Origin of the sequence: Rhizobium sp. Leaf321, from assembly GCF_001423215.1 — a bacterium.
GTDB lineage: Bacteria > Pseudomonadota > Alphaproteobacteria > Rhizobiales > Rhizobiaceae > Neorhizobium > Neorhizobium soli.
The window spans coordinates 112780-169065 of the sequence record NZ_LMOF01000006.1 but is presented as its reverse complement, the minus strand read 5'-3'; the positions used below and the strand labels follow the sequence as shown (position 1 = coordinate 169065).

Annotated in this window: 60 protein-coding genes and 1 tRNA gene (1 of these 61 only partly in view); 31 read left to right on the top strand and 30 right to left on the bottom strand. The window is 60.6% G+C overall.

Translation table 11 applies throughout. From position 1 onward, the window contains the following. The first annotated feature begins 78 nt into the window (after positions 1–78). The gene (locus ASF70_RS07215) at positions 79–618 is read left to right on the top strand and encodes a hypothetical protein (RefSeq protein WP_156461795.1); all 540 of its coding nucleotides are present in this window, start codon (positions 79–81) and stop codon (positions 616–618) included. 5 nt (positions 619–623) lie between these two features. On the opposite strand, the gene ASF70_RS07210 is transcribed toward ASF70_RS07215, so the two are convergent. The 9 genes from ASF70_RS07210 to ASF70_RS07170 all read right to left on the bottom strand — a co-directional run bounded on the left by ASF70_RS07210 (position 624) and on the right by ASF70_RS07170 (position 9522). After that, the gene (locus ASF70_RS07210) at positions 624–1562 is read right to left on the bottom strand and encodes a type II secretion system F family protein (RefSeq protein WP_062580105.1); all 939 of its coding nucleotides are present in this window, start codon (positions 1560–1562) and stop codon (positions 624–626) included. 48 nt (positions 1563–1610) lie between these two features. Further along, positions 1611–2624 carry a type II secretion system F family protein gene (locus ASF70_RS07205; RefSeq protein ID WP_062578693.1) on the bottom strand — a complete coding sequence of 338 codons (1014 nt, stop codon included), beginning with the start codon at positions 2622–2624 and terminating at the stop codon, positions 1611–1613. A gap of 35 nt (positions 2625–2659) precedes the next feature. Beyond that, positions 2660–4156 (bottom strand): CpaF family protein, encoded by a 1497-nt coding sequence (locus ASF70_RS07200; protein ID WP_062578692.1) that lies wholly within the window; start codon positions 4154–4156, stop codon positions 2660–2662. A 27-nt stretch (positions 4157–4183) separates the two neighbouring features. Further along, on the bottom strand, positions 4184–5473 hold the full coding sequence (locus tag ASF70_RS07195; RefSeq protein ID WP_062578690.1) for a CtpF protein: 1290 nt from the start codon (positions 5471–5473) through the stop codon (positions 4184–4186). 25 nt (positions 5474–5498) lie between these two features. Then, positions 5499–6215, bottom strand: a complete 717-nt coding sequence (locus tag ASF70_RS07190; protein ID WP_062578688.1) for a CpaD family pilus assembly protein — start codon at positions 6213–6215, stop codon at positions 5499–5501. 13 nt (positions 6216–6228) lie between these two features. After that, complete coding sequence (locus ASF70_RS07185) at positions 6229–7791, bottom strand: type II and III secretion system protein family protein (RefSeq protein ID WP_062454121.1); 1563 nt, start codon at positions 7789–7791, stop codon at positions 6229–6231. 13 nt (positions 7792–7804) lie between these two features. Next, entirely contained in the window at positions 7805–8611 is an 807-nt protein-coding gene (cpaB, locus tag ASF70_RS07180; RefSeq protein WP_062454122.1) for a Flp pilus assembly protein CpaB, read from the bottom strand. 119 nt (positions 8612–8730) lie between these two features. After that, complete coding sequence (locus tag ASF70_RS07175; RefSeq protein WP_062454123.1) at positions 8731–9249, bottom strand: prepilin peptidase; 519 nt, start codon at positions 9247–9249, stop codon at positions 8731–8733. A gap of 102 nt (positions 9250–9351) precedes the next feature. Beyond that, a complete protein-coding gene (locus ASF70_RS07170) occupies positions 9352–9522 on the bottom strand; it encodes a Flp family type IVb pilin (RefSeq protein WP_062454124.1) in 171 nt (56 codons plus the stop codon). A gap of 415 nt (positions 9523–9937) precedes the next feature. On the opposite strand from ASF70_RS07170, the gene ASF70_RS07165 reads away from it, so the two are divergent. From ASF70_RS07165 to ASF70_RS07135, 7 genes are all read left to right on the top strand, one after another. After that, positions 9938–10336, top strand: coding sequence for a pilus assembly protein N-terminal domain-containing protein (locus ASF70_RS07165; RefSeq protein ID WP_092664131.1), 399 nt, complete (start codon positions 9938–9940; stop codon positions 10334–10336). 157 nt (positions 10337–10493) lie between these two features. Further along, positions 10494–11147: a TadE/TadG family type IV pilus assembly protein gene (locus ASF70_RS07160; protein WP_062578685.1), complete on the top strand. Its 654-nt coding sequence runs from the start codon at positions 10494–10496 to the stop codon at positions 11145–11147. Then, positions 11147–11737: a TadE/TadG family type IV pilus assembly protein gene (locus ASF70_RS07155; RefSeq protein WP_062578683.1), complete on the top strand. Its 591-nt coding sequence runs from the start codon at positions 11147–11149 to the stop codon at positions 11735–11737. The genes ASF70_RS07160 and ASF70_RS07155 overlap by 1 nt, the downstream gene beginning before the upstream one ends. Before the next feature lie 114 nt (positions 11738–11851). Beyond that, the gene (locus ASF70_RS07150) at positions 11852–13072 is read left to right on the top strand and encodes a phosphopentomutase (protein ID WP_062578682.1); all 1221 of its coding nucleotides are present in this window, start codon (positions 11852–11854) and stop codon (positions 13070–13072) included. Next, positions 13069–14055, top strand: coding sequence for an adenosine deaminase (locus ASF70_RS07145; protein WP_062580104.1), 987 nt, complete (start codon positions 13069–13071; stop codon positions 14053–14055). The genes ASF70_RS07150 and ASF70_RS07145 overlap by 4 nt, the downstream gene beginning before the upstream one ends. A 59-nt stretch (positions 14056–14114) precedes the next feature. Beyond that, on the top strand, positions 14115–14744 hold the full coding sequence (gene upp / locus ASF70_RS07140) for a uracil phosphoribosyltransferase (protein WP_062454129.1): 630 nt from the start codon (positions 14115–14117) through the stop codon (positions 14742–14744). A gap of 113 nt (positions 14745–14857) precedes the next feature. Next, on the top strand, positions 14858–15382 hold the full coding sequence (locus ASF70_RS07135; protein WP_062578680.1) for a TIGR02281 family clan AA aspartic protease: 525 nt from the start codon (positions 14858–14860) through the stop codon (positions 15380–15382). A 3-nt stretch (positions 15383–15385) separates the two neighbouring features. On the opposite strand, the gene deoA is transcribed toward ASF70_RS07135, so the two are convergent. The 10 genes from deoA to ASF70_RS07085 all read right to left on the bottom strand — a co-directional run bounded on the left by deoA (position 15386) and on the right by ASF70_RS07085 (position 24817). Next, entirely contained in the window at positions 15386–16696 is a 1311-nt protein-coding gene (deoA, locus tag ASF70_RS07130; RefSeq protein ID WP_062578678.1) for a thymidine phosphorylase, read from the bottom strand. 5 nt (positions 16697–16701) lie between these two features. Further along, complete coding sequence (deoC, locus tag ASF70_RS07125) at positions 16702–17472, bottom strand: deoxyribose-phosphate aldolase (protein ID WP_062454132.1); 771 nt, start codon at positions 17470–17472, stop codon at positions 16702–16704. A 112-nt stretch (positions 17473–17584) separates the two neighbouring features. Beyond that, a complete protein-coding gene (locus tag ASF70_RS07120; RefSeq protein WP_062578677.1) occupies positions 17585–18373 on the bottom strand; it encodes a purine-nucleoside phosphorylase in 789 nt (262 codons plus the stop codon). After that, positions 18370–18774 (bottom strand): cytidine deaminase, encoded by a 405-nt coding sequence (locus tag ASF70_RS07115; RefSeq protein ID WP_062454134.1) that lies wholly within the window; start codon positions 18772–18774, stop codon positions 18370–18372. The genes ASF70_RS07120 and ASF70_RS07115 overlap by 4 nt, the downstream gene beginning before the upstream one ends. Positions 18775–18779: 5 nt before the next feature. Next, complete coding sequence (locus ASF70_RS07110; protein ID WP_062578674.1) at positions 18780–19751, bottom strand: ABC transporter permease; 972 nt, start codon at positions 19749–19751, stop codon at positions 18780–18782. A 4-nt stretch (positions 19752–19755) separates the two neighbouring features. Further along, complete coding sequence (locus ASF70_RS07105) at positions 19756–20874, bottom strand: ABC transporter permease (RefSeq protein ID WP_062578673.1); 1119 nt, start codon at positions 20872–20874, stop codon at positions 19756–19758. Between the two features lie 76 nt (positions 20875–20950). After that, positions 20951–22471, bottom strand: a complete 1521-nt coding sequence (locus tag ASF70_RS07100) for an ABC transporter ATP-binding protein (protein WP_062578671.1) — start codon at positions 22469–22471, stop codon at positions 20951–20953. A gap of 78 nt (positions 22472–22549) precedes the next feature. Further along, on the bottom strand, positions 22550–23542 hold the full coding sequence (locus ASF70_RS07095; RefSeq protein WP_062580101.1) for a BMP family ABC transporter substrate-binding protein: 993 nt from the start codon (positions 23540–23542) through the stop codon (positions 22550–22552). A 253-nt stretch (positions 23543–23795) separates the two neighbouring features. Continuing rightward, positions 23796–24446: a peptide-methionine (S)-S-oxide reductase MsrA gene (msrA, locus tag ASF70_RS07090; protein WP_062454138.1), complete on the bottom strand. Its 651-nt coding sequence runs from the start codon at positions 24444–24446 to the stop codon at positions 23796–23798. Positions 24447–24487: 41 nt separating this feature from the next. Beyond that, positions 24488–24817, bottom strand: coding sequence for a hypothetical protein (locus ASF70_RS07085; protein ID WP_062578669.1), 330 nt, complete (start codon positions 24815–24817; stop codon positions 24488–24490). Between the two features lie 187 nt (positions 24818–25004). On the opposite strand from ASF70_RS07085, the gene ASF70_RS07080 reads away from it, so the two are divergent. Then, positions 25005–25094, top strand: a tRNA-Ser gene (locus ASF70_RS07080). Positions 25095–25143: 49 nt separating this feature from the next. On the opposite strand, the gene ASF70_RS07075 is transcribed toward ASF70_RS07080, so the two are convergent. Next, entirely contained in the window at positions 25144–26151 is a 1008-nt protein-coding gene (locus ASF70_RS07075; RefSeq protein WP_062578667.1) for an NAD-dependent epimerase/dehydratase family protein, read from the bottom strand. 63 nt (positions 26152–26214) lie between these two features. Further along, positions 26215–26610, bottom strand: coding sequence for a response regulator (locus tag ASF70_RS07070; RefSeq protein ID WP_062454141.1), 396 nt, complete (start codon positions 26608–26610; stop codon positions 26215–26217). A gap of 191 nt (positions 26611–26801) precedes the next feature. On the opposite strand from ASF70_RS07070, the gene ASF70_RS07065 reads away from it, so the two are divergent. Beyond that, positions 26802–27203, top strand: coding sequence for a DUF1236 domain-containing protein (locus tag ASF70_RS07065; protein ID WP_062578665.1), 402 nt, complete (start codon positions 26802–26804; stop codon positions 27201–27203). Positions 27204–27276: 73 nt separating this feature from the next. Here ASF70_RS07065 and pncB read toward each other — a convergent pair whose 3' ends face one another. The 7 genes from pncB to ASF70_RS07030 form a co-directional block, all read right to left on the bottom strand. Continuing rightward, positions 27277–28581, bottom strand: coding sequence for a nicotinate phosphoribosyltransferase (gene pncB, locus ASF70_RS07060; protein ID WP_062578663.1), 1305 nt, complete (start codon positions 28579–28581; stop codon positions 27277–27279). A 159-nt stretch (positions 28582–28740) separates the two neighbouring features. Continuing rightward, positions 28741–29085, bottom strand: a complete 345-nt coding sequence (locus ASF70_RS07055; protein WP_156461794.1) for a hypothetical protein — start codon at positions 29083–29085, stop codon at positions 28741–28743. Between the two features lie 109 nt (positions 29086–29194). Further along, a complete protein-coding gene (locus ASF70_RS07050; RefSeq protein WP_062578659.1) occupies positions 29195–30145 on the bottom strand; it encodes a glyoxylate/hydroxypyruvate reductase A in 951 nt (316 codons plus the stop codon). A 22-nt stretch (positions 30146–30167) separates the two neighbouring features. Further along, positions 30168–31796 (bottom strand): ABC transporter ATP-binding protein, encoded by a 1629-nt coding sequence (locus tag ASF70_RS07045; protein ID WP_062580099.1) that lies wholly within the window; start codon positions 31794–31796, stop codon positions 30168–30170. 4 nt (positions 31797–31800) lie between these two features. Beyond that, positions 31801–32943 carry an ABC transporter permease gene (locus ASF70_RS07040; RefSeq protein WP_062578658.1) on the bottom strand — a complete coding sequence of 381 codons (1143 nt, stop codon included), beginning with the start codon at positions 32941–32943 and terminating at the stop codon, positions 31801–31803. Next, positions 32943–34028 (bottom strand): microcin C ABC transporter permease YejB, encoded by a 1086-nt coding sequence (locus ASF70_RS07035; RefSeq protein WP_062454147.1) that lies wholly within the window; start codon positions 34026–34028, stop codon positions 32943–32945. The genes ASF70_RS07040 and ASF70_RS07035 overlap by 1 nt, the downstream gene beginning before the upstream one ends. A 201-nt stretch (positions 34029–34229) precedes the next feature. Next, positions 34230–36071, bottom strand: coding sequence for an extracellular solute-binding protein (locus tag ASF70_RS07030; RefSeq protein ID WP_062578654.1), 1842 nt, complete (start codon positions 36069–36071; stop codon positions 34230–34232). 177 nt (positions 36072–36248) lie between these two features. Here ASF70_RS07030 and mepA point away from each other — a divergent pair, with 177 nt between their 5' ends. The 6 genes from mepA to ASF70_RS07000 all read left to right on the top strand — a co-directional run bounded on the left by mepA (position 36249) and on the right by ASF70_RS07000 (position 42259). Next, positions 36249–37325, top strand: a complete 1077-nt coding sequence (gene mepA, locus ASF70_RS07025) for a penicillin-insensitive murein endopeptidase (protein WP_062578652.1) — start codon at positions 36249–36251, stop codon at positions 37323–37325. Positions 37326–37426: 101 nt separating this feature from the next. Continuing rightward, positions 37427–37801, top strand: coding sequence for a methylglyoxal synthase (locus tag ASF70_RS07020; protein ID WP_062454150.1), 375 nt, complete (start codon positions 37427–37429; stop codon positions 37799–37801). 16 nt (positions 37802–37817) lie between these two features. Further along, complete coding sequence (locus ASF70_RS07015) at positions 37818–38837, top strand: glucokinase (protein ID WP_062578650.1); 1020 nt, start codon at positions 37818–37820, stop codon at positions 38835–38837. 134 nt (positions 38838–38971) lie between these two features. Then, on the top strand, positions 38972–40759 hold the full coding sequence (locus tag ASF70_RS07010) for an ABC transporter ATP-binding protein (protein WP_062578648.1): 1788 nt from the start codon (positions 38972–38974) through the stop codon (positions 40757–40759). Between the two features lie 23 nt (positions 40760–40782). After that, on the top strand, positions 40783–41601 hold the full coding sequence (dapB, locus tag ASF70_RS07005) for a 4-hydroxy-tetrahydrodipicolinate reductase (protein ID WP_062578646.1): 819 nt from the start codon (positions 40783–40785) through the stop codon (positions 41599–41601). 22 nt (positions 41602–41623) lie between these two features. Beyond that, positions 41624–42259 (top strand): 2,3-bisphosphoglycerate-dependent phosphoglycerate mutase, encoded by a 636-nt coding sequence (locus ASF70_RS07000; protein ID WP_062454154.1) that lies wholly within the window; start codon positions 41624–41626, stop codon positions 42257–42259. A 64-nt stretch (positions 42260–42323) separates the two neighbouring features. On the opposite strand, the gene phnF is transcribed toward ASF70_RS07000, so the two are convergent. Next, complete coding sequence (gene phnF / locus ASF70_RS06995) at positions 42324–43049, bottom strand: phosphonate metabolism transcriptional regulator PhnF (protein WP_062578644.1); 726 nt, start codon at positions 43047–43049, stop codon at positions 42324–42326. 99 nt (positions 43050–43148) lie between these two features. On the opposite strand from phnF, the gene phnG reads away from it, so the two are divergent. The 15 genes from phnG to ASF70_RS06920 all read left to right on the top strand — a co-directional run bounded on the left by phnG (position 43149) and on the right by ASF70_RS06920 (position 55655). Next, entirely contained in the window at positions 43149–43622 is a 474-nt protein-coding gene (gene phnG, locus ASF70_RS06990) for a phosphonate C-P lyase system protein PhnG (RefSeq protein ID WP_062578641.1), read from the top strand. Beyond that, positions 43622–44221, top strand: coding sequence for a phosphonate C-P lyase system protein PhnH (gene phnH, locus ASF70_RS06985; protein WP_062578639.1), 600 nt, complete (start codon positions 43622–43624; stop codon positions 44219–44221). Before phnG ends, phnH begins: the two co-directional genes overlap by 1 nt. A 19-nt stretch (positions 44222–44240) precedes the next feature. Then, on the top strand, positions 44241–45347 hold the full coding sequence (locus ASF70_RS06980) for a carbon-phosphorus lyase complex subunit PhnI (RefSeq protein ID WP_062578637.1): 1107 nt from the start codon (positions 44241–44243) through the stop codon (positions 45345–45347). Continuing rightward, on the top strand, positions 45344–46228 hold the full coding sequence (locus ASF70_RS06975; RefSeq protein WP_062578636.1) for an alpha-D-ribose 1-methylphosphonate 5-phosphate C-P-lyase PhnJ: 885 nt from the start codon (positions 45344–45346) through the stop codon (positions 46226–46228). Before ASF70_RS06980 ends, ASF70_RS06975 begins: the two co-directional genes overlap by 4 nt. Further along, positions 46225–47001 carry a phosphonate C-P lyase system protein PhnK gene (gene phnK, locus ASF70_RS06970; RefSeq protein ID WP_062578633.1) on the top strand — a complete coding sequence of 259 codons (777 nt, stop codon included), beginning with the start codon at positions 46225–46227 and terminating at the stop codon, positions 46999–47001. The genes ASF70_RS06975 and phnK overlap by 4 nt, the downstream gene beginning before the upstream one ends. A 9-nt stretch (positions 47002–47010) precedes the next feature. Continuing rightward, the gene (gene phnL, locus ASF70_RS06965; RefSeq protein ID WP_062578631.1) at positions 47011–47721 is read left to right on the top strand and encodes a phosphonate C-P lyase system protein PhnL; all 711 of its coding nucleotides are present in this window, start codon (positions 47011–47013) and stop codon (positions 47719–47721) included. Then, positions 47718–48335 carry a DapH/DapD/GlmU-related protein gene (locus ASF70_RS06960; RefSeq protein WP_062578629.1) on the top strand — a complete coding sequence of 206 codons (618 nt, stop codon included), beginning with the start codon at positions 47718–47720 and terminating at the stop codon, positions 48333–48335. Before phnL ends, ASF70_RS06960 begins: the two co-directional genes overlap by 4 nt. Positions 48336–48448: 113 nt before the next feature. After that, complete coding sequence (gene phnC, locus ASF70_RS06955; protein ID WP_062578627.1) at positions 48449–49303, top strand: phosphonate ABC transporter ATP-binding protein; 855 nt, start codon at positions 48449–48451, stop codon at positions 49301–49303. Between the two features lie 82 nt (positions 49304–49385). Next, positions 49386–50291 (top strand): phosphonate ABC transporter substrate-binding protein, encoded by a 906-nt coding sequence (gene phnD, locus ASF70_RS06950; protein ID WP_062578625.1) that lies wholly within the window; start codon positions 49386–49388, stop codon positions 50289–50291. Positions 50292–50442: 151 nt separating this feature from the next. Beyond that, the gene (phnE, locus tag ASF70_RS06945) at positions 50443–51363 is read left to right on the top strand and encodes a phosphonate ABC transporter, permease protein PhnE (RefSeq protein ID WP_062580097.1); all 921 of its coding nucleotides are present in this window, start codon (positions 50443–50445) and stop codon (positions 51361–51363) included. Further along, entirely contained in the window at positions 51363–52715 is a 1353-nt protein-coding gene (phnE, locus tag ASF70_RS06940; protein ID WP_062578622.1) for a phosphonate ABC transporter, permease protein PhnE, read from the top strand. The genes phnE (ASF70_RS06945) and phnE (ASF70_RS06940) overlap by 1 nt, the downstream gene beginning before the upstream one ends. 114 nt (positions 52716–52829) lie before the next feature. After that, complete coding sequence (locus ASF70_RS06935; protein WP_062578620.1) at positions 52830–53543, top strand: DUF1045 domain-containing protein; 714 nt, start codon at positions 52830–52832, stop codon at positions 53541–53543. Then, on the top strand, positions 53540–54679 hold the full coding sequence (locus ASF70_RS06930; protein WP_062578618.1) for an alpha-D-ribose 1-methylphosphonate 5-triphosphate diphosphatase: 1140 nt from the start codon (positions 53540–53542) through the stop codon (positions 54677–54679). Before ASF70_RS06935 ends, ASF70_RS06930 begins: the two co-directional genes overlap by 4 nt. Further along, on the top strand, positions 54679–55272 hold the full coding sequence (gene phnN / locus ASF70_RS06925; protein ID WP_062578616.1) for a phosphonate metabolism protein/1,5-bisphosphokinase (PRPP-forming) PhnN: 594 nt from the start codon (positions 54679–54681) through the stop codon (positions 55270–55272). Before ASF70_RS06930 ends, phnN begins: the two co-directional genes overlap by 1 nt. A gap of 158 nt (positions 55273–55430) precedes the next feature. After that, positions 55431–55655: a hypothetical protein gene (locus tag ASF70_RS06920; protein ID WP_062454169.1), complete on the top strand. Its 225-nt coding sequence runs from the start codon at positions 55431–55433 to the stop codon at positions 55653–55655. 10 nt (positions 55656–55665) lie between these two features. Here the strand turns inward: ASF70_RS06920 and polA are convergent, their stop codons facing one another. Next, positions 55666–56286: the end of a DNA polymerase I gene (polA, locus tag ASF70_RS06915; RefSeq protein WP_062578614.1), read on the bottom strand. 2370 nt of this gene lie beyond the right edge of the window; the window shows 621 of its 2991 coding nt (coding positions 2371–2991); its start codon lies beyond the right edge, outside the window; its stop codon occupies positions 55666–55668.

Genomic DNA, 56286 nt, shown 5'->3' with positions numbered 1-56286 from the left:
CGAATTCTTCTCTCGTATTGAAATTCTGTAAGGCGAGCCCGTAAGCTCACAGATTACGACGGAAGATGGGAGGTATTCTTGAACAATGGCGAGCCTGGACCAATCCACGGATCCACGACACTTACACAAACTGATAACCTGAACATGCTGAGGCACACCATCGTTCGCCACAGTGCGATATTTGCTGTCTGTATGTCCTTGCCCGTGCTTGGAATTGGACTGTATTACTACTCAGTCAGCGGCATCGCGCCTATTTCCGAATTCCCGTTGGAAGCAATCCGGCTATCTGTACAGAATGCGTGGAAACCCCTTCTCGTGGGCTTGATCGGTTACCCTGTATTGTTAACGGTTTGCTGCACCGTGAAATGGGCGTTCTTGCCGAAAGCGAACAAGGCCATCGCCTACGCCATTGATGAAAACGGCATGACTGCCAGTGATGCTGCCGGTGCCATGCTCTATATTCCATGGTCGATGGTCAAACGTGCAACAAGGACGCGAGCCCATCTGGTCATGAGGCTCAAGTCTGGCGGGTTGCGGTTTGCATCGTGGAAAGCCTTCAACTCCGAAGATGCCGAAAGACTCTGGCAGCTTGCTCGTGCAAAAACATTGATCAGGTAATTTTCTCAGAACCGGTCTGAGACCTGGATGCCGGCCGGGCCAAGGATGACGGCGATGAGGACGGGCAGGAAGAACAGGATCATCGGGACCGTCAGCTTTGGCGGAAGCGCCGCGGCCTTCTTTTCCGCATCGTTCATGCGCTCGTCACGGCCTTCCTGAGCCAGAACGCGCAGAGCCTGCGCGATGGGCGTACCATAGCGTTCGGCTTGGATCAGCGCCTGCGCCACCGCCTTGACGATATCGAGCTGGGTGCGGATGCCGAGGTTTTCGAGAGCCGTGCGCCGATCCTGAAGGAAGGACAGCTCCGCCGTGGTCAACACCAGTTCTTCCGCCAATTCAGGCGATTGGGTGCCGATCTCCTCGGCCGCCCGGCGCATGGAGGCTTCGATCGAGATCCCTGACTCGACGCAGATCAGCATCAGGTCGAGCGAATCGGGCCAGGCTCTCTTGATCGAATGCTGCCGCTTTTTCATACGGTTGGAAATATAGATGTTGGGAGCGTAGAAGCCCAGATAGCCGAACCCGATGGCCGCCAGCATGCGGATGGCAATCGGTTTGGATTCCAGATTGCCAAGCACGAAGATCCACACCGCGGCTGCTGCGAGGAAGCAGAACGGCAGGATGAAACGCGCCGCCAGGAACAAGTTGAGGGCGTTCTGGGTGCGCAGACCTGCGGCGCGCAGCTTGTTGACCGTATTGGCGTCCACGAGCGCTTCGCGCAGATTGAACCGGTCGACGATGTGACTGGCCGAACGGTTGTTCTGGGTGCGCAGCGATGCTTTCGACAGATCGTTCATTCTTGCGCGCTCGCGGGCGCGGATTGCGTCGCGCTCGGTCGAGACCGCTTTCATGCGCTTGTCGAGCGTTCCCTTTTCCATGAAGGGGATCGCCAGCGTGTAGCAGGTCGCAAACACTGCGACGGCGACCAGAAGCGCAAACAACATGGCCGGATCGGTTAAAGTGGCGGCGAGATCCTTCACGTGCGGTTCTCCTCAGATCTCGAAGTTGATCATGTTGCGCATCACGAAAATTCCGATGCCCATCCAGACTGCGGAGAAGAGCATGATGATATGGCCGCGTGGGTCTGTAAAAAGGATCGATATGTAGTCCGGCGAGGTCAGATAGACGAGCGTCGACACGACGAAGGGCAATGAGCCGATGATCCACGCGGAAGCCTTGGCTTCCATCGACAGCGCCTTCACCTTGGCCTTCATCTTCTTGCGCTCGCGCAGGACGCGCGAAAGATTGCCGATCGCTTCGGAAAGATTGCCGCCAGCCTGGCTCTGGATGGCGATGACGATGGCGAAAAAGTTGACTTCCGAAAGCGGCATCGTCTGCAGCATGCGTGCGCAGGCTTCGGGGATGCTGAGGCCGATCTGCTGGGAGTCCACCACGCGCCGGAACTCGGTCTTGACCGGCTCCTGACCATCCGACGCGATCAGCCGGATGGCATCATTGAGCGGCAGTCCCGACTTGATCGAGCGAACCATGACATCCAGCGAATTGGCGAACTCGTCCAGGAACTTGGCCTGACGGCGTTTGATCAGGAAACCGACGACCCAGCGCGGAAACCCGAGGCTCGCCGCAAACGCGGCACCGGTGGCGCCAAGCAGCGGCAAGCCGGCGATCAACGTCACCAGAAAGACGAAAAGTCCGAACAAGGCGCTGTAGACGTAGAAGCGTGGGACGGTGAGAGACAGACCGGTCTGCGGCAGCCGCGCCTTCAGGCTGCGGTCGCCCATCTTCTTGTTTTTTTCCTGCTGCTGCTTTTCGAGGTCCTTGAGACTGTCCTGGACCGACTTGCGGCGCTTGGAAAGCTCCTGGACCCGATCCCGCGATGCCTTCATGCGGGTCAGGTCGGTTTCCGCACTCTTGACCCGGCTCAACCGCGCATCGGTCTTTTTCTCGACCTCGATGCGGGAAAACAGCAGCGCATAGCAGACCGCACCGGCGGCTACGGCCGCCAGAGCGATGATCAACACAACGGTCATATCCAGTCCGAACATCCGTCGCTCCCCCGAGACCTATCTCTGATCCGCTCTCAAGATTTTACCATTTCCATCGCGTCGAGAGCTGCCGCCAGACGGCGCTCCTCGCCGAAGTAGCGTGCGCGATCCCAGAAATGCGGCTTGGCAATACCGGTCGATGCGTGGCGGCCGATCAGGCGACCATTGGCATCCTCGCCTTCGATTTCGTAGCGCATCAGGTCCTGGGTGACGATCACGTCGCCTTCCATGCCGATCACCTCGGTAATCTGGGTGATGCGGCGGGAACCGTCGCGCAGACGTGCCGCCTGGATGATGATGTCGACCGATCCGGTGATGATCTCGCGAACGGTCTTAGCCGGCAGGGTGAAGCCGCCCATGGCGATCATCGATTCCATACGGCTCAGGCATTCGCGTGGCGTGTTGGAGTGGATCGTTCCCATCGAGCCGTCGTGACCGGTGTTCATTGCCTGCAACAGGTCGAAGACTTCAGGTCCGCGCACTTCGCCGACGATGATGCGTTCCGGGCGCATACGCAGGCAGTTCTTGACGAGGTCGCGCATGGTGATCTCGCCCTCACCTTCGATGTTCGGCGGCCGGGTTTCAAGACGCACGACATGCGGCTGCTGCAATTGCAGTTCGGCCGTATCCTCGCAGGTGATGACGCGCTCGTCCTTGTCGATATAGCTCGTCAGGCAGTTCAAAAGCGTGGTCTTGCCAGAGCCGGTACCGCCGGAAATGACGACATTGCAGCGGACGCGGCCGATGATCTGCAGAACAGTTGCACCTTCAGGCGTAATCGCTCCGAACTTGACCAGCTGATCGAGCGTCAGCTTGTCCTTCTTGAACTTGCGGATGGTGAGCGCAGGGCCATCGAGCGCCAGTGGCGGCGCGATGACGTTGACGCGCGAACCGTCCGGCAGGCGGGCGTCGCAGATCGGCGAACTTTCGTCGACGCGGCGGCCGACCTGGCTGACGATGCGCTGGCAGATCGACAGGAGCTGCGCGTTGTCGCGGAAGCGGATCTCCGACTCGATCGTCTTGCCGCCGACTTCGATAAAGGTCTGGCCAGCGCCGTTGACCATGATATCGGCGATGTCGTCGCGGGCCAGAAGCGGCTCCAGCGGACCATAGCCCAGCACATCGTTGCAGATGTCCTCGAGCAGTTCCTCCTGCTCGGAAATCGACATCGCGAAATTCTTGATCGTGATGATGTCGTTGACGATATCGCGGATTTCCTCGCGCGCGCTCTCGGCATCGAGCTTGGCAAGTTGCGACAGATCGATCGTATCGATAAGTGCTGAGAAAACCTGGCTCTTGGTATCGTAATACTGTTCGGTGCGGGCCTGGCGACGGCGGCCGGCAGCCGGTGGCGCAAGCGGTGGCGGTGCGACGGCTTGCCGTACTCCGCCTGTATCGCGCACGGGCTCGGCCAGAATCTCCGGTGCTGTGGATTTCATGGCCGATTGCGGCGTCATGGCAGGCGGCGCAGAGACGGGCGGCATCAAGCCGACGCTCTTCCCAGAACCTTCGTTTCCGCGCTTTCCAAACATGATTTGATCCAGTCCCTAAACGTCTGACTATTTGCGGCCGAGAATTTGCATGACCTTGCCGAGACCGCCCTTTTTCGCCTTCTTCATGGCCACCCGACCGGTGACGATGTGAGCAATCTGCGAAAAGGTTTCGGCCATCTGAGATTTGGCGTCGATTTCCGAGATCATCCGACCGCTGTTTGCGGCATTGCCGAACAACTGCGCATCGAAAGGCAGGATGGCGATCGGTTCGATTTCAAGCGGCTCGACGAAATCGGCAGGCGCAATCTCCGGGCGCTTCGGCATGCCGACCTGGTTGAGGATGAGATGCGGAGCGCGGTCGTTGGGACGCAGCTTCTTCAGCGCATCGATCATGTTCTTGGTGTTGCGCAGGTTGGCAAGGTCGGGAGCCGCACAGATGACCACCTCGTCCACCGACGCGAGAACCGAACGGGTCCATTCCGACCAGCCATGCGGGATATCGAGAACAGCCACGGGCGCCGAGCGCTGCAGGACCTCGATGATCGGCTGGAAAGCCATGCTGTCGAAATCATAGGCCCGGTCGAGCAGCGAGGGGGCGGCCAGAAGCGAGAGGTGTTCGGAGCATTTGGTCAGCAGGCGATCGAGAAAAACTTCGTCGAGGCGCTCGGGTGCAAACACCGCTTCGGCAATACCCTGGGCCGGATCCTGATCGAAATCGATATTGGCGGTCCCGAACGGCAGGTCGAGATCGGCAAGAATGGTTTCGGTGGAGAACAGGCTGGAAATGCCGAATGCGCAGTTATGCGCAATGGTCGATGCACCGACGCCACCCTTGGCGCCGACAAAGGCGATCGAACGGCCCAGAGGTTCGGCTTCCGGATCGACGAAAATGGCCGAAATCGATGCCAGCATGTCCGCCATCTCGACAGGACCGACAAGATATTCCGATATGCCGTTGCGGATCAGTTCGCGATAAAGCGGGATATCGTTATAGCGCCCGATGACGATCACGCGGGTCGACGGGTCGCAGACTTCCGCAAGCGGTGTCAGCTCGTGCAGCAGGTTTCTTGGCTCCGCATCGGTCTCGAGAATGACCAGATTCGGGGTTGGTGACGACGCAAACATGTTGGCGGCTGCAGCAACGCTGCCGCTTGTGACACGCAGATTGACCTTTGCCATGCGCCGGTCGCGGCCCATGCGGTCCATCATCCGCTGCATGGTGTCGCTTTCGCAAAAGGCGTGGATGGAAATGCGTGGAAGAGGCCGCAGGGCCTCCATGTCGCCATTCCGCTCCGGCTCGGCGCCCGAGATCTCCTCCTGGCCGGAACCGCGAATTTCGTAGTTGATCGCGCTCATGGTTCTCTCCGGTTCAAGGCCGCCGTCAGTTGCCGTTGATGTTGATCGTCGTGCCGCTGCCACTGTCGCTGCTTGTCGTCTCGCCGCGGTAACTGCGGATCACACCGGCGCGCTGCGTGGCATCGATCGGCGTCATTCCGCGTGGAGCAATCAGGTCCGACGGGTTGGCGATCTGGGCGGCCAGATTGTTTTGCGAGGCGCAGCCGAAATTGTACCAGTTGCTGTTGTTGTAGGTATCGTTCGACAGGTCTGCCGGCCATTTGCCGCACTGGCCGGTCATCGCCTTTGTCGTGACGAAGGAAAGCCGGATCGGGGCCGCATCGCCGGTCGGCGAGGCTCCATAGCTCGTCATCAGGATGCGCTGCGGCTTGATGCCGTTGGCGATTAGGGTGCGGCGAACGTCGCCAGCCAGATGCGATGCAGCACCGGCATTGTATGAGCCCTGCGGAACCTGGACCTGGATGACGCCGGCAGGCGAGGATACGAACCGCTGTGCGAAACCCTTCACCGTGTCGCGCAGTCCGATCGTCAGGCGAACGTCGCCCGATCCAATCGGAATATCCAGCGACGATTCACCCTCCGCCAGAACGATCGGATGACGGGTGCGGTAGTCGTCTGGAACCGAGCCGGTCGTCATGTTGTTGCCGCAGGAGGACAAAAGCGCGGCAAGTGCCGCAATGCCAAGGGCAGACCTGATTTGGCGACGCTTTGCAGCGGAGGCCGATGTCGATGTGATGGTCATGATCGATCCCCGCTTACTTGTAGATGAAGCCGACGGAGCCATGATACTGGCTGCCACCGCTTTTGGCCGGCTCATTGCGGCCGTAGATCTTGTTGACGCGGTTCAGGAAGAAGGAAGCCGCGTCGTTCTCAGGATTGAAATTGTCATCCGGACGGGCGATCTCGTTGCGGGCCACGGGCCTCACGAGATAGGGCGTCGCGATGATGACGAGTTCGGTCTCGTTGCGGATGAAGTCCTTGCTGCGGAACAGCGTACCGAAGACCGGAACCTTGGAGATGCCCGGCAGTCCAGACATCGCCTGGCGGACATTGTCCTGCACGAGGCCGGCGATGACGATCGAACCACCGGAGGGAAGCTCGACCGTGGTTGAGGCTTCGCGCTTGCGGATCGACATGTATGTGTTGCCCGGAACGCTCAGGCTTGTGCCGTTGCCCGTCGTTACGGAACCCTCATAGGTCGGCTCCGAAACATTGGTTTCGATATTCAAACTGATACGGCCAGGCGACAGAACGATCGGCTTGAAATTCAGCTCGATGCCATAGTCCACGGTGGTGATGGATCGGTTGACCGTCGTCTTGCGGGTTTCGTCGTCAACGTTGACTTCCTGCTCCGCTGGCAGTCGATACTCGCCGCCAACATAGAATTTAGCCTGCTGACCCGAAATCGCCGTCAGGCTTGGTTCGGCAAGCGTGCGCATGACGCCGGCCTGTTCCATGGCATTCATGGTTGTGGCGAGAGTGGCTGCACCAACGGAGCCAGACAATGCCCCCTGGCTTCCCAGACTGACAGCATTCCCCAGATTCGCAGGATTGAAGAAGGAGAAGCTACCCTTGTTGCCGCTGATCGAGCCGTTGAAACCAAGCTGTTTCAGGACCTGGCGGCTGACTTCCGCAACCGTGACCTTGAGCGTGACCTGGTCTTCGCCCTCGATAGTCAAAAGGTTGACGATCTGCGACTGCTGGCGATTTTCGGCGAAGATATCCGCATCACCGTTATTGCCCTGTGCGGTGATGTTACGGGTGGTTGCTTCACCGCCCTTGAGGAAGGCGCGCGCGAGCTTTTCCGCCTGCGACGAATCCTGCGGCGTGCGCACCGTGCCCGACAGCACGATGTTGTCGGAGATGATCTCGACCTTGATATCGGATTCCGGCAGGAACCGGCGAAGGTTCTGCTGCAGACCAGAGATGTCGCGTTCGATCTCGACGTCGAGGCTGACAATTTCCTCACCGTTCGGGCCGAACACGAAGATATTCGTCTGCCCGACGGTCTTCCCGAACAGGTAGATGCGGCGCGAGGTTCGCGTGACCGCATCGGCAAGCGAAGGATCTGCGACCAGGATGTCGTGCGCATCGGCCGGGAGATCGACAACCAGCGCCTTGTTCAAACCGAGTTGGACTCGGCGTTTCACGCCAGGGCCGCCTTCGGTGATGCGGATAAGGTTGGCATCGGAAGCGGCCACTGCATCGCGGACCGACAGACCGACCGGCGCGTATCCGCCTGGAAAACCCGATACCGACAGGCAGAGGGCTATCCCGGCGACCGAGGACCTACGAATTCTGGCTCTTAGCTTGCTCATGTGCCCGCCCCGTTCACTTCGTCTGCTGTGAGGCAGAACTTTTGACGATCGCCCCTGATTTGATGACCTGGACCTCTGCCTTGCCGCCGCCATGCAGCAGATAATCTGCTGCAACCGTATCGGCTTCCTGGGCATCCGCGACCGAACGGAGAGCAAGCGTCAGGCGCTCTGCCATCTGCTGCGCCACCGTGATGATCTTTGCCTGATCGGGGGTCAGTTCCAGCGTGGCGGTCGTTCCGACCACCGACTTGCTGCCATCCGGCGCCTCCTGGATCTGCTGGTCGATCGCGAGCACCCGGACGTTGTTGAGGACGTTTTCGGTGATGAAATTGCCGCTGTCCTTGTTCTCGCGCACCATGATCACGTCGACGCGGTCATTGGGGAGCACGAAGCCGCCGGCACCGGTGGCGACGGAAATCTCGGTCGCGACAGCGCGCTTTCCGGACGGAAGCAGCGAGGACATGATGCGGCTGGAGGAGTCTGCAATCTTCTCGGCGCGGATTGGCTCGCCCTTGAAGATCGGCAGGCGAACGACAGAGCCGGCGACATCGGCGATGGCATCCGGCCGGGCGTCGCTCGTGATAAAGCCTTCGACGACGCTGCCGTTCGGCCACTCTACCCACTGGACCGACTTGTCATTGAGCCGGCTGCCGACGGGAATGTTCTCAGCCGAAACGAGAACTTTCGTCGTCGGCTCCCGCTGGATGACCGTCTCGACGAGGTCCGGGCCCTTCTGACCAGTAAGGCGCATCGCCAGCAGGCCGGCAAGACCTGCCGCTACAACTGCGACTGCGAGAATCATAAGACGAGCGGGCTTCATGAGCTTCCTCGGAGGAATACAAATCAATCCTCGAGAGCATGCGCCGGAATGGTGTAATTATGGTTAATAGGAAGCTTACGATTTGGGTTAACGCAATGTTACCCTGCCGTGCGCGTCGATTAGCTTGCGGCGAGAAGCACAAGATTGACGACAGGCGACTGCTGGAAGGTCAAGTAGCCGCCGATCGCGATCGCGATACCATAGGGAATCTTGCTTTCTGTCACCAGCGAAGCCGGCAGGCGGATCCCCATTGCCATTGCTGTATTGGCGTTTGCTCTCAACAGCAGGAAGATGAGTGTAATAAATCCGCCGACGAAGGCGACGGTCACCAGAAACGAAATCAGGGCGGGCGTAAATCCGAACCAGATTGCCGTTGCCGTCAGAAGCTTGGCATCGCCGCCGCCCATCACGTTCATCGCAAACAGCATGAAGCACACAGCAAACACGGCGGAAGCTGCGGCAATACTCATCCCATAGTCCGCCCATCCAAGACCGACCAGCGGTGCGAAGACGAGAAACGAAACTAGAATAGCGGCAGACAGCTTGTTCGGGATCTTCATGGTGAAAAGATCGCTGATGGCAGCGAGCGCAAGACAGAATGGAACGATCAAGGTTACAATGACAACCATTTCAAGCATCCTTTTGGCGCCGCGTCCCTCGATCTTATGTATCAAGGCCTAAAGCTGTAAAACCGCCCCTGGTGGGGCGGTCTACACATAGACATCACGGTTCTTAAGAACTTACTGCTGGTTCAGCTTGGTAGCGAGGTTCTTGAACTGGTTGTTCAGAGCGCCGCCGAGCGTGGTCGCACCGGCGATCAGGGCCACGGAAATGAGAGCTGCGATGAGGCCATACTCGATGGCGGTCGCACCAGACTCATCCTTCATAAAACGAGCAAAAATCTTGGACATGGAATCTCCTATTCCCACCTACGGTTCAGCACTTACCGACAACTGTTTTCCGCTGTTCGGATAACCCAAACTAACCCTAGACGATTGCTATCGACTTAACGAAGAACCTTTCCAAAGTGTTAACTCCGCTGATACGGCACATTGGGTAAACAACCCACCAACAGCATCATTCAAATCGAAAACTGCGTCCCCGAACATTATATTTACCTAATAAAATATCATAAACATGCGGATATGGGATATTTGCAGCCGCATTTTTGCACGGAAATGCCGCTCTTGCTCCTGTCATCATTGGTTAACGTTTCGGAAAGCTCAGCCTCGAGATGTTTACTTAAGGCTTCATTCACCATTCCACGCCATCTTTGAGACACGACTGTTCATCGATTCAAAGGCCACCACGATGGTTGTGCGCAAAATGCTCGTTGCCTTCGCATGCCTTTGCGGCATTGCCACAAGCCTCAGCGGCCCGGCATTGGCGCAGGAAGACGGCCTTGTGCGCGTGTTCATGAATCACGCGCGGGTACTGAAACTGGATAGGCCAGTGGCCAAGGTGATTGTTGGCAACGCGGAAGTCGCCGACGCGACCGTGGCCGACCCGACAACCATCGTCCTGACGGGCCGTGCGTTTGGAACGACCAATCTCGTCCTGCTCGATGAGGACGGCAATGCGATTGCCGACGAACGTATTCTCGTCTCTATTGACGAAGGCAATACGGTTCGCGTGTACCGTCAGACCGAGCGCTCTGTTCTCTCCTGCACGCCCAACTGCGAGCAGCATGTGGAATTCAAGAATACGGCTGGTGCAACGCCCTGACGGCCTTGATCTGACACGACGCCAGACAGAAAATTGCCCAGCTGCGTCGCCCGACCTGCTCTACGTGGACACAGGTGCCTAAACTCTAATCCCATTCGGCAACGGAATATCAATATTCCCCTCCTAGTATTGCGGCTCGAATGGACCGGGGGCGGCAATGCATCAGAACGATAGGCACACTGACGGCGCTGGCGCGTCGCGCGTGCCGGCGACGCACTCTCGGCGTCCGTGGCGCCGGTTCAGCCGGTCCACGGATGGTGCCGCGGCGATCGAATTTGCGCTCCTGGCCATCCCCTATTTCGTGATCGTCTTTGCCATCATCGAAACCTTTGTTGCCTTCGCCGGCGAGCAACTGGTTGCCAATGCCGTCGACACGATGGCCCGCAAGATCAGAACAGGCAACATCACCTACGCTCTCGGCCGTCCCGGCACCGATATGGACCGGACGAAATTCCGGACCGCGTTCTGCGGCGAGATTGCGATCCTGATCAAATGCGATGCATCGGAAATCGCGACCCCGAACAAGCTCTGGCTCGACGTTCGCAGCTTTACGACCTTCTCGGCGATCCCGAAGACGGTACCCCGGACGCCCGCAAACACCGCTTTCGGCGAACTGGATACGGCCTCCATCAACTATTATTCGCCGGGCGGGCCAAAGACCGTCAATATGCTGAGGGCCTATTACAAATGGGAGGTCATCACCGATCTGGTGCGTCCCTACATAACCAATGTCCGGCCAACCAACGGGACACGGCCCAACTACTTCCTGATCGTCGAGACGGCTGCATTCCAGAACGAGGACTATCCGTGATGGCGACCCCAACAACCAGGCGGGCTGCACAGACCGGATGGCTCTGCCGCTTCAGGGCATTGATCGTTGACACGAAGGGCGCGGGCGCCGTCGAGTTCGCGTTGATCGTGCCGCTTCTGATCTTTCTCTACATCACGGCATTCGAGCTGACGATTGCGCTCAGTGTCTCCAAGCGAACCGCGAGTTCCGCAAGCACGATTGCCGACATCACGACGCAGCAGGCGAGCGTGACCCCGACGTGGCTTGCCACAATGAAGGATGTGACGGGCAGCATCTTTGCGCCCTACGCGCCGCAGAACCTGAGCCTGAAGATCACCGGCGTGCAGCTGGACGCAAACAGCAATCCGACCGTTGCCTGGTCGTGGGATCAGTCTAACGGCAAGCCGTACCCGGTGGGCAGCACCGTCAACGTTCCGAGCGACATGCGCACAGCCAGCACGTTTCTGGTGCGTACAGAGCTATCGGTTACGCACAAGTTGCTGATGATCATGCCGGGACTGCTTCCGCCTCAGCTCCAGACGATCACGCTCAGCCGCCAGTACTACTACCGTCAACGCGTCGGAACCAGTATCGACTGTAACGGCTGCTGACGCGGTCCTCTGCTTCCCCTTTGCCAACATGATCGCGCGACTATATGTATCGCCATCCGGGCAGGTGATTTGTGTCACTTGTCCGCACAGGCGATTTCAATTTCCGGGTGACAGATGGCACGGGCCTTCCTCTTCGTTCTCGATTCCTTCGGCGTCGGCGGCGGCCAGGATGCGCAGGCGTATAATGACCTTGGCTCCAACACGTTCGGCCATATTGCCGAATTCTGTGCCGCTGGTGCTGCAGACCGCGCCGGCCTGAGGCAGGGGCCGCTCAGCCTTCCGAACATGTCCTCGCTCGGCCTGCTCGAAATCGCAAAGCTTGCCAGCGGCGACTACCCGATCGGCATGCAGCGGCCCGAACGCGTCTTCGGCCTTCACGGCGCGGCAAACGAACTGTCGCTTGGCAAGGACACGCCGTCGGGACATTGGGAAATCGCCGGCACGCCGGTCACCTTCGACTGGGGTTATTTCCCGACCGAAGGCGATGCGTTTTCGCCCGAACTCGTCGAGGCGATCTGCCGCGAAGCCGGGATTCCCGGCGTTCTCGGCAACTGCCATGCCTCGGGCACAGACATTATCGCAAAACTCGGAGAAGAGCATGTCCGGACGGGCAAGCCGATCTGCTATACGTCCAGCGACAGCGTCTTCCAGATCGCCGCTCACGAGACCCATTTCGGGCTGGAGCGGTTGTTGAAGCTGTGCGAGACCGTGCGGACGCTGCTCGATCCCTTGAATATCGGAAGGGTGATTGCCCGACCATTCACTGGCGAGACGCCGGAGACGTTCGAGCGAACCGGCAACCGGCGCGACTATTCAGTGCTGCCGCCGGAGCCGACATTGCTCGACCGGCTGGTTTCGGCGGGCCGAACCGTCCACGCCGTCGGCAAGATCGGTGATATCTTCGCGCACCAGGGCATCAGCCGCGTGATCAAGGCAAACGGCAACCACGCCCTGATGGATGCGACGCTCGACACGATGGCGCAAGCCGAGCAAGGCGATCTCGTCTTCACCAACTTCGTTGATTTCGACATGCTCTACGGGCATCGTCGCGACGTCGCGGGCTATGCGGCCGCGCTCGAAGAGTTCGACCGGTCTCTTCCGGAAGTGCATCGCCGCCTCCAGCCGGGCGATATGGTGATCATCACCGCCGACCACGGCTGCGATCCGACCTGGCGCGGCACCGACCACACACGCGAGCGGGTGCCGATCATGGCGTTCGGTCCCGGCATTCGCTCCCGCTCGATCGGGCTCAGGCCGACTTTCGCCGATATCGGTGAGACAGTCGCTGCCCATCTCGGCATTCCTGCCGGAAGACACGGATGGAGTTTTCTGTGACGAAGAACTTTGTGAAGGCCGAGATCCACTGCCACATCGAAGGTGCCACGCCCCCGCATCTGGCACGGACGCAAGCCCAGAAATACGGCGTGGACATCGCCCCTCTCCTCTCCGGTGACACCTATACCTGGAAGGATTTTTCCGAGTTCATCCTGAGCTACGACGCCATCGCCTCGCTGTTCCGAACGGAAGCCGACTATGCGCTGCTGACGGAGACCTATCTCTGCGAGCTTGCCGCCTGCAACACGATCTACAGCGAGATCATCGTATCGCCTGATCATGGCGACCGCATCGGGCTCGGTGCCGACGCCTATCTCGCCGGTCTCTGCGATGGTATTCACGCCGCGAAGGAAAAGACCGGGATCGAGACACGCATCATCGTGACCGGCGAGCGGCATTTCGGCCCTGACAGCGTGATTGCCGCCGCGGAATATGCCGCCCGATGCCGGAACCCGCTGATCACGGGTTTCAACATGGCCGGCGAGGAGCGTATGGGCCGCGTTGCCGATTATGCGCGTGCATTCGATATTGCTCGCGACGCGGGTCTTGGTCTGACGATCCATGCCGGCGAAGTCTGCGGGGCATTCAGCGTGTCCGACGCGCTCGATCTCGTGCGTCCATCGCGGATAGGCCACGGCGTTCGCGCCATCGAAGATCCCGCTCTGGTCGAGCGGCTGGTCGAGCTCGGAACCGTGCTGGAAGTCTGCCCCGGTTCGAATATCGCGCTGCAGGTCTTTCCGGATTTCGAGAGCCATCCCCTAAAAGCCCTGAAGGCTGCTGGTGTGCGGGTCTGCATCAATTCCGATGACCCGCCGTTCTTCAAGACTTCGCTTGCCCGGGAATACGACATTGCGGCGGAGGTCATGGGTTTTAGCGATGCCGAAATCGATGCCATGACCCGTGTCGCGATCGAGGCGGCTTTTGTGGACGAGGCGACCCGCGGCGCGCTGCTTGCCCGGTTTGACGCTACCGCGGCACAATGACGACTTGCGCGCGCGGTCATTTTCCCGGATGAAGACACGGACAACAGAGAGGTAAAACCATGGACGGCGTGACTGTCATCGATCATCCGCTGGTGCAGCACAAGCTGACCATCATGCGCAAGAAGGAAACCTCGACGGCCGGCTTTCGGCGGCTGTTGCGCGAGATTTCCATGCTTCTCTGCTATGAAGTGACGCGGGATCTCGACCTCACCATGGAGACGATCGAGACGCCGCTGACGCAGATGCAGGCGCCCGTCGTCGAAGGCAAGAAGCTCGTGTTCGTGTCCATCCTGCGTGCCGGCAACGGCCTTCTGGAGGGAATGCTTGAGCTGGTGCCATCGGCGCGTGTCTCGCATATCGGCCTCTACCGGGACCACGATACGCTGCAGCCGGTGGAATACTATTTCAAGGCGCCTGAAAATCTCGATGAGCGATTGCTGATTGTCGTTGATCCGATGCTCGCGACGGGCAATTCGGCGATCGCCGCGATCGAAAAGCTCAAGGAGCGTGGGGCAAAGAACATCCGTTTCCTCTGCCTTCTTGCAGCCCCGGAAGGTCTCAAGAATTTCCAGGACGCGCATCCCGACGTGAAGATCTATACGGCTTCGATCGACAGCCACCTCAATGAAAAGGGCTATATCATGCCCGGCCTTGGCGACGCTGGTGACCGGATGTACGGCACGAAGTAACGCAGTTCAGACTTTGCTTACCTAGATTTCATGCCAATGGCCTGCGAAGCTTTTCGCGGGCCATTTTTTCATTGTCCTTTGCTACCTTCAAGGCGAACTCGCAAAGGATGACCATGCTTCTGCGCACCCTTGTTTTCGCTGGCCTCGCAGCTCTGCTTGCAACGCAAATCCCGGCGGTGATGACGCTTGTTGATCGCGTGCCGGAGCCTGCGAGCGGCACTGCGGAAACGCCGAGCTCTGCGAAGGCCCGACCCGCTTCCGTGTCCCCCGGCCGGCTGCGGCTGTTGGCCGATGGCAGAGGCCATTTCAGCGGCCAGTTCCGGATCAACGGCAAGATGGTGGAAGGGCTGATCGATACCGGCGCATCGGCCGTCACCATCAACGAAAGCACGGCCCGCAAGCTGGGCTTCGGGGTCAACAGTCTCGATTTCCGGTATCAGATGAATACGGCGAACGGCAAGACGGACGGCGCGCGCGTCATCCTCGATCGCATCGAGATCGGCAATGTCCGGGTCAGACAGGTCGATGCCTTCGTGCTGCGCGACGAGGCGCTTTCCGGCACGCTGATCGGCATGACTTTCCTGAAGAAACTGAAGGCCTTCCAAGTCGAAGATGGAAGCCTGACGCTGATCCCTTAGAGATTACTCGACCCGGCCAAGAGTGACCGGCATTAGGACAGGCGCTTCGTCCGACATCGAATAGCAGGCGGTGACGTCGGCTACGGCGCGTGCTGCATCGTCTTGTGTTGCTGCATGGACCATGGCGATCGGATGCCCTTTTGAGACTTTGGTGCCAAGCGGGAGAATGGCATCGATGCCGACGCGATGGTCGATCGCGTCTCCGGCACGGCGCCTGCCGCCGCCAAGCTCCACCACCGCCATGCCGAGTGCGCGCGTTTCGCAGGTGGCGAGAAAGCCATCGGCAGGAGCGAGGACCGGGCGAATGACTGGCGCCTCCGCAAGATAGACATCCGGCCTATCGCAGAAATCTGCCGGACCGCCCAGCGCATGGGCCATACGAGCAAAGCGTTCCAGGGCTGCACCGGATGCCAGTGCCCGTCGCGCAACCTCTTCAGCCTCTGTGATGGTCGCAACGAGATTGCTCAGAACCAGCATTTCCGCGGTTTCGGCGATCACGACGCTTTCCAGTCGCGTCCCTGCTTTCTCTCCCTTGAGGACCGAGAGACAGTTTTTGATCTCCAGCGCATTGCCGGCTGCATCGGCAAGCGGCTGGTTCATATCCGTCAGCAGAGCCACGGTCTTCAGGCCTGCGCCATTGGCGACATCGACCAGCGAGCGGGCCAGAAGCTCAGCTTCGGCCGTGGAGCGCATGAAGGCACCGCTGCCGACCTTGACGTCGAGCACGAGAGTTTCGAGACCGGCTGCAAGCTTTTTCGAGAGGATCGAGGCTGTTATCAGAGAGACGGCCTCGACCGTCGCGGTGACGTCGCGGATCGCGTAGAGCCTGCGATCGGCCGGTGCCAGTTCCTGGGTCTGGCCGACGATGGCGCAACCGATATCCCTGACGACGGCACGCAGGCGCGTTTCATCCGGCATCACGTCGTAACCGGGTATGGCCTCAAGCTTGTCGAGCGTGCCGCCGGTATGGCCAAGGCCGCGACCGGAGATCATCGGAACGGCGAGGCCGCAGACGGCCGCAAGCGGTGCAAGCATCAGCGAGACATTGTCGCCGACGCCACCGGTCGAATGCTTGTCGGCCACCGGGCGCCCGGCATCCGACCATTGCAGCACACGACCGGAATCGCGCATCGCCAGCGTCAGCGCGATCGTTTCGTCCCGCGACATGCCCTTGAAAAAGACGGCCATGGCGAAGGCTGCAACCTGCCCTTCGGAGATCGTCTCATCCGTCATCGCCGCGATGAATGCGGCGATGTCATTCGATGACAGAACCTCGCCATCGCGTTTGCGACGGATGATCTCCTGCGGGATCATGGCGCCTAGTAGCCGGTGGAAGCGCGGGATGCGGGTGCGCCGCTCAACACGCCCAGGATATCGTCGAGAAGACTGGACGCGCCGAAGCGGAATGTCGACGGCATGAGCCAGTTCGGGCCCATGGTCGATTCGGCAAGCCGGAGATAGAGATCCGCATCCGCCACCGTGCTGATGCCACCGGCCGGCTTGAAGCCGATGCGCTTCTTGGAGGCGCGGATGGCCCGCAGCATGCTGTCTGCCGCTTCCAGTGTGGCGTTGACGGACACCTTGCCTGTAGAAGTCTTGATGAAATCGGCACCGGCAGCGATCGCGAGTTCCGAGCCGCGTCCCACGAGCGATGCGTCCTTCAGTTCTCCTGTCTCGAGAATGACCTTGAGGCAGGATTGCGGGCAGGCTGCGCGAACGGCCTCGACCATGTCGGTCACCGCCTGCTCGTCGCCCGCCATCAGCTTGCGATAGGGAATGACCAGATCGATCTCGTCGGCGCCATCTTCCACAGCCTTCCGGGTCTCTTCGACCACGGAGGCGACCGGCAGGTCACCGCCTGGAAAATTCACCACCGTGGCAATACGGACCTTGTGACCGTGCCCCAGGATCCCGCGCGCATGGGCGACGAAACGCGGCCAGATGCAGATTGCGGCCGCGGCCCCATACGGGGTCTGCGCCCGCGCGCACAATGTCTCGATCGCGGCATCGTCGCAGTCGTCGCGCAGGTTCGTAAGGTCAAGTAGCGAGAGCGCAAAGGATGCTGCTTCGCGTGGACTATGCAGTTCCATGATCTGCCTCCCTTAAAGAGCGGACATATTTATCGTTGAAAGGATTATATGCAAGCCGTCGGGACGCGTGCGGTCGCCGGCGGACAGCTATCCAGCTAAATTGAAACGGGAATCAGGCGAGCATTTCCTTGAGAACGGCAGCCAGCCGCTGGCCGCCGACCGGTGCCATATCCTTGGTTTCATCATGGCTGAGTTCGGCGCCTGTCATTCCGGCACCGAAATTCGTAATCACGGACGCGGCTGCGACCTTCATACCAAAATAGCGGGCGAGGATGACTTCCGGCACGGTGGACATGCCGACGGCATCGGCTCCGAGCGTTCGTGCCATGCGAATTTCCGCAGGCGTTTCGAAGCTCGGGCCTGAGAACCACATGTAGACGCCGGAAAACAGCGGAATGCCGGCTCGTATCGCGGCATTGCGCATATCCAGCGTCAGGCCCGCATCATAGGCCGAGGTCATGCCCACGAAGCGCTGGTCGCCGCGTTCGCCGATCAACGGGTTCATGCCGGAATAGTTGATGTGATCGGAGATCTGCATGACCGAACCCGGCGGCATGTCTTCCCGGAGCGAGCCTGCGGAATTGGTGAGGATCATGGTCTGGACACCCAGACCGCGCATCACTTCGATTGGGAAGCGCATCGCCTTGGCATCGCCATGCTCGTAATAATGCGCCCGGCCCGACAGCATGATCACAGGCTCTTCGCCGAGGTACCCGGCAACCAGTTCGCCGGCATGGCCCGTGACGCCGCTGACGGGAAAGCCCTCCAGCATCGTATAGGGAATACGGACCTGATCGCTCACCTGTTCCACCAGAGTTCCGAGGCCGGAGCCCAGCACGATCGCATGGCGCGGAATGAGGCCATCGAGGCGATCGACGAGCAGATCGATGACGTCTCTCATCCGATCGTATCCGTCTCAAAGGCGTAGGGCAGAAGTTCTGCCATCGTCACGGTCTTCTGCACGCCGGCGTCATCGCAGAGATAGATGAGCGTATCGGCGGAGGCGAATTCGGAGATCTTCTGGCGACAGCCGCCGCAGGGCGTGCAGAGCGGAAGCTTTTCGGCAATCACCGCAAGCGACTTCACCTTCTTGCCGCCACCCATGATCATGGCACCGATTGCCGTCGGTTCGGCGCACCAGCCTTGAGGGAAGGACAAGTTCTCGATATTGGCGCCGAGATAGACCTTGCCGTCATCGGCAAGGATGGCGGCACCGACCGGGAACTTGGAATAGGGCGCATGCGCTTTCGACATGGCATCGCGGGCAGCTTCGAACAGGTCGTGTGGCGAAAATTCGGACATCGCGATCAGCGCTCCTTGGTATAGGGGACACCGCCGGCCTTGGGCGGGCGGGCAATGCCGATAAAGCCGGCGAGTAGCACGCAGGTGAGGATATAGGGCAGCGCCTGGAAAATCTGCACCGGCACTTCGCCGATCAGCGGAAGCGACTTGCCCTGCATGAAGTTCGCGAATGCATCGAGGAAGCCGAACAGCAGGCAGGCGAACATGACCGGCACCGGTTTCCACTTGGCGAAGATGAGCGCTGCAAGCGCGATGTAACCCTTGCCGGCCGACATGTTGTTGATGAAGGCCGCCGACTGGGCGATCGCGAGATAGGTACCGGCAAAGCCTGCGAGGAAGCCCGTGACGATCAATGCCCGGTAGCGCAGCCAGCTGACCGAGATGCCGGCCGTATCGACAGCGCCCGGATTTTCGCCGACCGCGCGAAGACGAAGACCAAAGCGCGTGCGGTAGAGGATCCACCAGGACAGCGGTACCATCAGGAAGGCGATGTAGGTGAGGATATTGTGGCCGGAGATCACGTTCGCATAGAGCGGACCGATGATCGGCACTTCACGCATCATGTCTGCGCCGGGAAGCGTGATGCTGGAGAAGCGGCCGGATGCGGGTACCTGTCCCGTGCGTCCGCCCTGGCTGAACCAGGCTTGGCCGAGCACGATGGTGAGGCCCGCCGCGATGAAGTTCAGTGCCACGCCGGAGACGATCTGGTTGCCCCGGTTGGTGATCGAGGCAAAGCCGTGCAGCATGGAGAACATGATGGCGGTGACGATGCCTGCACCAAGTCCCGCCCAGGCATTGCCGGTGTAATAGGCAACGCAGGCCGAGGCGAACGCCGATACCAGCATCTTGCCTTCAAGCCCGATGTCGAAAATACCGGCACGCTCGGAAAACAGGCCAGCGAGTGCAGTAAACAGCAGCGGGATCGACAGGCGGATCGCAGAACCGAGAATGCTGATAAAAACTTCGAAATAATCCATGCGCCTATCTCCCCCCTGCCGGCGATCGGGCAAACTGCTGGTAGGCACGCACGATTGCCGGTCGCAGCATATATTCGAGCGCACCGGCAAACAGGATGACCATGCCCTGGATGACGACGATCATGTCACGCGTGATCGCCGGCATGTCGAACGAAAGCTCGGCACCGCCCTGATAGAGGATGCCGAAGAGCAGTGCCGAAAGGACGATGCCGGCCGGGTGGTTGCGTCCCATCAGCGACACCGCGATGCCGACAAAGCCGGCGCCACCGACGAATTCGATCTGCAGACGGGCAGACGCGCCCATGACGGGATTCAGCGCCATCATGCCAGCAAGGCCGCCGGAAATCAGCATCGTGATCATGACGATCTTCGAATACCCGATTCCGGCATAGCTTGCGGCAGAGGGGCTGATGCCGAGCGTGCGCATTTCATAGCCGAGCTTGGTGCGCCAGATCAGAACCCAAACGAGGAAGCACATGATGAGTGCGATCAGGAACGAGAAGTTGAGCGGTGCAGCGCCGAGCTTGCCGCCGAACATGGCGATCAGCCAGTCGAGCTTGGGCAACTGGCCGCCAGGCAAAAACGTGCGGCTTTCCGGCGCCATCTTGCCGGGCACGATCAGCATGTGCACCAGCACGTAGTTCATCAGCGACGACACGATGAAATTGAACATGATGGTGGTGATGACGATGTGGCTGCCGCGCTTTGCCTGAAGCCAGGCAGGGATGGCGGCGCAGGCGGCACCGAAGAGTGCTGCCCCGATCACCGCAAACGGCATCGTCACGTACCAGGGAACATAGGCATCGAGCGAGAGCGCAACCAGCGCAGCACCGAGACCACCGAGATAGGCCTGGCCTTCCGAGCCGATGTTGAACAGGCCGGAATGGATGGCGACTGCGACCGACAGGCCGGTGAAGATGAAGCTCGTGGTGTAAAACAGGGTGAAGCCAATGCCTTCGCCGCGGCCAAGCGCACCGACCAGAAGCAGCTGCAGCGCTTCGAACGGGTTTTCGCCGATCGCCCACACCACGATGCCGGAAAAGAAGAAGGCGAGCGCGAGGTTGATCAGCGGGATGACGCCGTAATTGATCCAGCCAGGCAGGGGCACGGATGCGGTGCTCATGCGCCCTCTCCCTTCCGGTCGTTTGCAGGGAGAAGCCCAGGCATCGTAAACTCCAAAAATATCATTCCCGGCCGGATCATGCTGCGATCCCGGCCATCATCAGGCCCAGTGTCTGCTCAGCCGCCTCGCCCGACTTTTCACCGACGACCTTGCCGGCAAACATGACAAGGATGCGGTCCGACAGGGAGCGGATCTCGTCGAGTTCGACCGAGACCAGAAGCACGGCCTTGCCGGCATCGCGCGTATCGATGATGCGCTTGTGGATGAACTCGATCGCGCCGATATCGACGCCGCGGGTGGGCTGGCCAATGATCAGCACATCCGGATCGCGCTCGATCTCGCGGGCGACGACGATCTTCTGCTGGTTGCCACCGGAGAAATTGGCGGTCTTCAACCGCGCATTCGGGGGGCGGATGTCGTATTTGACGATCTGTTCCTCGGCCTGCTTGCGGATCGCGTCGAGATCCAGCATCGCACCGCCATAGCGGCGATCGCGATGATAGCCCAAGATGGAGTTCTCATATTCCTCGAATTTGAGGACGAGGCCCATATGATGGCGGTCTTCCGGAATGTGCGCGAGGCCGAGCGCGCGCAACATGGCGGGATCTGAACCGGCAATCGACTGGCCGTTGACGATGATCTCGCCGGAGGACGGCTTGCGGATGCCGGCGATGGCCTCCAGCAGTTCCGACTGGCCGTTTCCAGCGACACCGGCAATGCCGACGATCTCGCCGGCGCGGACTTCGAACGACACGTCGTCGACCATCGTCACGCCGCGGCTATCCTTGACGGTGAGGTTCTTGACCGACAGCAGAACCTTGCCCGGATCGGCCTCGCCCTTTTCGACACGCAGCAAAACACGGCGACCGACCATCAGTTCGGCAAGTTCCTCGACGGTCGTGTCGGCAGTCTTGCGGGTGGCCACGATTTCACCGCGGCGCATGACGGAGACCGTATCGGTGATCGCCATGATCTCACGCAGCTTGTGGGTGATGAGAATGATCGTCTTGCCCTGGTCGCGCAGCACGCGCAGGACCTTGAACAGGTGGTCCGCCTCGGGAGGTGTCAACACGCCGGTCGGCTCGTCGAGAATGAGGATTTCGGCGCCGCGATAGAGGGCCTTCAGGATCTCGACACGCTGCTGGCGACCGACCGGCAATTCCTCGATGACCGCATCGGGATCGACGTCGAGGCCGTAATCGTCCTCCAGACGCTTCAGCTCCTTGCGGGCACTGGCCACGCCCCGGCGCAGCAACTGGCCGCCCTCGGCGCCCAGCATGACGTTTTCGAGCACCGTGAAATTTTCGACCAGCATGAAGTGCTGGTGCACCATGCCGATGCCCGACGAGATCGCGGCCTGGCTGTCGCGGATCGTCACCGGCTTGCCGGAGATGCGAATCTCGCCCTCATCGGCCTGATAGAATCCGTAGAGGATCGACATCAGCGTCGACTTACCGGCGCCGTTTTCGCCGATAATGCCGTGGATCGAGCCTTTGGCAACCGTGAGGTTGATGTTCTTGTTCGCGTGCACAGCGCCAAACTTCTTGTCGATCCCGACAAGTTCGATCGCCGGCTCTTTCGCAGGTTCGAAGCTCAATGATCCGCCCTTCCACTGGATATACAAAAAGGGCGCATGACGACATCGATCGCCATGCGCCCTTTGATGGTTACCTGCTTACATCGGGCAGGCGTTGTCCGACATGTAGTCGTGAACCTTGACGGTGCCGGCAATGATGTCAGCCTTGGCCTTGTCGACGGCTGCCTGCATTTCAGGGGTGATCAGCGACTTGTTGCTGTCGTCGATCGCAGCCGAAACGCCGTCTTCCTTGACGCCGAGCGACTGGATGCCGGCCGTGAACTTGTCGTCCTTCAGATCCTTGTAGGCATTGTAGACAGCCAGATCGACGCGCTTGACCATCGAGGTCAGGACCGAACCCGGATGAAGGTGGTTCTGGTTGCTGTCGACGCCGATCGAGAACTTCTTGTTGTCGGCCGCCGTTTGAAGCACGCCAAGACCGGTCGCACCTGCTGCCGCGTAAACGACGTCGGCACCCTGATCGATCTGGTTCTTGGTGAGCTCGCCACCGCGAACCGGGTCGTTCCAGGCCGCGCCGGTCGTGCCGGTCATGTTCTGGAACACCTGCGCATCAGGCTTTGCTGCCTTGACGCCCTGGGCATAGCCGCAACCGAACTTGCGGATCAGCGGAATATCCATACCGCCGATGAAGCCGACCTTGCCGGTCTTCGAGGCGAGGCCTGCGAGAACGCCGACGAGATACGAGCCTTCCTCTTCCTTGTAGAGAACGGAACGCACGTTCTTCAGGTCAACGACGGAATCGACGATGACGAACTTGGTGTCCGGGAATTCCGCGGCAACCTTCTCCATCGCCGAAGTCCAGGCAAAGGAAACGGCGACGACCGGGTTATATCCGCGGCTTGCGAAGTTGCGGATAGCCTGCTCGCCCTGCGTATCGTCCTTCGGCTCGAAGTCGCGATAGTCGGTGCCGGTTTCCTTTTTGAACTGCTCGGCACCGGCATAGGCTGCTTCGTTGAACGATTTGTCGAACTTGCCGCCGGTGCCATAGACGAGCGCCGGCTTGACTTCAGCGGCGATCGCTGTCGACGACAGCGCGGCCACGGCGACGAGGCTCAAAAGTGTTTTTTTCATCATTCAGCCCTGTTTTTTTAAGTTAGGTCCTCCCGCAGCGCCTCACAGAGGTATCGCTCACGGTCACCTGCCCCCCTCTTCGAAGGCTTGGCTGTCGAATACTCTTGCATGGGTGTTGGAAAATTTCACGAGATTTTTTTCGTTTGGTAAAAAACCACAGGCAGGTCGTAACCCTGCTCAAGGCTTCACCAAATTCGCGCCGGCGTCGCTCAAATCCATGGCGGCCTGGGATGATTTTAGGCAGCCAGCGCGGCTAGGCGACGGGACAGCTCACCCCTGTTCCGCGCAAGCCGCAATAGCCGCCGGGGTTCTTCGCCAGATACTGCTGATGGCACTCCTCGGCGTAGTAGTAATTGCCAATCGGCGCGATCTCGGTCGTGATCGAGACGTCACGCCCCGCAGCAGTCAATGCAGCCTGAAACGCGGCAAGCGCCTTGCCTGCCGCAACCACCTGCTCTGCCGACGTGGTATAGAGCGCGGACCGATAGGTCGTGCCGATATCATTGCCCTGCCGCATCCCTTGCGTCGGATCGTGCTCCTCGAAAAACAGCTTCAGAAGCTGACGGTAGGAGACGATCTCCGGATCGAACACGACTTTCACGATTTCCGCGTGCCCGGTCAGCCCTGTTGTTGTCTCGTGATAGGTCGGGTTCGGGGTCAAGCCGCCCGCAAAGCCGACTGAGGTGACATGAACGCCCGGGACTTGCCAGAACAGCCGCTCGGCGCCCCAGAAGCAACCCATGCCGAAATACGCCACATCCAGACCTTCCGGATAGGGTTCCTTCAGCGCGCGGCCGTTGACGAAATGATGGTCCGACGTTGCGACCGGTGTCTCTCTGCCGGGCAGGGCCTTTTCAACCGATGGCATGACAGTTTTCTTGCTGAACATATCGATCAAGAACATTTCAACCTCCCGAGTGAGGCGCGCCTCGCCTGCCTCTTGCCCTATCTAGCAGAAAAACGCCCGAACGGCGCGGGTTTCCTGTATCCGACCATCCAGAAAAACAGTGCCAGCCCGAGAAAGATCGCAAAGGCCGGCTGCGCCAGAACCGGGGCCACGTAGGGACGCCAGATATCCGAGCCGACATAGGAATTGGCGGAAATCTCCGCCATCGTCAGGCCTTCGGGATCGAAATTCAGCCAGGCATTGCCGAGGCTCGTCATGACGACCGAGGAGGAGGAAACCGAATTGACCGAGTCCATCGTGCCGGCGACGACGGCTGCGATGAGCGCCGCGAGGCTCAAAGCCCGCATCAGAAACCTTACTGTCCTCATCGCAGGCTCCCCTGATGGCACTCAATCGCTGCAGGAAGCAAAATAGTGGCAAGCCTGATCCGTGACAACGCATGACATAAGATTTGTGCAACTGGCGCAAATCGTCCAGATTCCGGTTGATCCTTGGAAATTCATTGGTATATATCGCGCCGACCGCTGCTTCGCCCAAGGCTTGCGTCGGTTTTAAGGACAGGTGGCCGAGTGGTTGAAGGCGCACGCCTGGAAAGTGTGTATACGTGAGAGCGTATCGCGGGTTCGAATCCCGCTCTGTCCGCCATCACTTCCCAACCCAATCTTCAGACTTCCCCCGTTGAACATCCCGAGCGCTAGTCGATCTGGCTGCGGTGTTCCAGATACCATTCGACAAAAGCGCGAACGCCTTCGTTAAGGCCGATCTCGGGTTTGCGGCCGGTCAGTGCGAGCAGCAGGTCGGGGCTTGCGAAGGTGCGGGGGACGTCGCCCTGCTGCATCGGCAGCATTTTCCGTTTCGCCGGTTTGCCCATGATCTTTTCGATCATTTCGACGAAATCCATCAGACCGGCAGGCTGACCACCGCCGATATTGACGATGCGGAACGGACCCTGATGCGACAGCGTGTCGATACCGGCGACGCGGTTGTCTTCAGACGGAATGATCGACGCGAGATCCACGATCGAATCGACGAGGTCGTCGATATAGGTGAAATCGCGGCTCATCTTGCCTTCGCCGTAGATCTCGATTTCCTGATCCTCAATCATCGCCTTGACGAATTTGAACAAAGCCATGTCCGGCCGGCCCCAGGGGCCGTAGACGGTGAAAAAGCGGAAGGCCGTGGTCGGGATCTTGTAGAGATGGGCGTAGCTATGGGCCATCGCCTCCATTGCCTTCTTGCTGGCCGCATAGAAGGTGAGCGGCTCGTCGGCCTTGTCGGTTTCGCGGAAGGGAATATCCGGATTGGCACCGTAGACCGAGGAGGTCGAAGCCAGCAGAAGGTGGCCGACATTGGCTTCGCGGGCCGCTTCGAGCACGTTCCACGAGCCGATCAGATTGCTATCGAGATAGGCCTTGGGGTTTTCGAGACTATAGCGGACGCCCGCCTGGGCGGCGAGATGGACGATCACGTCAGGTTTGAATTCGCGGGTTGCCGCCTGCAGCGTTTCCCGGTCTTCCAGCATCGCCTCGACGGGGCGGAAGGAGGGAAACTGCACGAGGCCGGCGACGCGCGCTTCCTTGAGCTTGAGGCTGTAATAGGGCGTCATTCCATCGAAGCCGAGAACCTCGTGACCATCCTGGAGCAGACGCCGCGCCAGATGAAAGCCAATAAATCCCGCCGTGCCAGTGATGAAATACCGCATCGATCGTCCCGCAATTGCTTTGCGTAACGTCATAACCGCTTGATGCGGCTATGGACAGACCAATTAGTGGAACAGCCGCAGCCTTGCCGGCGGCGTTCCCTGACGGCCATTCTTGCGATCCACCGCAAACTGGATGAGATCCATGGAGGCCTGATCGGTCAGGGGCTTCGCCATAACGCCCACAACGCCTGAAACTCCGGATGCGACAAGACCCGGATTGCCCGTGATCATAATGACGATGATGCCGAATTCGGCAAGCGTCTTGGCGATTTCAGGACCCGTCTCCCCATCCGCCAGCCTGACATCCACGAAAGCGATGTCGGTCTCGCGGGTGTAGTTCAAGGCAACGGTCATGTCGGGTGCAATGCCCACGACATCGTGCCCGCTGCGATGGACGGCATCCTCGATGTCCATGGCGACAAGCAAGCTGTCTTCGACAATCAGAAATCGGTATTCCACATCAAATTCCTCTGCGCGTTGAAGGAAAACATAGGCGGAAGCGCGGCAGAGGCAAGCCCTGCTCCACATCCGCCGATGCCAAGAGCGCCGCACAACGTTACATCCGGTTACGAAAGGTGACAACCGCTCCGGAACGAGTTTGCAAGTTCTACCGTTGTTAGGCCCGAGCGTATAGAAAAAGGAGAACCACCATGAAGAAGCTGACATTTGCTTCCTGCATCATCCTCGCGACAGCCTTTACCGGCCAAGCCTTTGCACAGCAGGGTACTGTTACAGGCGCCGCAGGCGGCGCGGTCACCGGCGCGATCGTTGGCGGCCCGGTTGGCGCTGCAGTTGGTGGCGTTATCGGCGCCGTTGCCGGGACAGCAATCGACCCGCCACCGCGCGAAGTCGTGACCTACGTCCAGGAACAGCCGCTGCCTAACACCGCCTACAGGGTCGAGCAGCCGATCGCCGTCGGCAAGCGGATCCCGCAGACCGTCGTCGTGACACCTGTGCCGAGCAATCCGAAATACGCGTACACGGTCGTCAACAACCAGCGCGTCATCGTTGATCCGGAAACCAACACCGTGGTTCAGGTGATCGAGCAGTAAGTTCGATCTGACATCACCAAACAGACAAGGCCCGGCGAGCTTCCTCGCCGGGCCTTTTTGATTGCGGAAATGACTAGACGACGACCTTTTGGTCGACGCGGTCTTCCTGACCGAAGAATTTGAGATAGCGCTCGACTTCCGACGGTTCGCCGGTAGCCTTGCGGGGATTGTCGGAAAGCTTGACGGCGGGGCGGCCATTCGCTTCGGTCACCTTGCAGACGACCGAGATCGGCTTGAGACCGGCGATTTCCTGTGGCGCACAATCGGCAAAATCATTGGTGAGGTTTGTCCCCCAGCCGAAGCTCATGCGTGCCCGTCCCTCGAAATGGCGATAGGTATCGACGATTGCTTCGACATCCAGACCGTCCGAAAAGATCAGCAGCTTTTCTCTCGGATCACGCCCCATCTTGTTCCACCAGGCGATGATCTTTTCGCCGCCTTCGATCGGCGGCGCGCTGTCGGGACGGAAACCGGTCCAGTCGGCAACCCAGTCCGGAGCGTCGCGCAGGAAGGCGGCCGTGCCGAACGCATCGGGAAGCACGATCAAGAGGTTGCCGTGATAAAGTCGGTTCCAGTCTTTCAGCACCTGATAGGGTGCCTGACGCAGGTCCTCGTCGGTCTCCGCCAAGGCTGCGGCCACCATGGGAAGTTCGTGCGCGTTGGTGCCGACGGCTTCGAGATCGGAATCCATTGCCAGGAGCACGTTGCTCGTCCCGGTAAAGGCGCCGCCGATGCCTTCCTTCAGGGCCTCGACACACCAGCGCTGCCACATGAAGCTGTGGCGGCGGCGGGTGCCGAAATCGGAGATACGAAGACCGGGAAGCGTGCGCAGACGCTCGACCTTCTCCCACATCTTGGCCTTGGCGCGCGCATAGAGCACATCGAGGGTGAAATAGCCGAGCGTCCGCATGGCCGAGCGGGACCGCATCTCGTTGATGATCGCCAATGCCGGGATTTCCCACATCGTCGTCTCCATCCACTTGCCGTGGAAGGTCAGCTCGTATTGGCCGTTATGCTTGGAAAGTTCGTATTCCGGCAGCTTGAACGTCGAAAGCCAGGTCAGGAATTCCGGCTCGAAAATCTGCTTCTTGCCGTAGAAGGTGTTACCGGTGAGCCAGATCATTTCCTTCTTGGAAAGACCGACAGTGCGGGCATGATCGAGCTGCTCGCGCAAGGCAGCCTCGTCGATTTCCTCGGCGAGTTTCACGCTGGTCGTCCGGTTGATGACCGAAAAAGTCGCGTTGACGTCCGGATAAAGTTTCCAGATCATCTGCAACATCAGCAGCTTGTAAAAATCGGTGTCGATCAGACTGCGTATGATCGGGTCGAGCTTCCAGGTGTGGTTATAAACCCTGGTCGCAATATCAGTCTTCGTCATGCCTGCCCCTGCCCGGCCAGACGGCCGGCTCCACCACATCGGCGTCTCGCGAGATTTCGAAACCCTGCGCCAATCCCGGGCAAAGTCTTATCGGCAAATGACTTGGCAAGTCCAGAACGCAATTCGGCCGCGAGATCGCGACCGAACGAGACGGGCCAATCATGGATTTCCGGAGGGACGATCATTGGTTGTCGGGGCCTGCGGCTGGGTGACCGGTGCGTTGCTGGGTGCTGCGCCGGTAGAGTTGCCAGGTGTCGTGCTACCAGCCGGCGGCGTGGCGGTTTGCTCCGTCGGAGCATCTGTCGATTCGCCCCACCACTCGGCGCCGCTCCAGGCGACGATCGCAAGAACGAGACCGCAAACCAGCACGATCAGCATCGGCTTGCCGTAGGAACCCTGCCGCGCTTCGGTCGCAGTTTCCTGAACCGGTGCGCCGTTCGGGTTGGAACTTGTGCCGCGCGAGACGTTCGGTGTGGGTTTGTCGGCATCGAAACGGGTGTTCATGATCACTCCTCCATTGCCGGCATCATCGTCGTCACGCCGGTCCATGCCAGCTAAACCGCGGGTTGGTGCGAATGGTTCCGTTTCGGCCCTTCGGGATCGGGAACATGGCCTAATAGCCGGCTGTGCGGTCCACGACGTGCTGCAGTGCCTCACCGGCTTCGAACCGCTGCATCTGCACCTCGGCATTGCGAAACAGTGCGCGGATATCCGACGCGGAGGCTGCATGCGGCGTCACGATGACGTTGTCCATGGACCAGAAAGGGCTCTCCTTCGACAACGGCTCCTGTTCGAAGACATCCAGCGACGCTCCACCCAGCATGCCACTCTCGAGCGCCGACACGAGATCGGCCTCGACCTGGCTGCCGCCGCGGCCGGCGTTGATGAAGACCGGTTTGCCAAGAGCGCCGCCTTGACGGAGTTTCGCAAACAGCGACGAATCGAACAGGCCGCGGGTCTCCGGCGTCAGCGGCAGGAGGCCGACGAGGATATCGGTTCGACCGAGAAATGCATTCAGACCATCGGCATCGAACGTCTCGACGCCCTCGATCACCTTGAGACTGCGTGACCAGCCGACGACGTTGAAGCCCATGACCTTGAGCTTGGCGACGGAATCGAGACCCAGCTTGCCGAGACCCATCACGCCGACCGTCAGGTCCTTCGCCTCCGGCTGGGCGAGCTCGCGCCACTCGCTGCGACGCTGCTGGGCAAGGTAGGTCGGCATCTGTCGCAGGTGGCTCAGCGCCTGCAGGACAACCCATTCGCTCATGCGTGTCGTCAGGCTCTGATCGACGAAGCGGACGATCGCGCGATCCGGCAGTCCGGGTGTGGCGAGGATGGAATCCACGCCGGCGCCGCCGGAGAAGAGCACGTAGAGGTTCGGCGCGCGCTGGAAGAGATCGACATCCGGCTTCCACATGACCGCATAGCGCGCCTGTGACAGATCCGCCGCCTTGTCTGCGGCATGCAGGATGGTTCGCCCGGGGAAGGCGCCCTCGAGGGCGGCGTGCATTTCACGCTGCTCGAATTTGAGATCGATGACGACCGCGCCTTTTTCGGACATGACTTATTCCCGGATTTTGAGATTACTGATTGATGGCGCCGACTTCGACGGCTTCCAGGTTGAAGGCGGCGGCCATCAGGGCGCGGGTATAATCCTCGCGGGGCGCGCGGAAGATCTGATCGGCCGGGCCCTCTTCGACCACTTTGCCGAGCCGCATGACGATGACGTGGTTGGCGAGCGCCTTTACCACCTTCAGATCATGGCTGATGAAGAGGTAGGCAAGGTTGTGCTTCTTCTGCAGGTCGCGCAGGAGATCGACCACCTGCGCCTGCACGGTCATGTCGAGCGCGGACGTCGGTTCGTCGAGCATGACGAAGCGTGGCTTCAGCACCATGGCGCGGGCAATCGCGATACGCTGCCGCTGGCCGCCCGAGAATTCATGCGGGTAACGCCAGCGCGTGGCCGGATCGAGCCCGACTTCGCCAAGCGCCCAGACGACGCGGGCATCCCGCTCATCGGCCGAAAGCTGGCTCTCATGGACCTTGAGACCCTCGGCAATGATTTCGCCGACCGGCATGCGCGGGCTGAGCGAACCGAACGGATCCTGAAACACGACCTGCAGCCTGTCGCGGAACGGGCGCATCTGCTTGAAGGAATAGTTGCCGATATCGTTGCCGATGAAGACGATGCGGCCTTCGGACGAAATCAGCCTTGCGAGCGCCAAGCCCAGCGTCGTCTTGCCGGAACCGGATTCGCCGACGACGCCCAGCGTTTCACCGGCGCGCAGCGTCAGGTCGACACCATCGACCGCCTTGACGTGATCGACCACCCTGCGCATGAAACCAGCCTTGACCGGGAACCAGACACGGATGTCCTTGCCTTCCATTACCACAGGGCTCTTGGGATCGACGACCGGCGGTTCGCCGCGCGGTTCGGACGCCAGGAGGTGCTGGGTATAAGGATGCTGCGGCTTGGTAAAGACGTCCTCGACGCTGCCTGCCTCGACGATCTTGCCCTTGGTCATGACGCAGACACGATCGGCGAATTTCCGCACGATGCCGAGATCGTGGGTGATGAACAGCATCGACATGCCGTGCTCGCCCTTTAGCGCGCGCAACAGATCGAGGATCTGCGCCTGCACCGTAACGTCGAGCGCCGTCGTCGGTTCGTCGGCGATCAAGAGTTTCGGCCGGTTGGCAAGCGCCATGGCGATCATCACGCGCTGGCGCTGGCCGCCCGAAAGCTCATGCGGATAGGCCTGAAGGCGCTTTTCCGGCTCGCGGATGCCGACCTGGTTCAACAGTTCCAGCGTACGATCCCGCGCCGTCTGGCCGGAGACGCCCTGATGCAGATCGAGGATCTCGCCGATCTGCTTCTCGATCGTGTGGAGCGGATTGAGCGAGGTCATCGGCTCTTGAAAGATCATCGTGATGTCGTTGCCGCGCACGCGGCGCAGGTCGGGTTCCGATGCCTGCAGGAGATCGCGGCCATCAAACAGGATCTGGCCGGAGGGATGGCTTGCCGACGGATAGGGCAGAAGCTTGAGGACGGAATTGGCCGTTACAGACTTGCCGGACCCGGATTCGCCGACCAGCGCCAGAACCTCGCCCGGCTTGATGTCGAACGACACCTTGTCGACGGCGAGCGTCGTTGCGCCGCCCTGGTGGAAGGCGACGGAGAGATCACGCACGGAGAGAAGCGGTTCGGTCATGGTTTCACCCAAACGTCTTTCTCGGATCGAAGGCATCGCGCACCGCCTCGCCGATGAAGATCAGCAGCGACATCATGATCGACATCGTGAAGAAGGCCGTGAGGCCGAGCCATGGCGCCTGAAGGTTGTTCTTGCCCTGGGCGATCATTTCCCCGAGCGACGGCGATCCGGCCGGCATGCCGAGGCCCAGGAAGTCGAGCGAGGTCAATGTTGCGATGGAGCCCGACAGGATGAAGGGAAGGAAGGTCAGGGTGGCGACCATCGCATTCGGCAAAAGGTGCCGATACATGATCGTGGCATTGCCGACCCCCAAAGCGCGGGCGGCGCGGACATATTCGAAATTGCGGGCTCGCAGGAATTCTGCCCGCACCACGCCGACAAAGCCCACCCAGGAAAACAACAGCATGATGCCGAGCAGCACGAAGAAGCCCGGCGGCAGGATGGCTGCGATGATCAGCAGGATGTAGAGGACCGGCATCGATGACCAGATCTCGATGAAGCGCTGCATCAGGAGATCGACCCAGCCGCCGAAATAGCCCTGAATGGCGCCTGATGTCACGCCAATGACGGCCGAACAGATGGTGAGCGCCAGGCCGAACAGGACGGAGAGCCGGAAACCGTAGATCATCCGCGCCATCACATCGCGTGCCTGATCATCCGTGCCGAGCCAGTTGAGGTTGCCGAGGCTGCAATTGGGATCCTGCGCGCCCTGCGGATAGGCCTTGCAGCGTTCATCTGCCGACATCAGCCAGAAGGGTTTTGTCGGGGCCGAGTGCGGGATCTGCGAATTCACCGTCTGATAGGAATAGCGGATCGGCGGCCAGATCATCCAGCCATTGGCCTCGATCTCCTGCTGGATGAAGTCGGAGCGGTAATCGGTCGTGGCGAGGAAGCCGCCGAATTTCTCTTCCGGATAATCAATCATCACAGGATAGAGGATCTCGCCCTTGTAGGACGCGATGATCGGCCGGTCGTTGGCGATGACCTCGGCAGACAGCGCCAGAACGAACAGGACCATGAAGATCCAGAACGACCAGAAGCCGCGCTTGTTGGCACGGAAATTGGCGAGCCGTCGTCGATTGGTCGGCGACATCAGCGTGCGCTTTACGGGAATTGTCTCGGACGGTGTCACGGCAGGTGTCTGCATCACACGTCCCTCCGCTCGAAATCGATGCGCGGATCGATCCAGGTATAGACGAGGTCGGAGATCAGGCTGACGACAAGGCCCATCAGCGAGAAGATGTAGAGCGTGCCGAACACGATCGGATAATCGCGGTTGATGATGGAGAGGTAGCCGAGGCGGCCGAGCCCATCCAGCGAGAAGATGTTCTCAATCAGCAGTGAGCCGGTAAAGAAGGCCGAGATAAAGGCGCTCGGGAAACCGGCGATGACGATCAGCATGGCGTTGCGGAAGACGTGGCCATAAAGCACCTGCCGCTCGTTGAGACCCTTGGCGCGGGCGGTCGTGACATACTGTTTCTTGATCTCGTCGATAAAGGAATTTTTGGTCAGAAGCGTTGTCGTGGCAAAGGCCGATAGCGACAGCGCGATCAGCGGCAGCGTCAGGTGCCAGAAATAGTCGATGATCTTCTGCCACCAGGTGAGCTGGTCGAAATTATCAGAGACGAGGCCCCGCAGGGGGAACCAGTCGAGGAAGGAACCGCCTGCGAACATCACGATCAACAGGATGCCGAACAGGAAGCCCGGAACCGCATAGCCGACGATGACGATGCCCGACGTCCAGACGTCGAAGGTCGAGCCGTCCTTGACCGCCTTGCGAATGCCGAGCGGGATCGAGATCAGATAGGACACGATCAGAATCCAGAAACCGAGCGAGATCGACACCGGCAGCTTGTCGATGATCAGGTCGATCACGGATGTGTTGCGGAAGAAGCTTTCGCCGAAATCAAAGCGCGCGTAATTCCACATCATGTCGAGAAAGCGAGTGAGCGGCGGCTTGTCGAAACCGAATTGCTGCTCGAGCTTCTTGATGAATTCCGGATCGAGCCCCTGGGCGCCGCGATAGCGCGATTCATCGCCACCGCCGCCCTGGCCCATGAGATCGCCACCGCCGCCCGAAAGGCGGTCGCCGCTATCCTGTCCCTGAACCTGCGCAATGATCTGCTCGACAGGACCGCCGGGCGCAAACTGCACGACAAGGAAGGAGATTGCCATGATGCCGACCAGCGTCGGGATCATCAGCAGCAGGCGACGAAGAATATAGGCGCCCATCAGAGCACCCTGCTTTTCGGCTGTGGCCTGATATCGGACGAAACTCCGGACGCACGTCCGCTTCGCACGTCTGCTGGGACTGCTCTCGCATCACCGAAATCCGGCGCAGGGGTCAAACGGCAATCCTCATCGTAGGTGCGAATCAATAGGGTCATTTGGAACAGGTGCGCAGAAGCCACGCAAGCCCGTCAGTTTCTATGATCACTTCTTGGCCGCGGTCGACGACCATGTCGAGGGGAAGCCGATACCATATTCCGGCAGCTTTGCCGGATGGGTGATCCGGTTCCAGTAGGCGACCTTGGCTTCGCCGGAGTAGAAGAGCGGAACCACGTAACATTTTGCCAGCAACACGCGATCCATCGCCTTGACCGCAGCCACCTGGTCGTCACGGTTCGGCGCGAAGACGATTTTCTTGATCAGGGTATCGACTGCCGGATCGGCGATGCCGGCAAAGTTGCGCGATCCATTGCGATCGACCGACTCCGATCCCCAGTAATCCGCCTGTTCGTTGCCGGGGTTCATCGATTGTCCCCATACGTTCCAGATCATGTCATAATCGAAGCTGCGGGTTCGATTGATATACTGCGAGGAATCAACGGTGCGAAGCCGTGCCTCCACCCCGATCTTTTTCAGACTTGCCACGAAGGGATTGACGGTACGCTCCAGCGAGGCGCTGCCGAGCAGGATCTCGAAACTCATCGGCTGTCCGGTTTTGGCATTGACCATCCGGTTGCCTTTCAACTCCCAGCCCGCCTCTTTGAAAAGGCTGATTGCCTTGCGCAGATTGTCGCGAACCTTGTTGGGGTCGCCACCGACAGGATTTGTAAACGGGGTGGTGAAGACCGATGGGGGAACCTGGTCCTTCACTTCGTTCAGGATCTCAAGCTCGCGTCCCTGCGGCAGACCGGACGAAGCAAGTTCGGTTCCCCAGAAGAAACTGTCCACACGCTTGAGCCCGCCAAAGGCGAGGTTCTTGTTCAGATCTTCAAAATCAAGCGCGTAATTCAGCGCCTCGCGGACCCTCGCGTCCTTGAACATATCGCGTCGGCCATTCGGCACCAGCGCTTGCATGATGCCGCTTGCCCTGAATGGATTGGCGAGCGCTTCCTTTTTGATACGCCCGTCCTTCACAGCATCGAAATCATAGCGGGTGACCCACCGGCTGGAGCTGTTTTCCTGCCGGTAATCGATCGTGCCGGCTCGGAAAGCCTCGAACTCGACATCGGCATCGGAGAAATAGGTGTAGCTGACGGTCCTGAAATTATTCTGGCCGAGGTTGATGGGCAGGTCTTTACCCCAGTAGTCGTCGCGCAGTTCGAAGCGGATGGCGGATCCGGGCTGCACCGAAGCGATCTTGTAGGGCCCGGACGCCATCGTGGGCTCAAGCGTCGTGCGGGAAATGTCGCGTTGCTTGCCGGCCGCATCCTTGCCTTCCCACCAATGTTTCGGGAGGATGGGGAAGTCACCGACGATAGATGGCAGCTCGCGATTGTTTTCCTGGTCAAACCGGAAGGTTACTTCGCGGTCGCCGGTCTTCTCGACGCTTGCGACATGGCGATAATAGCCGGAATACATGGCACTCAGCTCCTTGAGCTTCGCCATGCTGAAGATAACGTCCTCCGGCGTGACCGGCTGACCGTCAGCCCATGTCGCTTCCGCTCGCAGCCTGAACGTAGCAGTCGACATGTTCTCCGGATAAGACACCGCTTCGGCCAGGAGACCATAGGTGCTGAAGACCTCGTCCTCGGACCGTTTCATCAGCGTGTCGTAAATCATACCGACACCGGCTGCGGAAGCTCCGCGGTCTATCGCCGGGTTGAGGTTGTCGAACGTCCCCTCATCCGCCAGACGCAGTTCGCCTGCCTTCGGAGCGTTGAGATCCACATAGGGCAGTTGCTTGAAATCTGGGGGCAGAGCAAGATCGCCGATGACGGCGATCCCATGCCGCCATCTGGTGCCTGCATCCTGTGCCGCAACGGATGTGCCAATGACCGCGACGGCTGCCACGGTTACAAAACCCATCTTCCACCAAGCCAAGCCCATGCAACATCCCTTTGTCATTCGTGTTGCAGTGAAGCATAGGGCAAATAACAGCAAAAGACAGGCAGCCGCTGTCACAAGCGATTTATCCGCGAAATCCGGCACCGGTTGCGATCTCCATTTCAACAAAATCGCATTTCACGGTAGAAGAAGGACTGATTTGATTTGCGGCGGATGTGCATGAGACCGATTTCTAAGACCATTCTGGGCCTGGCTGCTGCCGCTTTGTTTTGCGGCGCGATTTCCGAACCGACGTTCGCCCAGGAAGAAAAGACTGCAAAACAGCTTTTCGGATCCGTGAAACTGCCCAACCGAGGCGATGCCGAACCGCTCGGCTTTTATGCCAAGGGCTGCCAGTCCGGCGCCGTGGCCCTGCCGACGGACGGGCCGACCTGGCAGGCGATGCGCCTTTCGCGCAATCGCCGCTGGGGCAATCCGGCGATGATCTCCCTGCTGGAACAGTTCTCACGCGATGCGGCCGGTCTCGGCTGGGGTACGGGCATTCTGGTGGGCGACATCTCGATGCCGCGCGGCGGCCCGATGCCAAGCGGCCATGCCTCGCACCAGATCGGGCTCGATGCCGACATCTGGTTCACGCCGAAGCCGCAGCGGCCACTTTCGCCGGCGCAGCGCGAAGACATTCCGTTCACCTCGATGCTGGACAAGAGCAAGTTCCTGACCGTCGACAGCCGCCGCTGGAGCCCGACCCATGCCCGTCTTGTAATGCAGGCTGCCAGCTATCCGCAGGTGCAGCGCGTTTTCGTCAATCCGGCAATCAAGAAGAAGCTGTGCGAGACCTGGACCGGCGACCGGAGCCTGCTTGGCAAGGTGCGGCCGGTTTACGGCCATGATGAACACTTTCATATCCGCATGAACTGCCCGCCGGGCGCTGCCGGCTGCGAACGCCAGGCATCGACGCCTTCCACCGACGACTGCAACAGCAAGGCGCTCGCCTGGTGGTTTACCAAGGAGCCTTGGGCGCCGCCGAAGCCTGCGGATCCGAACAAGAAGCCGGTAAAGCCGCGCCAGGTTATGCTGTCCAACCTTCCCAGGGCCTGCGCTGCGGTTCTTAGCGCCCCCTCCCGCTCCGAGCAGGACGCGACTTTCCAGGGTGGTGGCCAGGGTGGCGGCGGGATGGCCTACTCTCCATCGGTACCGCTTCCTGCCGCGGCCAGCAGTCTGGATACGATGACGGACGGCGATATGCCCGGCCCGGGCTCCGACGTTCCTCTGCCGAGCCCGCGTCCTTCGCGCTGACCGGGATTCCGTCGGGACCATCTTTTCTTCCCGCCGGAGGCAGGCTAGAAGGCCAGCATCAATCGCCAGCAATCCGATCGACGGCTTTGCAGAGGAATTCCATGTCGACGCTTCCCTGCATCGCGCTTATTGCCCACGACCTGAAGAAGGACGAGATGGCGGAATTTGCGCGCCGGCATCAGGCGGCACTATCCAAGTTTCGCATCGTCGCGACCGGTACGACCGGCGGCCGCGTGCTTGAAGCCGCTCCCAATCTCGATGTCACACGCCTGAAAAGCGGTCCGCTTGGCGGGGACCAACAGATCGGCGCGATGATCGCAACCGGCGAGGTGGGCATGCTGATCTTCTTTATCGATCCTTTGAGCGCGCTTCCCCATGACGTCGACGTCAAGGCGCTGACGCGGCTTGCGACCGTCTACGATATCCCGATGGCGCTCAACCGCGCCACGGCAGAAAAGCTTGTTGATTTCCAGTAGGAGGAGAGAATTCGCCATGGCTGCAGTGCAACCGCACACATTCGCCTTCCCGATCCTGATCGGCGATATCGGCGGCACCAATGCCCGCTTCTCCATCCTCGTTGATGCAACGAGTGCGCCGGATCAGTTCCCGCATGTGCAGACGGCCGACTACGAGACGATCGACGATGCGATCGCAGATGTCGTCTTGAAGAACTCCGTGCACAAGCCACGTAGCGCAATCCTTGCTGTCGCCGGCCCGATCGATGGTGACGAGATCGACCTCACCAACTGCGACTGGATCGTGCGTCCGAAAAAGATGATCGGCGAACTTGGCTTCGATACGGTTCTCGTGCTCAACGATTTCGAGGCGCAGGCACTGGCTGTCGCTTCGCTCACTGCAGCCGACCGCCAGCCGATCGGTCCGATCGCCGAAGCGACCGAGGCTTCGCGCGTTGTCTTGGGTCCCGGGACAGGTCTCGGCGTTGCAGGGCTTGTCCATGCCCGTAACACCTGGTTCCCGGTTCCCGGCGAAGGTGGGCATGTGGATATCGGTCCGCGTTCGAAGCGGGATTTCGAGATCTTCCCGCATCTGCGTCGCATCGACGGCCGGGTGTCGGCCGAAGAAATCATTTCCGGCCGCGGTCTTCTCAACATCTACAACGCCGTTTGTGCTGCCGATGGCATTGCCCCGAGCCTGGACGCTCCGCCCGAAGTGACCGAACAGGGACTTTCCGGCGAAAACCCGCAGGCGGCGGAAACGATTGAGCTTTTCGTTCGCTATCTCGGTCGCCTTGCCGGTGACCTCGCGCTCATCTTCATGGCACGCGGCGGCGTCTTCCTCGGTGGCGGCATCTCGCCGCGGATCCTTGATGCATTGAAGAAGCCCGAGTTTCGTGAAGAGTTCGAAGACAAGGCGCCGCACAACGAGCTGATGAAGACCATTCCGACCTTCGTCGTCACGCATCCGCAGGCGGCCCTTGCCGGTCTCGCCAGCTTTGCGCGCTCGCCTGCGACCTACGGAATTGCGCTGGAAGGCCGTTGCTGGCAGCGGTAGTTGCGCCGGGCCGACGTGCCCGAATGCAACAGCGCGATGGAATCACCCGCGATTGGCTGGCAAAAGCCTGCCCAAGCGTTTAATAGCGCCTTCGGAAATATACTCCGGCATGACGCCGAAACGGGAACGCCCTATTGAACGCCGCAAAAGACAAGAAGCGCCACGTGGATTCCGTCACCATCGTGAGCGTGCTCAAGCGGGTGATCGCCGAGAATGGCCGGGATCACGTGCGATCCTACGCGTTTGCAATATCCTGCCTTGTCATGGTCGCCCTTTCGACAGCCTTCACGGCGTGGATCATGGAAAAGGTCGTCAACGAGGCGTTCGCAAACAAGCGGGCGGATATCGTCTGGCTGATCTGCGGATCGATCCTTGCCGCCTTCGTGCTGCGCGGCTTTGCCACCTACGGCCAGGCCGTGACGCTGTCGAAGATCGGCAACAATATCGTCGCCTGCTATCAGCGCCGGATCTACTCGCACCTGATGTCGCTGTCGGTCGGCTTCTTTGCCGAAGCCCGATCCGCCCATCTTGCAGCCCAGATCAGCCAGAACATCAACGGCGTTCGTGACGTCCTCAACCTGACGGTCACCTCCACGGCGCGCGATCTCCTGACGCTGGTCGCGCTGATCGGGGTGATGGTGACGAAGGACTGGGTCCTGTCGCTCATCGTCTTTGCCGTCGCACCGCCGCTTCTTTATGCGCTGCGCTACGTTTCCAAGCGCCTTCGCGCCGCCACAAGAGAGGCTGTTGAACAGAACAGCCGCGTGCTTGGCGCCATGCAGGAAACCATCCAGGGCATCGCCGTGGTCAAAGCTTTCACGATGGAAGGCGAACTCGACAGCAAGGTGAGCCGCATCATCAAAGCGGCAGAAGGCCGCGCCAACCGTATCGCCCGTCTGTCGGAGCGCACGTCGCCGCTGACCGAAACCTTTGCCGGCTTTGCGATCTCCAGCGTGCTGGCCTATGCCGCGTTCCGCTCGATCTATGACAACGTACCACCAGGCGCTTTCTTTGCCTTCGTCACCGCGCTGCTGATGGCCTATGACCCGGCACGACGGCTGGCCAAGCTGCAGGTGCAGCTCGACCGTGCCGTCGTCAACGCGCAGATGATTTATGCCCTTCTCGATATGCAGCCGGCACAGCGGGAAATGGCCGGTGCCAAGGATCTCGTCGTCGACAAGGCGCGCGTCGAACTGAAGAACGTCGTGTTCTCCTATGGGACCGGCAGCCCCATCCTGCGCGGTGTCGATCTTGTGGCCGAAGGTGGCCAGACCACGGCTCTGGTCGGACCATCGGGCGCCGGCAAGTCGACGATCATCAGCCTCATTCCGCGTTTCTACGATCCCGCGGAAGGTGCAATCCTGATCGACGGTCAAAACATTGCCGAGGTCACCAAGTCGTCGCTGCGCCATCAGCTCGCCTATGTCTCGCAGCAGCCCTACCTGTTTGAAGGCACGATCCGCGACAATATCCGCTACGGCCGGCCGGAAGCTACGGATGCAGAAGTGGAAGAGGCGGCAAGACTTGCCTATGCCCACGACTTTATCCTGGCGCAGCCGCTCGGATATGAAACGCCTGTCGGCGAAAACGGCATGAGCCTGTCCGGCGGTCAGCGGCAGCGGCTTTCGATTGCCCGCGCACTGGTGCGAAATGCGCCGATCCTGCTGCTCGACGAAGCGACGTCTGCGCTCGACAACGAGTCCGAGGCCGCCGTTCAGAAGGCGCTCGATACCGCCATGCGCGGACGCACCGTCATCGTCATCGCGCATCGGCTTTCGACCGTCGTCAAGGCCGACAAGATCATCGTGATGCACGAAGGCCGGGTGATGGAAGAAGGAACGCATGAGGTTCTTGCGCAGCGCAAGGACGGGCTCTACGCTCGCCTCAACAACCTGCAACTGCCCGTCAAAGATTTTTCGTAAACTCTCTAGGAAACCCGTCGCCCATGGCCGCAAACGACATGAAGCTTGTAGTGGTTGGCGCGGCAGGCCGTATGGGCCAGGCCCTGATCCGGATCATCCACGAGACCGACGGCGTCACGCTTCATGCCGCAATCGAACGGGAAGGCTCAGCTTTCGTCGGCAAGGATGCCGGTGATCTTGCCGGAACCGGGCCGCTTGGCGTTACCGTCACCACCGATCCCCTGAAGGCGTTTCTCGACGCCGATGGCGTTCTGGATTTCACGGCACCTGACGCAAGCGTGACGTTTGCCGGGCTCGCCGCGCAGGCCCGCATAGTGCATGTGATCGGCACGACCGGCTGCGGACCGGAGCACGAGGAAAAATTCGAGGCTGCCGCCCGCCATGCGCGGGTCGTCAAATCCGGCAATATGAGCCTTGGCGTCAACCTTCTTGGCGTTCTGACACGGGATGCGGCAAAAGCGCTTCCGGCTGTCGGATGGGATATCGAAATCGTCGAGATGCACCACAAGCACAAAGTGGATGCGCCATCCGGCACAGCGCTGCTGCTTGGCGAGGCAGCGGCTGCCGGGCGTGGCATCGATCTTGCCACGCAGTCGGTGCGGGTGCGCGACGGCCATACCGGCCCCCGCCCTGCCGGCACGATCGGCTTTGCGACGCTTCGCGGCGGATCGGTGGTCGGCGATCATTCGGTAATCCTTGCCGGCGAAGGCGAGCTGTTGACGCTGTCGCACAGTGCCCGCGACCGCTCGATCTTTGCCCGCGGCGCGGTTGCTGCGGCCGTCTGGGCGCGCGACGAAAAGCCGGGTTTCTATTCCATGCTCGACGTTCTCGGGCTTTCTTGACACTATCGGAGGAATTCAATTCATGAGCGGTACACTCGTCCTCGTTCGCCACGGCCAGAGCGACTGGAACCTGAAGAACCTTTTCACCGGCTGGAAGGACCCCGAGCTTACTCCGCTCGGCATTCAGGAAGCCGAGACCGGCGGCCAGGCGCTTGCCGATACCGGCATCAAGTTCGATATCGCCTTCACATCCGACCTGAAGCGCGCGCAGGATACGCTGAAGATCGTGCTCGACAAGCTCGGCCAGACCGACCTTGAGACCATCCGCGACCAGGCCCTGAACGAGCGCGACTACGGCGATCTCTCCGGCCTCAACAAGGACGACGCGCGGGCGAAGTGGGGCGAAGAACAGGTGCATATCTGGCGCCGGTCCTACGACATCCCGCCACCGGGCGGCGAGAGCCTGCGCGACACCGGTGCCCGGGTATGGCCCTATTACATGACCGAGATCCTGCCGCGCGTGCTGCGCGGCGAAAAGGTTCTCGTTGCCGCCCACGGCAATTCGCTGCGCTCGCTGGTGATGGTGCTCGACCGTCTCAGCAAGGAAGAGATCCTCAAGCTCAACCTCGCGACCGGCGTGCCGATGGTCTACGTGCTGAACGCGGATTCCACCGTCGCTTCCAAGAAGGTTCTGGGCGACATGTCCGCCGCCCACTAAGAAGCGCCAAGTCTTCAAGATCCCGCCGGCTCGCATGGACAATGCGGGCCGGCGTTTTCGTTTGTCAGTTCTCGATTGTGAACTGCACCATGTCGGCCGGAAAGCGGCTGATCGCATATTGCACGGGAACGCCATCGGGATCTGCGTTCAGTGCACGCGTTACCAGCATGATCGCCCCCGGCGACAATTCCAGATCCGCAAGGTCGCCGCTTTCGGCGTGGACCGCCGTAACCTCGGTCGAGACGCGGAGATAGTCGGTCAGGCCGATTGCCGCGAAGGCTGCGGTTATGGAGCCGCTCTCGCGATAGGCCTCTGCGATCCCTGAAAAGCGATCGGCCGGGAACCAGGCGGTTGCCCGTGATACCGGACGGCGATCCGCTTTGCGCAGGGTTTCAAGCCGGATCACGGCAGCGCCGACCGCAAGCTGCAGGCGCGACGCCAGGTCCGGTGTCGCCGATTCCTCGGACGCCGCCAGCAGCAGACCTTCCTTTTCTTTCGCCTGATCACCGATGCCCTCGCTGAACCGGGTTCGCCTGGAAATCGGGAAGTTCAGCCGCTCCTTGCGCTCGATCAGCGTTCCCCGTCCCTGAACGGCCCGCACAATGCCCTCCTGCGCCAGCGCTGCCAGCGCGCTTCTCACCGTATGGCGGTTCACGCCGAACTCCGCCGCCAGCGAGATCTCCGGCGGCACCTTGCCGGTCGCATCGTAATCGCCGTTTGCGATCGCCGTGCGGATACGGTCGGCTATCTGCCGCCACAACGCGACGCCGCTCTGCCTCTGAACAATCACCCGATCAGTACCCCTGTCACACGCTTGTTATACGCCGCCTTTATTGGTACATGTAATTTGTATGGTTGTCTATATAAATAGACATTTAGGAGATGACCGATGGATCTTGCGGGAAATCACATGGCGCTGGCGGAACCGGAAAAGCGGCGCCGCTGCATCGAGCTTCTGGCGCAAACATCCTGCGACGAATTGAAGGCCGCGTGGAACGGGCTGTCCGACAAGCCAACCGTTAAACCGGTGCGCGGACCTGAAACAGGTCTGGTGATGGTTCGCGGCCGGATCGGTGGCGGCGGCTCGCCCTTCAATCTGGGTGAAGCAACGGTCACGCGCGCGACCATCCTTCTTGCCTCCGGAACGGCGGGCCACGCCCAGGCGCTCGGCACCGACAAGGAGAAGGCGCGGCTCTCTGCGATCTTCGATGCGCTGTGGCAGGAAGCAGAGACCCGCGTTTTCGTCGAAACGGCACTTCTTTCACCGACCGAAAGCCGAATCGCCGCTGAGGACAGACAGAAAGCCGAAGAGACCGCGGCGACCCGCGTCGATTTCTTCACGATGGTACGGGGAGACGATTGATGGCCCTTCATGCACAAGCCCTCGCCGGTGGGTTCACCGATCCGGTCTTCCAGTCCCAGACCATTTTCAAAACGCTGATGGACGGAATGGCGCGGCCCGGAACGATCTACGACGCCGCGCTCCAGGCCGGCCAGCCGGAACCGCTCGGCAATGCTGCCGGCGCGATTGCGCTCACGCTCTGCGATCACGATACCCCGGTCTGGCTGAGCAACGGTCTTGCAAAGTCTGCGATGCCGGAATGGATCGGTTTCCATACGGGTGCACCGATAACCTGCGAGAAGGCGCAGAGCAGCTTTGCCTTTATCGAAGCCGGGACAGCGCCCTCTTCCTTCGGCCTGTTTGCCGCCGGTACCCAGGAATACCCTGACAGATCCACGACGCTGATCCTCGAAGTCGCCGCTCTTGGCGAGGGTGAAAAACTGAGCCTGACCGGACCAGGGATCCTCGGCACCAGGACGGTCGCAGTCTCGGGACTGCCGGATATGTTTCAGAGGCTCTGGGACGACAACAGGGCGCTCTTTCCCCGCGGAGTCGACGTCATCCTCACCGCCGGAGCGCAGTTCCTGTGCCTGCCGCGCACCACCCGGATTGGCGGCTGAGCCGAAGGAGATCAAACCCATGTATGTTGCAGTCAAGGGTGGCGAAGCCGCCATCACCAACGCTCACGCATTGCTTGCCGACCGCCGTCGCGGCGACCGGTCGCTTCCAGCCCTCACGATCGAGCAGATCGCCGAACAGCTTGGCCTTGCCGTCGACAGGGTGATGGCGGAAGCCTCGCTCTATGATCGGTCGCTCGCAGCGCTTGCGGTGCGCCAGTCCCGTGGCGACCTGATCGAGGCGATCTTTTTGCTTCGCGCCTACCGCACCACGCTTCCCCGCTTCGGTTCTTCCGTTCCGGTCGATACCGCGGCCATGAAGGTCGAGCGGCGCGTCTCGGCGACCTACAAGGATCTGCCGGGCGGCCAGTTGCTCGGTCCCACCTTCGATTACACCCATCGTCTTCTCGATCCCTCGCTTCTGACGGATGAGGGGATCGCCGATCCCGCACGCAGAGAGGCGTCCGGCGAGGAGATCATGCGCGTTTCCGACATTCTGGCACACGAAGGGCTGATCGAGCCGGACGGCGACCTGCCTGACGACCATGCGGCGGGAGACCTGACCCGCGAGCCGCTGGAATTTCCGATGGGTCGTGACCTCAGGCTGCAGGCACTCGCCCGCGGCGACGAGGGCTTTCTGCTTGCCCTCGGCTACTCGACCCAGCGCGGATATGGCCGAAACCACCCGTTCGTCGGCGAGATCCGGATCGGCGAGGTGGAGGTGGAAATGGACATGCCGGAACTCGGCTTCGCGGTCTCGCTCGGGCGCATCCAGCTGACCGAGTGCCAGATGATCAACCAGTTCAAGGGCTCCTCCATAGCACCGCCGCAGTTTACCCGCGGCTACGGTCTCGTGTTCGGACAGAGCGAGCGCAAGGCGATGTCGATGTCGCTGGTGGATCGCGCCCTTCGTGCGGAAGAGCTTGGCGAGGACATTACCGCGCCGGCGCAGGACGAGGAGTTCGTCATTTCGCACTCCGACAATGTGCAGGCGACCGGCTTCGTCGAACACCTGAAACTGCCCCATTACGTCGACTTTCAGGCGGAGCTTGCCATGGTGCGCAAGATGCGCGCCGACATAGAGGCCACTCGCCACGGCGATACCGAGATGAAGGATGCCGCCGAATGAGTGCCGATCTCGCCACCTACAATTTCGCCTATCTGGACGAACAGACGAAACGGATGATCCGCCGGGCGATCCTGAAAGCGATCGCTATACCCGGCTATCAGGTACCGTTTGCGTCGCGCGAAATGCCGATGCCCTACGGCTGGGGTACCGGCGGCGTGCAGGTGACGGCCGCGATCATCGGCCCTAACGATGTGCTCAAGGTCATCGACCAGGGTGCCGATGACACGACCAATGCGGTCTCCATCCGTGCCTTCTTCCAGAAGGTCGCCAATGTCGCTGTCACCACCCACACGAAGGACGCGACGATCATCCAGACGCGCCACCGCATTCCCGAGCAGAAGCTGACCGAAGGCCAGGTGCTGGTCTATCAGGTGCCGATCCCGGAACCGCTGCGCTTCCTCGAGCCGCGCGAGACCGAGACCCGGAAAATGCATGCGCTCGAAGAATACGGCCTGATGCATGTGAAGCTATACGAGGACATTGCCCATAACGGCCGCATCTCCAAGACCTATGCCTATCCGGTCAAGGTCGACGGTCGCTATGTGATGGACCCCTCGCCGACCCCGAAATTCGACAATCCGAAAATGCACATGTCCGATGCGCTGCAGCTGTTCGGCGCCGGACGTGAAAAGCGGATCTACGCGGTTCCGCCGCATACCGAAGTGGTCAGCCTGGATTTCGAGGACCACCCGTTCGAGATCCAGACATTCGAGCAGGATTGCGCACTCTGCGGCGCACACGGCGTTTATCTCGACGAAGTGGTGCTCGACGACCAGGGCGGACGGATGTTCGTCTGCTCGGACACGGACCATTGCGAAGACCGGCGGGACCATGGCCATGTCGGCGAGATGCTCGCCCCCAACAAGGAGGCTGCGGAATGAGCGACAATCCTCTTCTCAAAGTCAGCGGCGTTTCGAAATTCTACGGCAGCCGGATCGGCTGCCAGGATGTCAGTTTCGATCTGTGGCCCGGTGAAGTGCTCGCCATCGTCGGCGAATCCGGCTCCGGCAAGACGACGCTGCTCAATTGCCTGTCGACCCGGCTGATGCCGAGCGCCGGCAGCGTCGAATACCGGATGCGCGACGGCAACTTCCGCGATCTCTATCACATGAGCGAGGCCGAGCGGCGTTTCCTGATGCGCACCGACTGGGGTTTCGTTCACCAGAACCCGGCCGACGGCTTGCGCATGACGGTATCGGCGGGCGCCAATGTCGGCGAGCGGCTGATGGCGGTCGGTGACCGGCATTACGGCAAGATCCGCGAAACGGCGACCGACTGGCTGGGACGCGTGGAAATCTCCGCGGATCGCATCGACGACCAGCCGCGCGCCTTTTCCGGCGGCATGCGCCAGCGTCTGCAGATCGCCCGCAATCTCGTCACGGGTCCGCGCCTCGTGTTCATGGACGAACCGACCGGCGGTCTCGACGTCTCGGTGCAGGCAAGACTGCTCGACCTTGTGCGCGGGCTTGTCAACGATCTCGGTCTCTCGGCCATCGTTGTCACCCATGACCTTGCCGTCGCCCGGCTTCTTTCGCACCGGATGATGGTGATGAAGGACGGTCATGTGATCGAACAGGGGCTCACCGACCGTGTCCTCGACGACCCGCGCGAGCCCTACACGCAGTTGCTCGTTTCCTCGATTCTCCAGGTATAGGACAGACCGATGGCCACTCCACTCGTCGTCTCGGAAGTCTCCAAAAGCTTCATCATGCACCTGCGCGACGGCATCAAGCTGCCGGTCGTCAACGACGTCAGCTTTTCCGTGGCCGGCAGCGAATGCGTCGTGCTCGGCGGCCCCTCGGGGATCGGCAAGAGCTCCATCCTGAAAATGCTTTACGGCAACTATGCCGTCGATGCAGGCCAGATCCTGGTGAACCACCGCGAGAAGATCGTCGATATCGCGGCAGCCGATCCGCGCACGATCATCGAGGTTCGCCGGCATACGATGGGTTACGTCAGCCAGTTCCTGCGCACCGTGCCGAGAGTCGCTGCCGTCGACGTGGTCGCTGAGCCGCTCGTTGCCCGCGGTATCGACGCGGCGGAAGCCAAGGACAGGGCGGTCGAACTGCTCGCCAGGCTGAACCTTCCGCGCGAACTCTGGTCGCTGCCTCCCGCCACCTTTTCCGGCGGCGAGCAGCAGCGCGTCAACATTGCCCGCGGCTTCATCACCAACCACCGCATTCTACTTCTCGACGAGCCGACCGCATCTCTCGATGCGACCAACCGGCGTGTGGTGATCGAGATGATCGCTGCCAAGAAAGCCGAAGGCGTTGCCATGCTCGGCATCTTCCATGACGAGGAAGTGCGCGAGGCCGTTGCGGACCGTATTCTCGATGTCAGCGCGTTTTCACCACGAAAGGCAGTTGCCGCATGAGTGCCAAGGTCGGTATCAACCCCGTCATCCACGCGACGGCGAGCGTCAGCAATTCGACGATCGGTCGCTATACGGAAATTTCCGAGCGCTGCCGCATCGACGAAGCAGAGATCGGCGACTACTCGTACATCATGCAGGACGGCTCCATCTGGTGCGCGACGATCGGCAAATTCGTCAACATGGCCGCTTCCGTGCGCATCAATGCGACGAACCATCCGACATGGCGCGCCACGCTGCATCACTTCACCTATCGTGCCGCCAACTACTGGGACGACGCGGAAAACGAGACGGACTTCTTCGAGTGGCGACGCGACAACCGGGTGACGATCGGCCATGACGTCTGGATCGGCCACGGTGCCACCTTGCTGCCGGGCGTGACGGTCGGCAACGGCGCGGTGATCGGCGCCGGAGCCGTGGTGTCAAAGGATGTCGCCCCCTACACGATCGTCGGCGGCGTGCCGGCCAAGCTCATCCGGGAGCGGTTTACCAGACAGGTCGGCGAAGGCATGGATCGCCTCGCGTGGTGGGACTGGGATCACCTCAAGCTGCGCACCGCACTCGATGACTTCCGGGCTCTTTCAGCGGACGATTTCCTTGCGAAATATCCGGCGTAGCAAAGCTTTCAGGCCTCACAAACATGTAACAAAACATACACAAAACCGACATTCAGGCTTCATCAACCAGGTCTAATCCCATCCTCACCAGGCAATGGGACGGATTGAAAAACATGAAGTTTGAATTGAGGAATGTCACCCGACGTTTCGGCGATCATATCGCAGTCAACGCCGTCAGCGTGGAGATACCTCAAGGTCAGATGGTCGGCGTCATTGGTCGCTCCGGCGCCGGCAAGTCGACCCTCCTGCGCATGATCAACCGCCTGCAGGAGCCGAGCTCCGGTTCCATCCGGTTTGGCGATCTCGAGGTTTCCGCTCTCAAGGGCGCCGGGTTGCGCAACTGGCAGCGCGATTGCGCGATGATCTTCCAGCAGTTCAATCTCGTGCCGCGTCTCGACGTGATGACCAACGTGATGCTGGGCCGCTTGAACCACCGATCCACGATCATGAGCCTTCTCAACATCTTCTCCGACGACGAGCGCATGGCCGCGATCGCGGCGCTTGAGCGTCTCGGTATCGAGCAGACCGCCATGCAGCGCGCCGGCACGCTTTCCGGCGGACAGCAGCAGCGCGTCGCCATCGCCCGCGCCCTCATGCAGGCGCCGAAAATGCTTCTGGCCGATGAGCCGATCGCATCGCTCGACCCGCTCAACGCCAAGATCGTGATGGACGCGCTGCGCGACATCAACGAGCGCGAGGGCATTACCGTCATCACCAACCTGCACACGCTCGATACGGCGCGCGCCTATTGCGAGCGGATCATCGGGATGGCCGGCGGCCGCGTCGTCTTCGACGGCACGCCGTCGCAGCTGAACGCGCAGGCCGTCAGCGAGATCTACGGATCGGACCGCGACGGTGCCGGAATCGACGAGACGATGACCTCGACCAGCATCAACAATCCCGTGGCCCCCGTGGCTGCCGCCAAGCAATCGGCCGGAATGGGCAGCCTGGCAAGCGCCAGGGCCTGAGCCGCATCCAGATCGTCTGCCCACGTTAAGGGCGCGTTGCTTCACGACCCAACTCCGGATGATCCGGAAACAGGAGATCACCATGTTCAGAAAAACTCTGCTTGCTGCCGCGACGCTCAGCCTGCTCGCCGGTTCCGCCCTTGCCCAGGACGTCAAGGTTCTGCGCATCGGTCTCGACGGCTCGGAAAACGAAGCCGACCAGATCCGTAACACCCAGTGCGTTGCCGATGGCCTGAAGGCTGCGACCGGCGTATCCGAAGTGAAGCTGTTCCCGTCGCCGAACTATAACGGCGTTATCCAGGGCCTGCTCGGCGGCACGATCGACATTGCTTCGATGGGTGCGGCTTCCTACGCAGCCATCGCGCTCAAGGACGACAAGGCTGTGGACCCGATCCTGACCTACACGGGTTCGGACGGCTCGAGCGGTTACTACTCGATCATGGTTGCCCGCAAGGACAGCGGCATCAAGACGCTGGCTGACCTGAAGGGCAAGAAGATCGGCTTCGCCGATCCGGATTCGACCTCGGGCTATCTCGTCCCGAATGTCGCGCTGCCGAAGGAAATCGGCATGCCGGTCAAGCAGTATTTCTCCGAAACCGGCTTTGGCGGCGGTCACGAGAACCTGGTTCTCGCAGTCCTCGACAAGAAGTTCGATGCCGGCACGACCTTCGGTTCGGGCGTTGGCAAGTGGGAAGAAGGCTATAGCGGCGGCAACCTGCACCAGATGGTCGCCAAGGGTAACCTCGACATGGACGATATCGTCCAGGTCTGGAAGTCGCCGCTGATCCCGAACGGTCCGCTGATGGTCTCCAACAAGGTTCCGGCCGACATGAAGGCCAAGGTCAAGGCCTTCTTCATGGAACTGCCGAAGAAGAACCTCGCCTGCTTCCAGTCCTTCACCCAGGGCAAGAACAAGGATTACATCGAAGTCAATCCGGCCTTCTACCAGACGATCGTCGACGCCCGTAAGTCCGTTATCGGCGGCTGATCATCCCTGAAAAAGACCTGGCGGCGGCATCTGCAGAAGGTGCCGCCGTTCTGCAACGAGAGACACGGGCATGGCGACGATCAGCAAACAGACGACCGGACATCTCGGCGGCGCTCCCGCTAGCAGACTGGGACCGGCGGCATCCCTGATGATGCAGCATTACCGGCAGCAGCTGCGAACCCGCCGCGTCTATACCGCTATTACGATTGGCGTGTTTCTGGTCGTGCTGTTCGCCTCGCTGAAATTCGCCAATGACGCCAATGCGGGCAAGTTCTTCGAACGCCTGCCCTATATGTTCGATTTCATTCGCAGCTTCGTGCCTGACAGCCCGATGGAAATCATCCGGGCGATGTTCGACCTTCCCTCCCCTTACGCCGACGGCTCGCTGAAATACGATTATACGGCCGATCGCCACTATATTACCGAAACGTTCTACATCCCGAATTTCTTCTACCAGCTGATCATCACCATCAATATTGCGCTGGTTTCGACGATCATCGGTTCCGCCATCGCCTTTGTGCTTTGCTTCTTCGCCTCCACCAATCTTGTCGGCGCCGGGCCTGTGCGTTTCGTCGTTCGCCGCTTCATGGAAATCCTGCGTGCCTTTCCGGAAATCGTCATTGCCGGGCTTCTGACGGCGATCCTGTCGATCGGGCCGATCGCAGCGATCATCGCGATCACCGTCCACACGATCGGCGCACTCGGAAAGCTGTTCTTCGAGGTGGTCGAGAATTCGGACATGAAGCCGGATGAGGGTTTGCGGGCCGCCGGTGCGTCCTGGGTGGAGCGCGTGCGCTTCGCGATCGTTCCGCAGGTGCTTCCGAATTTCGTCTCCTACACGCTGCTGCGCGCTGAGGTAAACGTGCGCGCCTCGACCATTATCGGTGCGGTCGGTGGCGGCGGTATCGGAGAGGTGTTTCGCCTGGCGATCGGTCGCGATCACGCAGCCAAGACCTATGCGATCATCATTCTGCTGCTCGTCAGCGTCATTGCGATCGACCAGTTTTCCTCCTGGCTTCGCCGCCGGCTGATCGGCCAGCAGTCCTTCGAACTTGGCAGGGGAGCAGCCTGATGCCTTCAGTACCTGCCATCAATGCATCCGACAGAGAGCGCCTGCGCGAAACCTATCCGCAGGTGTTTCAACGGTCCTTCCTGCAGCGCTACGGTCTGGTGATCGGCTCCGGACTGATCCTCGCCTATCTGGTTGCCTGCTTCTTCGCCTTCAACGTCGGTCCCGCCTTCAGGAATGGCCAGTGGGACCGAGCCTCGCTCTATCTCCAGGACTGGTATTCCTGGCGCGCCCAGCCGCGCCTGCGGTTCCAGGACGACGGCACCGTCAAGCCGCAGTGGTCAAGCCGTGGACAATATGCCGAAGGTTCTGACATTTCCTGGCTGAAGCCAACCGAAGGCGGCGGCTACCGCGTGACCTATGGCAGCGATGCGGACCGCCTTGATGTGACGCCCGGCCGGGTTGATGTCTATCTGAACGGCACGGTCTATCCGGTCATGATCGACAGCAATGCAGCGACGGCGCCAGCCGATGCGCCCGCGGCACTCCGCCAAGATGGAGCCAAGGTGCTGGTCGATTACGGCTTTGAGGGTCAGGCCGAAATCCGCCCGGCGCAGGTCTATGTGCAGCGTCGCTTCCTTGGTTGGGCAAACTTCCTGTTCGACACCAAGTCGGCATTCTGGGGCAAGAGCTGGGGCGAGCTTGCGCACCTTGCAACGATCGGCGAGCGGCTGGATCCGGAACGCTCGAACATCGGCCACATGCGCGACGACTTCCTTGGCAACAATGTCTGGCAGCATGCGGACATTCTGTCGAAACTGCTTCAGACGCTGGTCATGGCCTTTGTCGGCACGCTGCTCGGGACGCTGTTCGCCTTCCCGCTCGCCTTCATCGCGGCGCGCAACATTACCCGCAACCGGGCCGCCAACTGGGGCATGAAGCGCTTGTTCGACTTCCTACGCTCGGTCGACATGCTGATCTGGGCGCTGTTTTTCACCCGCTCCTTCGGCCCCGGACCGATCCCCGGTATCGCGGCGATCTTCTTCACGGATGCCGGTGCGCTCGGCAAGGTCTATTCGGAAGCGGTCGAGAATGTCGACGACAAGCAGCGCGAGGGTGTTAAATCGGTCGGCGCGCCCTCCGTCATCGTCAACCGCTTCGGCGTCGTGCCGCAGGTGTTGCCTGTTTTCATCTCCCAGTCGCTGTATTTCTGGGAATCCAACACCCGTTCGGCAACCGTCATCGGCGCCGTTGGTGCCGGCGGCATCGGCCTCAAACTGCTCGAAGCGATGGGTACCAACGCCGACTGGGACAAGGTTGCCTACATGGTTCTACTGATCCTGATGGTGGTCTTCCTGTTCGACAATGTGTCCAACGCGATCCGCTCACGTCTGATCGGTGGCCCGACACATTAAAAGGTTGCCGCATCATCATTCTGTCATGGAAATCTTTTAGCCGAAGGCTGTCTCGAGGCGCCACAGATGGTTAGTCTCGGGACGTCGCTTCCTTTCTGATTCCGGAACCATGCCTTGCGATATGCTCTCTACTTTTCGCCCGCAGCGGATCACCCGCTGACGAAGACCGCCTCCCGTTGGCTTGGCCGCGATGCCTTCAGCGGGGAGCGCTTCGAGACAGCGGTCGTGGATGGCATTCCCGAAGAGGATGTGCACGCGCTGACGGCCGACCCACGCCGCTACGCCTTTCATGCGACGCTGAAGGCGCCGTTCGAGCTTGCCGAGGGACGCAGCGAGGCTGAACTGATCGACGCTTTCGAGGCGTTTGCAGCGGAAACACCTGCATTCGACATTCCGAATGCCATCATCGGCCAGCTCGGGCGCTTCTTCGCTCTGGTGCCGGACCGGGTCTATCCCGAACTACAGGCCTTTGCCGCAAGCGTGGTCCAAGATTTCGAGCCGTTCCGCGCGCCGCTTTCGGATGCCGATATTGCCCGGCGCAAACCGGAGAACCTTTCACCCGAACACCGCGACAACCTGATGACCTGGGGCTACCCCTACGTGATGGACGAGTTCCGCTTTCACATGACGCTGACCGGACAGGTTCCGCCCGAACAGGCGCCTTCGATGCGAACGGCGCTTGAAACCAGATTTGCAGATTTTACCAACGCACCGCTCTCCATCAACGGAATTGCGCTCTTCACTGAGCGCGAGCGGGGCGCAGATTTTACAGTTCACCGCTGGCTGCCCCTGGCGCCCGCCTCCGATATCAGAAAGACGACCCCATGACCGTCGAGACCGTATTCACAAATGCCCGTATCGTGCTGGAGGACAGCATCGTGACCGGCTCCATCCAGATCCGGGACGGCAAGATCGCAGACATCTCCAGTGGCACGGCACAGGCTGGCGAGGACTTCGAGGGCGATTACCTGATCCCCGGGCTTGTCGAACTCCATACCGACCATCTGGAGCAGCACTATTCGCCGCGTCCGGGCGTGCGCTGGAATGCGACGGCGGCGATCCAGGCGCATGACGCACAGATCGCTTCTTCCGGCATCACCACCGTGTTCGACTGCCTGCGGATGGGATCGGACGAGGATGGCGGCTTCGAGCAGGGCGAGATGCGGGCCATGGCAGACGCCATCCAGGCCGCCGAGCGCCAGGGCCGCCTTCGGTCCGAGCATCTTATCCACCTTCGCTGCGAAGTTTCGGCCGACAATGTGCTCGATCACTTCGCCGATTTTGCCAACGACCCTTATGTCAGGCTCGTTTCGCTGATGGACCATGCTCCGGGCCAGCGGCAGTTCCAGACGATGGACCAGTACATTTTCTACTACCAGAAGAAGCGCGGGCTTTCCGACGAGGCCTTCAAGATCTTCATCGAAAAGCGCGTCGAGGAGTCCGAGCGCAATTCGACGCCGCACCGCATCGCCATCGCGAAGGTCTGCGCCGATAACGGCATTACGGTTGCCAGCCATGACGATGCGACGCTTGCGCATGTGGACGAGGCGATCGGCAACGGTGTGAAGCTCGCCGAATTCCCGACCAGTCTCGATGCCGCCAAGGCCTCGCACCAGGCCGGCATGAGCGTGCTGATGGGCGCGCCCAATATCGTGCGGGGCAAGTCGCATTCCGGCAATATTGCCGCCCGCGATCTGGCTGAGAAAGACGTGCTCGACGTGCTTTCGTCCGACTACGTGCCACTCAGCCTGCTCTACGCGCCGTTCATCCTGGCAGACGAGGTCGACAGCATCTCGCTGCCGAAGGCGATAGCCATGGTGAGTGCGACGCCTGCCCGCACCGTCGGCCTCGACGATCGCGGCCGGATCGCCACCGGCCTGCGCGCCGATCTGGTCCGGGTTCATCGTCCGGAGGGCGTGCCGGTGGCGCGTGCCGTCTGGCGCGAAGGTCGGCGGGTCGCCTGATGGACGGCTGCCCGACAGATAGCGACAGTGGCAAAAGCGGCGTGATCGTCGTCGTGGTTGGACCGAGCGGTGCAGGCAAGGACACGCTGATGGCGGAGGCTGCGCGGCATTTTGCGGATCGTGACGACGTGGTGTTTGCCCGCCGCACAATCACCCGGAACCCGGCTTCCGGCGGCGAGGACCACGACGGCGTCTCGGAGGACGAGTTCGCTGCGATGGAAAAAGCCGGACGCTTTGCCGTGTCCTGGAATGCGCATGGGCTATCCTATGGCATTCCCAAGGATACGCTCGATGCTGTCGAAGATGGCCGTCTGGTCATCGCCAATGGCTCCCGTTCGGCGCTTGCACACTTCCACTCAGCGTATCCGGCCATGCTGGTCATCAACGTCATTGCCTCGCGCGACGTGCTGGCCGCGCGGCTCGAAGCGCGGGGACGGGAATGCCGCGAGGACATCCTGCGGCGTCTCGAGCGCGGCTCCCTCACTGTCGATGGCGACTATTCGGTCGTAACGATCGACAACAGCGGGTCCCTGAGCGAAGCCGCCCAGACACTGATCGACACGCTGGAACGACGTCTTTTCCGGCGCGTGTGATTTTGCGACTATCTTCACGACGGGCACTTTACAGTCCCGATTTTGCCTCTATGTGGACTTTCTAACATAAGGGGCGCAGCATGGACCAAACGCGAAGGCTTGATGACTTAAACGACGTGGATGCTGCGGGAACGGCAAGGCTCAATTTGGAAGCCCGGATGACCGTGCTCGAGATCGTGTCCATCACCTCGCTCGCCATGGCGCTGGATACCTCCGAAAACGCGAATGTTGATCATGCCAAGGGCATTGCCAGCCTGATCCTCGACACCGTCCACCACCGCTGTCGTGAACTGGGCATGACGGATGAAGGCAGCCAGTCGGCGCACCGATACGCCGACGAGCTGCTATCGACAGCTCTTTTGTCTCTTTACCCCAACGGCTGATCAAGCCAGATCAGTGCGCCTCGTCCCAGTTCGCGGCGGCGCGCGCGTCCACTTTCAGCGGCACCCGCATCGAGACAGCCGGCATTGTCGCCTCTTCCATGGTCGATACGATCAGAGGGATCGCTTCTTCGATCGCCGCATCTTCGACTTCGAAGATCAGTTCGTCATGCACTTGCAGCAGCATGCGGACCTTTTCGTCGAGACCGGCCTTCTTCAGGGCAGGCTCCATCCCGATCATCGCACGGCGGATGACATCAGCGGCCGACCCCTGGATCGGGGCGTTGATGGCAGCGCGTTCATTGAAGGCGCGCATCGATGGGTTGGACGACTTGATATCGGGATAATGGGAGCGACGGCCGAAGATCGTTTCCACATAACCATGCTCACGGGCAAAGGCCTTCGTCTGCTCCATGTAGTCCTTGATACCGGGAAAGCGCTCGAAATACCGCTTGATGTAATCGCCTGCTTCCGAGCGATCGATAGACAGCTGGTTGGCAAGACCAAAAGCGGAAATTCCGTAGATGATGCCGAAGTTGATCGCCTTTGCGCGGCGACGGACCTCACTCGACATGCCCTCGACCGGCACGCCGAACATTTCCGATGCGGTCATCGCGTGAATATCGATGCCATC

Coding starts and splice junctions, on each gene's coding strand:
- ASF70_RS07210 (WP_062580105.1), bottom strand. CDS start 1,562: ATGTTGTTTGCGCTTCTGGTCGCCGTCGCAGTGTTTGCGACCTGCTAC.
- ASF70_RS07205 (WP_062578693.1), bottom strand. CDS start 2,624: ATGTTCGGACTGGATATGACCGTTGTGTTGATCATCGCTCTGGCGGCC.
- ASF70_RS07200 (WP_062578692.1), bottom strand. CDS start 4,156: ATGTTTGGAAAGCGCGGAAACGAAGGTTCTGGGAAGAGCGTCGGCTTG.
- ASF70_RS07195 (WP_062578690.1), bottom strand. CDS start 5,473: ATGAGCGCGATCAACTACGAAATTCGCGGTTCCGGCCAGGAGGAGATC.
- ASF70_RS07190 (WP_062578688.1), bottom strand. CDS start 6,215: ATGACCATCACATCGACATCGGCCTCCGCTGCAAAGCGTCGCCAAATC.
- ASF70_RS07185 (WP_062454121.1), bottom strand. CDS start 7,791: ATGAGCAAGCTAAGAGCCAGAATTCGTAGGTCCTCGGTCGCCGGGATA.
- cpaB (WP_062454122.1), bottom strand. CDS start 8,611: ATGAAGCCCGCTCGTCTTATGATTCTCGCAGTCGCAGTTGTAGCGGCA.
- ASF70_RS07175 (WP_062454123.1), bottom strand. CDS start 9,249: ATGCTTGAAATGGTTGTCATTGTAACCTTGATCGTTCCATTCTGTCTT.
- ASF70_RS07170 (WP_062454124.1), bottom strand. CDS start 9,522: ATGTCCAAGATTTTTGCTCGTTTTATGAAGGATGAGTCTGGTGCGACC.
- ASF70_RS07165 (WP_092664131.1), top strand. CDS start 9,938: ATGCTCGTTGCCTTCGCATGCCTTTGCGGCATTGCCACAAGCCTCAGC.
- ASF70_RS07160 (WP_062578685.1), top strand. CDS start 10,494: ATGCATCAGAACGATAGGCACACTGACGGCGCTGGCGCGTCGCGCGTG.
- ASF70_RS07155 (WP_062578683.1), top strand. CDS start 11,147: ATGGCGACCCCAACAACCAGGCGGGCTGCACAGACCGGATGGCTCTGC.
- ASF70_RS07150 (WP_062578682.1), top strand. CDS start 11,852: ATGGCACGGGCCTTCCTCTTCGTTCTCGATTCCTTCGGCGTCGGCGGC.
- upp (WP_062454129.1), top strand. CDS start 14,115: ATGGACGGCGTGACTGTCATCGATCATCCGCTGGTGCAGCACAAGCTG.
- ASF70_RS07135 (WP_062578680.1), top strand. CDS start 14,858: ATGCTTCTGCGCACCCTTGTTTTCGCTGGCCTCGCAGCTCTGCTTGCA.
- deoA (WP_062578678.1), bottom strand. CDS start 16,696: ATGATCCCGCAGGAGATCATCCGTCGCAAACGCGATGGCGAGGTTCTG.
- deoC (WP_062454132.1), bottom strand. CDS start 17,472: ATGGAACTGCATAGTCCACGCGAAGCAGCATCCTTTGCGCTCTCGCTA.
- ASF70_RS07120 (WP_062578677.1), bottom strand. CDS start 18,373: ATGAGAGACGTCATCGATCTGCTCGTCGATCGCCTCGATGGCCTCATT.
- ASF70_RS07115 (WP_062454134.1), bottom strand. CDS start 18,774: ATGTCCGAATTTTCGCCACACGACCTGTTCGAAGCTGCCCGCGATGCC.
- ASF70_RS07110 (WP_062578674.1), bottom strand. CDS start 19,751: ATGGATTATTTCGAAGTTTTTATCAGCATTCTCGGTTCTGCGATCCGC.
- ASF70_RS07105 (WP_062578673.1), bottom strand. CDS start 20,874: ATGAGCACCGCATCCGTGCCCCTGCCTGGCTGGATCAATTACGGCGTC.
- ASF70_RS07095 (WP_062580101.1), bottom strand. CDS start 23,542: ATGAAAAAAACACTTTTGAGCCTCGTCGCCGTGGCCGCGCTGTCGTCG.
- msrA (WP_062454138.1), bottom strand. CDS start 24,446: ATGTTCTTGATCGATATGTTCAGCAAGAAAACTGTCATGCCATCGGTT.
- ASF70_RS07085 (WP_062578669.1), bottom strand. CDS start 24,817: ATGAGGACAGTAAGGTTTCTGATGCGGGCTTTGAGCCTCGCGGCGCTC.
- ASF70_RS07075 (WP_062578667.1), bottom strand. CDS start 26,151: ATGCGGTATTTCATCACTGGCACGGCGGGATTTATTGGCTTTCATCTG.
- ASF70_RS07065 (WP_062578665.1), top strand. CDS start 26,802: ATGAAGAAGCTGACATTTGCTTCCTGCATCATCCTCGCGACAGCCTTT.
- pncB (WP_062578663.1), bottom strand. CDS start 28,581: ATGACGAAGACTGATATTGCGACCAGGGTTTATAACCACACCTGGAAG.
- ASF70_RS07055 (WP_156461794.1), bottom strand. CDS start 29,085: ATGAACACCCGTTTCGATGCCGACAAACCCACACCGAACGTCTCGCGC.
- ASF70_RS07050 (WP_062578659.1), bottom strand. CDS start 30,145: ATGTCCGAAAAAGGCGCGGTCGTCATCGATCTCAAATTCGAGCAGCGT.
- ASF70_RS07045 (WP_062580099.1), bottom strand. CDS start 31,796: ATGACCGAACCGCTTCTCTCCGTGCGTGATCTCTCCGTCGCCTTCCAC.
- ASF70_RS07040 (WP_062578658.1), bottom strand. CDS start 32,943: ATGCAGACACCTGCCGTGACACCGTCCGAGACAATTCCCGTAAAGCGC.
- ASF70_RS07035 (WP_062454147.1), bottom strand. CDS start 34,028: ATGGGCGCCTATATTCTTCGTCGCCTGCTGCTGATGATCCCGACGCTG.
- ASF70_RS07030 (WP_062578654.1), bottom strand. CDS start 36,071: ATGGGCTTGGCTTGGTGGAAGATGGGTTTTGTAACCGTGGCAGCCGTC.
- mepA (WP_062578652.1), top strand. CDS start 36,249: ATGAGACCGATTTCTAAGACCATTCTGGGCCTGGCTGCTGCCGCTTTG.
- ASF70_RS07020 (WP_062454150.1), top strand. CDS start 37,427: ATGTCGACGCTTCCCTGCATCGCGCTTATTGCCCACGACCTGAAGAAG.
- ASF70_RS07015 (WP_062578650.1), top strand. CDS start 37,818: ATGGCTGCAGTGCAACCGCACACATTCGCCTTCCCGATCCTGATCGGC.
- dapB (WP_062578646.1), top strand. CDS start 40,783: ATGGCCGCAAACGACATGAAGCTTGTAGTGGTTGGCGCGGCAGGCCGT.
- ASF70_RS07000 (WP_062454154.1), top strand. CDS start 41,624: ATGAGCGGTACACTCGTCCTCGTTCGCCACGGCCAGAGCGACTGGAAC.
- phnG (WP_062578641.1), top strand. CDS start 43,149: ATGGATCTTGCGGGAAATCACATGGCGCTGGCGGAACCGGAAAAGCGG.
- phnH (WP_062578639.1), top strand. CDS start 43,622: ATGGCCCTTCATGCACAAGCCCTCGCCGGTGGGTTCACCGATCCGGTC.
- ASF70_RS06980 (WP_062578637.1), top strand. CDS start 44,241: ATGTATGTTGCAGTCAAGGGTGGCGAAGCCGCCATCACCAACGCTCAC.
- ASF70_RS06975 (WP_062578636.1), top strand. CDS start 45,344: ATGAGTGCCGATCTCGCCACCTACAATTTCGCCTATCTGGACGAACAG.
- phnK (WP_062578633.1), top strand. CDS start 46,225: ATGAGCGACAATCCTCTTCTCAAAGTCAGCGGCGTTTCGAAATTCTAC.
- phnL (WP_062578631.1), top strand. CDS start 47,011: ATGGCCACTCCACTCGTCGTCTCGGAAGTCTCCAAAAGCTTCATCATG.
- ASF70_RS06960 (WP_062578629.1), top strand. CDS start 47,718: ATGAGTGCCAAGGTCGGTATCAACCCCGTCATCCACGCGACGGCGAGC.
- phnC (WP_062578627.1), top strand. CDS start 48,449: ATGAAGTTTGAATTGAGGAATGTCACCCGACGTTTCGGCGATCATATC.
- phnD (WP_062578625.1), top strand. CDS start 49,386: ATGTTCAGAAAAACTCTGCTTGCTGCCGCGACGCTCAGCCTGCTCGCC.
- phnE (WP_062580097.1), top strand. CDS start 50,443: ATGCAGCATTACCGGCAGCAGCTGCGAACCCGCCGCGTCTATACCGCT.
- phnE (WP_062578622.1), top strand. CDS start 51,363: ATGCCTTCAGTACCTGCCATCAATGCATCCGACAGAGAGCGCCTGCGC.
- ASF70_RS06930 (WP_062578618.1), top strand. CDS start 53,540: ATGACCGTCGAGACCGTATTCACAAATGCCCGTATCGTGCTGGAGGAC.
- phnN (WP_062578616.1), top strand. CDS start 54,679: ATGGACGGCTGCCCGACAGATAGCGACAGTGGCAAAAGCGGCGTGATC.
- ASF70_RS06920 (WP_062454169.1), top strand. CDS start 55,431: ATGACCGTGCTCGAGATCGTGTCCATCACCTCGCTCGCCATGGCGCTG.